This is a genomic window from Nocardia transvalensis NBRC 15921 (genome assembly GCF_000308875.1).
Taxonomy (GTDB): Bacteria; Actinomycetota; Actinomycetes; order Mycobacteriales; family Mycobacteriaceae; genus Nocardia; species Nocardia transvalensis.
Genome location: NZ_BAGL01000085.1, coordinates 1 through 55,393, shown reverse-complemented (window position 1 = coordinate 55,393; position 55,393 = coordinate 1). Strand labels below are relative to the sequence as shown.

Here is a 55,393-nt window from a genome sequence, read left to right as displayed (position 1 = left end):
GTCCCCGTGCCGGATCTGGATCGTACCGACTTTCTGCTCATGCTCGGGGCCAATCCCATTGTCTCGCACGGCAGCGTGGTCAGCGCGCCGCGGATTCGCGACAAGCTGTCGGGTATCACCAAGCGCGGCGGGCGGGTGGTCGTGGTCGATCCGCGGCGCACCGAGACCGCGCGGCTGTTCGAGCACGTCGGGGTGCGGGCGGATACCGATGCCTGGCTGCTGGCGGCGCTGTTGCAGGTGATCTTCGCGGAGCGGCTCGAGGATGCGGCCGCGCTGCGCGACCAGGCGTCGGGCGTGGCCGAACTGCGCGCCGCGGTGGCCGGTTTCACGCCCGAGTCGACCGCGCCGGTGACCGGTATCGATCCGGAGGTCGTGCGCGCGCTGGCCCGCGATCTGGCCGCCGCGCCGCGGGCCGCGATCTACGGCCGCACCGGCACCTGCCTGGGGCGGCACGGGACGCTGGTGGCCTTCCTCATCGATGCGCTGGCGGCGGTGACCGGCAATCTCGACCGTCCGGGCGGCAGTGTTTTCGGCAAGGAGCTGGTCGCCGTTTCGGAACTCAACGCGCGGCTGGGGCTCGTCGGTTACGGGCAGCGGCGGTCGCGCGTGGGTGATTTCCCGGAGGTGTTGCGGACGTTCCCGGCCGCGATCATGGCCAAGGAGATCACCACGCCCGGTCCGGGCCGGTTGCGGGCGCTGTTCACCTCGGCCGGGAATCCGGTGCAGTCGGTGCCGGGCAGTGACGAGCTCGCGGCGGCGCTCGGGCAGCTCGATCTGTTCGTGTCGATCGACCTGTATCTCAACGACAGCAATCGCACGGCCGACTACGTGCTGCCCGCCACCACGTTCCTGGAGCGTGACGACGCGCCGCTGCCGTTCACCGCGCTCGCGCCGATTCCGTACACGCAGTACACCGAGCCGGTGCTGGCGCCGTACGGGGAGGCGCGGCAGGAGTGGGAGATCATCGACGAGCTGGCGCGGCAGATCGGCGTGCAGCCCTTCGCTTTCGGCGCTCTGTCGCGGATGCTGGGGGCGGTGCGGCGGCGGGCGCCGGGTGGTCGCGCCGCGCGGATGTCGCCTCGGGTGCTGCTCGATCTGGCGCTGCGGACCGGGCCCTACGGTGACCGATTCGGCTTGCGGCGCAACGGGATCAGTCTGCGCATGCTGCGCCGTCATCCGCACGGGCTGGTGCTGGCCGATCGCATCGAGACCGGTGTGCTGCGAAAGGTGGTGCGGCACAAGGATCGCCGCGTCAGCCTCGCGCCCGACGAGATCACCGCGGAACTGCGCGACCTGACCGCCCCGGCGGCCGATCCGGCCTATCCGCTGCGCGTGATCGGCATGCGCGAGCTGAAATCGCACAACTCCTGGATGCACAACGCGGACTCCCTGATCGCCCGCCGCGAGCACGCCGCCCGCATCCACCCCAAGGACGCGGCCGACGCGGGCATCGCCGACGGCGACCGCTGCCGCGTCACCTCCGCCCACGGCTCGATCGAACTGACCGCCCGCCTCACCGACGACATGACCGAGGGCACCGTCGCCATCCCGCACGGCTGGGGCCACTCCGGCGGCTGGCGCCGCGCCACCGAGGCCGGCGGAGCCAACGTCAACCTCCTCATGTCCTCCGACATCGCCGACGTGGAGCGGTTGGCGGGGATGGCACACCTCAACGGAGTGCCTATTCGCCTGGATCCGGTGCCCGCCTGACCCCGCCCCGCTGCTGGCTCAACCTCCCTGCATGCGCTGCCACTCTCATTTCCCGGCATGCTTTTGGCCGGGATCCCTTGCTGGTACAGGTGTTTCCGGCCAAAAGCATGCCGGAAACAAGGAGGGCTATGGGCCTTTGTTCAGGCTCGAGCGTTTTCGAGTAGGCGGGCTTTCAACGCCTGGGCGGCGGCCTTGGGATCCTCGGCGGCGGTGATGGCGCGGACCACGACCACGCGGGTCGCACCGGCGGCGAGGACTTCGGGGAGGCGGTGGTCGTCGATGCCGCCGATGGCGAACCAGGGGCGGGTGGGGTGTGCGTCGGCGGTGGAGCGGACCAGGTCCAGGCCGGCGGCGGGACGGCCGGGTTTGGTGGGGGTGGTCCACACCGGGCCGGTGCAGAAGTAATCGATGTGCTCGTCGGTGATCGCCAGGCCCGCCTGGTCGCGGTCGTGGGTGGAGCGGCCGATCACCACATCCGGGCCGACGATCTTGCGGGCGTACCAGGGCGGGAGATCGTCCTGGCCCAGATGCAGGACGTCGGCCCCGGAGGCGTGCGCGATATCGGCGCGGTCGTTCACGGCGACCAGGGCGCCGTGGCGGCGGGCCGCGGCCTTCAACTCGGCCAGCGCGCCCAGTTCCCCGCGCGCCTCCAACGGGCCGAACCGGGCCTCCCCGGCCGAGTCCTTGTCGCGCAGTTGGATGATGTCGACCCCGCCCGCCAGCGCCGCCTCGGCGAAGTCGGCGAGGTCGCCTTTGTCACGCCGCGCGTCGGTGCACAGGTAGAGCAGGGCCGTGGCCAGGCGTTCCCGGGGAGTCGCGGGCCGGGTGGGGTGGGACGGTTGCACGTCACCGACCGTAGTCGCGGTACCTTGGGTAGTCGAAACATCTGGACATCCCTGCTGCGAAGGCGGCCGCGCGGGGAGCCCGTTCGATGAAGGTGGAAGGTATGCGAACTCTGGCCGTCGTGGGTGGGGGTGTGATCGGTCTGTCGGTGGCGTGGCGCGCCGCCGAATCGGGGTGGTCGGTCACGATCTTCGATCCCGCCGTCGGAACCGGTGCGTCCTGGGTTGCCGGCGGCATGCTCGCCCCGCTGTCCGAGGGCTGGCCGGGTGAGGACGAGGCCCTGGAATTCGGTGCGGCGGCGCTGTCCCGCTGGCCGGAATTCGGCGCCCGGCTCGGGGAGGTGTCCGGCGCATCGGTCTTCGTCGCCGAGGAAACCCTCACCGTGGCCTCGGATGCCGCCGACGCCGCCGACCTCCGGACCATCGCCGATTTCGTGACCGGTCACGGCCATTCGATGCGACTGCTCGACCGCGCGGGCGTGCGTGCCGCGGAACCCGCTCTCGCCCGCACCGTGCGCGCGGGCCTGCTCGCACCCGAGCCCGCTGTGGACAACCGCCTGCTGGTGGAGGCCCTGCTCCGGGGTTGTGAACAAGCTGGTGTTCAGATGAACGCGGCGGCCGTGACGGCTGTGGATGAACTCGACCACGACCAGATCGTGCTGGCCACCGGCGCCGCCGCCGCGCGGCAGTGGCCCTCGCTCCCGGTGCGCCCGGTGAAGGGCGAGATTCTGCGCCTGCGTCACCGCCCGGGCGCGCCCCCGCCGCCGCGCCGGGTGATCCGCGCGCGGGTGCACGGCCGCCCGCTGTACCTGGTGCCGCGGGGTGACGGAATAGTCGTCGGCGCGACCCAGTACGAGGCGGGCTTCGACACCGCGGTGACGGTCGCGGGAGTCCGCGACCTGATCGCCGACGCCGAGGCCGTCCTCCCCGCCCTCGGCGAATACGAACTACAAGAGGCGAGCGCCGGCTCCCGCCCGGGTACCCCCGACAACCTGCCCCTCATCGGCCGCCTCACCGACCGCCTGATCGTCGCCGCGGGCCACGGTCGCAACGGCATCCTGGGCGTCCCGCTCACAGTCGACGCGGTCTCCGCCCTGCTCGCCGGGGACGTCCTGGCGGAGGCGAAAGCGGCCGACCCGCAACGGTTTTCGCAGATAGCCGAGGGCACGGGCGACGGTGCACCCACATCTTCAGGAGGTAGACGATGACCGCAACGATTCCCGTCGGGGTGACCGTGAACGGGGAGGACCACGAGTTCGCCGAGGAGATCACCGTGCGCGAGTTGCTCGATCGGCTCGGCCTGCCCTGCAAGGGAGTCGCGCTCGCAGTCGACGGGGCGGTGTTTCCGAAGTCCCGCTGGGACGAGCCGGTCGGCCGCGGCTGGGAGATCGAGGTGCTGACGGCGGTGCAGGGTGGTTAGCGCGCCGCTGCGGATCGCCGACCGCACCTTCGACTCCCGCCTCATCATGGGGACCGGCGGTGCCGAAAACCTCGCGGTACTCGAGGAAGCGCTGCTCGCCTCGGGCACCGAGCTGACTACGGTCGCCATGCGCCGCGTCGACTCCGCGGGCGGCACCGGCGTCCTCGACCTGCTGAAACGCCTCGACATCGCCCCCCTGCCCAATACCGCGGGCTGCCGCACCGCCTCCGAGGCCGTCCTCACCGCCCGCCTGGCCCGCGAGGCCCTGGGCACCGACTGGGTCAAGCTGGAGGTCATCGCCGACGACCGCACCCTGCTCCCCGACGCCATCGAATTGGTCGCCGCCGCAGAACAATTGGTAGACGACGGCTTCACCGTCCTGCCCTACACCACCGACGACCCCGCCCTGGCCCGCCGCCTCGAGGACACCGGCTGCGCCGCGGTAATGCCCCTCGGCTCCCCGATCGGCACGGGCCTGGGCATCAGCAACCCCCACAACATCGAAATGATCGTCGCCGCAGCAGGCGTCCCGGTAATCCTCGACGCCGGCATAGGCACAGCCAGCGACGCCGCCCTGGCCATGGAACTAGGCTGCTCAGCCGTCCTCCTCGCCACCGCCGTAACCCGAGCCCGCCACCCGGCCCTCATGGCCTCCGCCATGGCAAACGCCGTCACCGCCGGCCACCTCGCCCGCGAGGCCGGCCGCATCCCCAAGCGCTTCTGGGCCCAGGCATCCTCCCCGGACCTGTGAGGTGATTCAAGAGATGACGGTCCACCCGGCTCCTCGTCAGCATTCGAGAATTAGAAGGAACGCCCAGAGTCCGGCCTGATGCGCCGAGCTTCCACGAGGGTCTGATACGCCGAATTCTTGCGCGGGCAGTCCTCGCAGCGGCAGGCCCGGTGCTGTTGCATGACCAGGTGTGCATGGCGAACGGTGAATGGCCGTGGTGGTGGGGCGTGCGTCCATACGACACGGTCATGGGTTTGGGTGGGTGTTTCGCAGTCGTCGCCGTCCAGGTCGGCGCGTACAAGCAGCCCGACCGCGCCGCATACGATCACGACAAGCGCGACGACTGCCGCCCAGCCCGTCGCGTTACTCATATCCGCTCCGCTTGGCGAGGATAGGCGCTTCCGCGGTCGAAACTCATTCTCGGCGCTGCGGTTTCGACATCTGTGAGGCACATCAGCGCGGACAACTGCATCACGTCGAAATGATCGGTCGACGGCGCGATCACGGCGTCGACATCTGCGGCGCGCACTTGGTCGAGCAATGGCAGCATGGATGGCGCAGGCCAATACAAGTGATAACCGAGCCGTCGGGCAAGCGCGCGAACTCTGGCGTTGTCCAGCTCCGAACACGGGCTGACGAACGGATCTACCCACGCGAACGCTGTCGGATGTGTCCTCATTGCCTACCTCCCCAATAGCCGTTCCTGGTTGGCGCTGCCGGTTTTCAGCGTTCCGGCTGTACGTCCTCGGAAACAGCGCAGAATTGTGGGCAAACAACGGCTATCGACCGGCAGGGGCTGTGGGGACGAACGATCGGTTCAGGTCGCGGCGGCTCGCGCAGGGGTGGACACAAGCCGAGCTGGCGGAGCAGGTGTGCCTGCATATCGAACGGGCGACAGGACGTCGCCCGGCGGTCGACGCGCAGGCGATCAGCCGCATCGAATGTGGTGAGATCTCGTGGCCACGGGGTGTCACGCGGCAGGCTCTCATGGCACTGTTGGATGTCCGATCACCTGATGATCTGGGTCTGTATCCGAAACGGACCCACCGTGATGCTGAAAGGGACGAAGCCACGAAACGCAGAGACTTCCTAGCCCTGGCCGGTATCGGCGTCGGCGTACTGCCGCAACCGCCACAACGGTTGGGCGCGACCGACGTAGCGGAGATGCGTCGCAAGTTCGCTCGGCTCGTAGGCGTCGACAGCTATCTCGGGGGCGGCGATACCTTTCGTATGTACTTCGCCGAACTGGCGCACACGGAGCAGGTACTGAGCCGTTCGAGTTGTGCTCTCGTGGTACGGCGAGAGCTGACGGAACTCGCGGCGGAGCAGGCACAGCAAACTGGCTGGGCCGCATTCGATTCCGGATTCAGGGGCAAGGCCGTGGACCTGTTCGAGTACAGCCGCCGCGCGGCCGAGGAAGCCGAGAATCGGGAGCTGGTGGCGAACGCGTTCGTGCACATCGCCTACACCAGCGGGACGCGGGAGTCTGTGCGGGCCGCCGATTCCGCTTGCGCCGCAGTCGGTGACGGCGCATCACCGAAGGCCAGGGCGTTGTTGGAATCGCGGCGGGCATGGTCGCTCGCCGCCTCGGGTGACTGCGACGGCGCTGCCCGCTCCCTGGACGCGGCGAGGGATGCGCTGGAGGAGAAGGCGGGAACGGACGCACCTTGGTGCGCATGGGTCGATCACGCGGAACTCGACATCATGACCGGCCGCGTCTGGGCTGTGCTGCATCGGCCCGACAGGGCGATCAAGCCTCTGGAGAGCGCACTGGCGGCGTACCCGGATCACTGGGCGCGAGATAAGGCCTTGTATCTGACGTGGCTGGCGGATGCCTATCTCGAGGCCGGAGACGAAGGAGCCGCCGTATCGGCCACAGAGCGTGCGCTCACGTTGGCGGGCCGTGTTGCTTCCGCTCGGCCGTCGATTCGCATCCGAGAGGTTGCAGAGCGTTGTGCGACGGCAGGCGTACCCGGCGCGGCGGAACTGGCCATGCGGGCGGCGTCGGCGCAGGTTCCTATCCCTGCTCGGTTGTAGTGCGCTCGACCCATTCCGCATAGGTGTCCAGGCACCACTCGATCGAGGTCGCGGTTACTTCCGGGCTGTCCCACGGGTGTAGTTCCGAAATCCGTGCTGCGAGTCGATCCTTCGCTGTTGCGGACGTCCGGAGAGAGACGCGCCATTCGCGGCCTTCACCGAGTTCGCCGAGATGCCAGAAGACCGAGGTTGCGGGGCCGGTGATTTCGGCTCCTGCCGCAAGCTTCTCCGCGACAGCGGCTCGCGCGATGGTACGCGCGTCGTCTTCGCTCGGTGTAGTTGTGGTTACCGTCCATACCCGCCCTGTCGCCATGGGGCCACCCTAGGTCAGGTGGGGTGGGTGAACCTTTGGTGACGAGGGCTCGTAGGCCCTGGTAGGGGTGGGGATCATCCTCGAGAACTACTCGACTCGCGACTTGTGAGCGATGGTTCTGGTGGCGAATGTCCGGGAGACTGGGTGTCATGATCGAAGTGACTGGCCTTACCAAGCGGTTCGGCGCGACCGTCGCTGTCGACGATCTGACGTTTTCGGTCAAGCCCGGTCAGGTGACCGGGTTCCTCGGACCCAACGGCGCCGGTAAGTCGACGACGATGCGCATGATCCTGGGATTGGACAAGCCCACCTCGGGCACCGCCGTCATCCAGGGCAAGCCCTACCGCGAACTGGACAATCCGCTGAGTGTCGTCGGTGCGCTGCTCGACGCCAAATGGGTGCACCCCAACCGCTCGGCGCGCTCGCATCTGCGCTGGATGGCGGCGTCCAACGGCATCCCGCAGGCGCGTGTCGAGGAGGTGCTGCGCCTGGTCGGCCTGAGCGAGGTCGCCAACAAGAACGCGGGCGGGTTCTCGCTGGGCATGTCGCAGCGGCTGGGCCTCGCGGGCGCGCTGCTCGGCGATCCACCGGTGCTGCTGTTCGACGAGCCGGTCAACGGCCTGGACCCGGAGGGCATCCTGTGGATCCGCCGGTTCATGCAGCGGCTGGCCGCCGAGGGCCGCACCGTGCTGGTCTCCAGCCACCTGCTCTCGGAGATGGCGCAGACCGCCGACCACCTGGTGGTCATCGGGCGCGGCAAGCTCATCGCCGACACCGGGACCAAGGAGTTCATCGAGCGGGCCTCGGAGTCGACCGTGCGCGTGCGCAGCCCGCAGCTGGACCAGCTGCGCAGCCTGCTCACCTCGAGCGGTATGACGGTCCGCGAGGACGAGGAGCCCGCCGCCTTGGTCGTCGTCGGGGAGACCAGCGACGCCGTCGGCAAGCTCGCCGGCGCCAACGGCATCACGCTCTACGAGCTGGCGCCGGTCCGGGCCTCGCTGGAGGAGGCCTTCATGCGCATGACCGGCGGCGCGGTGCAGTACCACGGCGAAGGTATCGAACAGGTCATGGGAGGTGCGCTCTGATGGGCGTGTTGACAGCGGAACGAATCAAGCTGACCTCCACCCGGTCGCCCTGGTGGTGCTCGGCGTCGGTGGTGCTGATCGGCCTCGGCCTCGCGGCCGTCTTCGGCTTGGTGGCGAAGGCCTCCTACAACAAGGAGAACAGCCTCGACCTCACCGTCTCGCAGGCGGTGTCCGGTCTCACCGGCCTCGGCGTCATGATCCTGATGATCATGTCGGCCCTGACCGTCACCAGCGAATACCGGTTCGGGATCATCCGGACCACCTTCCAGGCCACCCCGAACCGGACGAAGGTCATCGTCACCAAGGCGGGCCTGGTGGCCGTCTTCGGCGCGGTGCTGACCGCCGTGCTGGCGCTGCTGGCATTCGGGATCGCCAAGCTCATCAGCGGATCGGACGCCGGGGCGCATCTGACCCTGTCCTCCTCCGAGGATTGGCGCGGGCTGATCGGCGTGCCGGTCTACGCCTTCCTGGGCGCGATCCTGGCCGTCGCCGTGGGCGTGCTGGTACGCCAGTCCGCTGCCGCGATCGCGCTGATCGTGCTGTGGCCCATGCTGGTCGAGCCGCTGGCGGGCGCCTTCGGCAGCTTCGGGCGCAATGTGCAGCCGTTCCTGCCGTTCGCCAATATGCAGCACTTCCTCGGTGGCTCCGAGGGATCGGGGAACTGGCACTGGGGGCCCTGGGGCGGCCTGGTCTACTTCACCGTCTTCGTCGCCGTCGTGCTCGCGGCCGCCCTGTACACGGCGGAGAAACGCGACGCCTGATACCTGCCCGAACCCCCGGGAGCGTGCCCTCGCCACCCGGGGCCGGGAGGGCGGTCCTGTCGGGGGACCGCTGCGCCCGAGTCACGCGGGCCACTGCCCGGCACGCGTGACACCGCACCGGTCCGATGCGAACTCTTCGCATCGGGCCGGTGTCCTTATGGAAAACCTTCGTTAAGCCGATCACCGCGAACTATCCGGCCGCAGGGCCGGTGCGTAGCATCGGCAGGAGCAACCAACACGTTATCCATCGGCGGACCCACTGACGTGCCCGCTCCGTCCGATAGAGAGGTGGCAGGTGGCGATATTAGGTAATCCGCCCGCCGACCGGCTGAGCTACGCTCGGGGCGTGACCGAAACACCCTCCGGCGAAGGCGAACACGCGTCTCGCGCGGCAAACGCCGACGGCACGCGTCGCCGACCGGAGAAGGACGGGTCGCGGACCGCCGCGACAGACGGCGGCAGGCGTCGCGCCGAGCCCGGCCCGGACGTCGTGATCCCGCTCACTCCCGCGGATTCCGACGAATCGCGCGGCCGTTCCGGCGGCCGGCTGCGGTCGGGTCAGATCTCCTCGATCATGGCCGCCGCCAACCAGCGCGCCGACGTGATCGGCGTGATCCGGCGGGCCCGCGAGAATCTGCCCGGTGACCCGGCTTTCGGTGACCCCCTGTCGGTTTCGGGTCCGGGCGGTCCCCGCGCCGTGGCCCGGGCGGCCGACAAGCTCGTCGGCGACAGCCCCAGCGCGGCCAAGGAGATCGGCCTCGGCGCGCTGCAGGTGTGGCAGGCCATGCTGGAGCGGGTGGGCCGCGGCAAGGGCAGCCACGAGATGACGGTGATGTTCACCGACCTGGTGGCCTTCTCGAGCTGGTCGCTCACGGCCGGGGACGAGGCGACGCTGGAGCTGTTGCGGCGGGTCGCCAAGGCCATCGAGCCCCCGATCTCCGATCGTGGCGGCCGGGTGGTCAAGCGCATGGGCGACGGCGTGATGGCGGTGTTCTCGTCGCCGGACCGCGCGGTACAGGCCGCGATCGCCGCCAAGGAGAATCTCGCCCGCGTCGAGGTCTCGGGCTACCGGCCGCAGATGCGGATCGGCCTGCACACCGGCAGCCCGCGCGAGATCGGCGGCGACTGGCTGGGCCTCGACGTGACGATCGCGGCGCGGGTGATGGAGGCCGGCGGCAACGGCAACACCATGCTCTCGGCGTCGACATTGCAGGCCTTGGAGCCGGAGACGCTCGCGGCGCTGGGGTACGCCCCCAAGCCCTACCGGCGGAGCTTCTTCGCGGCCCCGCTCAGCGGCGTCCCCGAGGACCTGCGGATCTACCGCCTCTACGAGGACTGACGCTCAGACCATCCAGGCGACCGCCCCGCCGGCCGCCAGCACGCCGCAGATACCGAGGGCGATCGCCAGCCAGCGGGTGTTCTTCCAGGTGCTGTAGGCCCCGCCGAGCAGGAATCCGGCCAGGGCGAAGAGGAAGACCACGATTACGGGATTGGACACCCCGCCCATCTTGCCGTGTGCGGAATCCGCCCTGCCCCGCCCCCTCATCTCCGGAAAAAGAGGGAGGGCAGGCACGGCCGCAATTAACAAGCACGCAGGCTTGATTTTTTCTCGGGCCGGTGTGACCCTGGAACCGACGCAGCGAGGAGGCTGTGCGGACTCGTCTACAGGAGGCGCCTCGCGATGAGCAGGCTGGGCGCCGATCCGGAGGTCATCCGGATCGGCAACTGTTCGGGGTTCTACGGAGACCGGCTGAGTGCGATGCGGGAGATGCTCGAGGGCGGGCGGCTGGATGTGCTCACCGGGGACTATCTCGCCGAGCTCACCATGCTGATCCTGGGGCGCGACCGGATGAAGGATCCGGGGTTGGGTTACGCCAAAACCTTTGTGCGCCAACTGGAGGATTGTCTGGGGCTGGCGCTGGAGAGCGGTGTGCGGATCGTCGCCAACGCGGGCGGGCTGAATCCGGCGGGCCTGGCGCAGCGGATTCGCGAGGTGGCGGAGAAGCTCGGTGTGCAGGCGCGAGTCGCGCACGTCGAGGGTGACGACCTGCTTCCGCGGGCGGCCGACCTGGGCCTGGGATCACCGCTGACCGCCAATGCCTACCTCGGCGCGTGGGGTATCGCGGAATGCCTGACCGCGGGTGCGGATGTGGTGGTGACCGGCCGGGTCACCGACGCGTCCCTGGCGGTCGGCCCCGCGGTGGCCCACTTCGGCTGGGCCCGAGACGATTTCGACGCGCTCGCGGGCGCGGTGGTGGCCGGTCACATCATCGAGTGCGGCACTCAGGCCACGGGCGGCAACTTCTCGTTCTTCACCGAGATCGCCGACCTGGACCGGCCCGGATTCCCGATCGCCGAGGTCCGCCGCGACGGCAGCAGCGTCATCACCAAGCACGAGAACACCGGCGGCGCGGTCACCACCGACACCGTCGAGGCGCAGCTCATGTACGAGATCCAGAGCGCGCGGTACGCGGGCCCGGATGCGACGGCGCGGCTGGACAGCATCCGGCTCGCCGACGCGGGGCCCGACCGCGTCCTCGTGGAGGGCGTGACCGGCGAGGCCCCGCCCCCGCGCCTGAAGGTGTCGCTCAACACCCTCGGCGGCTTCCGCAACGAGATGACCTTCGTCGTCACTGGCCTGGATATCGAAGCCAAAGCCGCACTGGCGCAACGGCAGCTGGAGCGGTGGCTGAAGGTGCGCCCGGCCGAACTGGAGTGGTCCCTGACCCGGACCGACCGGCCCGACGCCGACACCGAGGAGCAGGCCAGCGCGCTGCTGCGGTGCGTGGTCCGCGATCCGGACCCCGACAAGGTCGGTCGCGGATTCTCCAGTGTCGCCGTCGAATTGGCGCTCGCGAGCTATCCGGGATTCACCCTGACCGCACCGCCCGGCAACGGTGCGCCCTACGGGGTCTTCACGCCCGGTTACGTCGACGCCGCGGAGGTGCGGCACACCGCGGTCCTGCCGGACGGCCACCGTGTCGAAATCGACTCGGCCGCACAGACATCGGAACTGGAAGAGGTCACCGCACCCGAACTCCCGGAACCGTTGCCGCACAGCGAGACCCGCCGGGTACCGCTCGGCACGATCGCGCTGGCTCGCAGCGGCGACAAGGGCGGCAACGCCAATATCGGCGTGTGGGTGCGCACCGACGCGCAGTGGCGCTGGCTGGTGCACGCGCTGACCGTGGACGAGCTGCGGCTGCTGCTGCCGGAGACCGCGAAACTGCCGGTCACCCGCCATGTCCTGCCCAATCTCCGGGCGCTGAACTTCGTCGTCGAGGGCATCCTCGGCCAGGGCGTGGCCTACCAGGCCCGCTTCGACCCGCAGGCCAAGGGACTCGGCGAATGGCTGCGGTCCCGGCACATCGATATTCCCGTGGAGTTGCTGTCATGAATGTGTGGGAGACCCCGGAACGCCGCGAATTGCGTTCCACCGTGCAAGGTTTCGTCGAACGTGAGATCCTGCCGCAGCTGGACGACTGGGAGCGCGCGGGCGAGATTCCGCGCGAGCTGCACAAGAAGGCGGGCGCCCTGGGCCTGCTGGGGATCCAGTTCCCCGAGGCCGTCGGCGGCGCGGGCGGCGACGGTATCGACGCGGCCCTCGTGTGCGAGGAGTTCCACCAGGCCGGCGCGTCGGGCGGGGTGTTCGCCTCGCTGTTCACCTGCGGAATCGCGGTGCCGCACATCATCGCGTCCGGGAACGCCGACCACATCGAGCGCTGGGCGAAGCCCACGCTGGCGGGGGAGAAGATCGGCTCGCTGGGCATCACCGAGCCGGGCGGCGGGTCCGATGTCGGGCACCTCACCACCAGCGCGGTGCGCGACGGTGACCATTTCATCGTCAACGGGGCCAAGACCTACATCACCTCCGGCACTCGCGCCGATTACGTGGTCACCGCCGTGCGCACGGGCGGTCCGGGCGCGTCGGGCGTCTCGCTGCTGGCGGTGGAGAAGGGCACGCCCGGGTTTACGGTCAGCCGCAAGCTGGAGAAGATGGGCTGGCTCGCCTCGGACACTGCGGAACTGTCGTATGTCGACGCGCGGGTGCCGGTCGAGAATCTGGTCGGGCCGGAGAACAGCGGATTCGCCCAGATCGCAGCGGCTTTCGTGAGTGAGCGGGTGGGCCTCGCGGTGCAGGCCTACGCGCAAGCGCAGCGCTGCCTGGACCTGACGCTGCAATGGTGCCGCGACCGCGAGACTTTCGGGCGTCCGCTCATCAGCCGCCAATCCGTGCAGAACACGCTCGCCGAGATGGCCCGCCGCATCGATGTCGCCCGCGTCTACACCCGCAGGGTCGCCGAGCGTGCCGCCGAGGGCGAGACCGATCTGATCGCCGAAGTGTGCTTCGCCAAGAACACCGCGGTCGAGGCCGCGGAATGGGTTGCCACGCAATCGGTCCAGCTGTTCGGCGGACTGGGGTACATGCGCGAATCCGAGGTCGAGCGGCAGTACCGGGACATCCGCATCCTCGGCATCGGCGGCGGCACCACGGAGATCCTGACCGCGCTGGCGGCAAAACGATTGGGGTTCCAGTCATGACAACTTTGCGTACCGGCATCGACGCCCGGTCCGAGGACTATCGGGCCGCGGCCGAGGCGATGCGGGACAAGCTCACCGAGATCGAGGGCGAATTCGCCAAGGCGATCGACGGGGGCGGCCCGGACAAGCTGGCCCGGCATCGCAAGCGCGGCAAGCTGACCGCGCGCGAGCGCATCGAACTGCTCGTCGACGAGGATTCGCCGTTCCTCGAGCTGTGCCCGCTGGCCGCGTGGGGCAGCGACTTCCATGTGGGCGCGAGCCTGATCGCCGGAATCGGCATCGTCGAGGGCGTCGAATGCATGATCGTCGCGCCCGATCCGACGGTGCGCGGCGGCACCTCGAATCCGTGGACGCTGCGCAAGAACCTGCGCATGAACGATATCGTCATGCAGAACCGCCTGCCGGTCATCGGCCTGGTGGAGTCCGGCGGGGCCGATCTGCCCACGCAGAAAGAGGTCTTCGTCCCCGGCGGCCGCATGTTCCGCGACCTCACCCAGGCATCCGCGGCCGGAATACCCACCATCGCACTGGTTTTCGGCAATTCCACCGCGGGCGGCGCGTACATCCCGGGCATGTCCGACTACACGGTCATGATCAAGGAACGCTCCAAGGTATTCCTCGGCGGCCCGCCGCTGGTGAAGATGGCCACCGGCGAGGAGTCCGACGACGAATCCCTCGGCGGTGCCGAAATGCACGCGCGCGTCTCGGGTCTGGCCGACTACCTGGCCGCCGACGAACAGGACGCCATCCGCCTGGGCCGGTCCATCGTGCGCCGGTTGAACTGGAAGAAGCAGGGCCCGGCGCCGCGCACCGAGGTCATCGAGCCGCTGTACGACCAGGAGGAACTGCTCGGCATCGTGCCGACGGATCTGAAGGTGCCCTTCGACCCGCGCGAGGTGATCGCCCGCGTCGTCGACGGCTCCGATTTCGACGAGTTCAAACCGCTCTACGGCTCCAGCCTCGTCACGGGATGGGCGGAGCTGCACGGCTATCCGGTCGGCATCCTCGCCAACGCGCGGGGCGTGCTGTTCTCCGAGGAGTCGCAGAAGGCCACCCAGTTCATCCAACTGGCCAACCAGTCGAATACGCCACTGTTGTTCCTGCACAACACGACCGGGTACATGGTCGGCAAGGAGTACGAGCAGAAGGGCATCATCAAGCACGGCGCGATGATGATCAATGCCGTCTCCAATTCGAAGGTGCCGCACATCTCGGTGCTCATGGGCGCCTCCTACGGTGCCGGGCACTACGGCATGTGCGGCCGCGCCTATGATCCGCGCTTCGTCTTCGCCTGGCCCAGTGCGAAATCCGCGGTGATGGGCGGCGCCCAGCTGGCGGGCGTGATCTCGATCGTCAGCCGGGCGTCCGCCGAGGCCAAGGGACAGCCGTTCGACGAGCAGGCCGACGCGGGTATGCGCGCCATGATCGAGGCGCAGATCGAGGCCGAGTCGCTGCCGATGTTCATGTCCGGCCGCCTCTACGACGACGGCGTCATCGACCCCCGCGACACCCGCACGGTACTGGGAATGGCGTTGTCCGCCATCCACAGTGCCCCGATCAAGGGCGCCGACGGCTTCGGCGTCTTCCGAATGTGAGGGCGGACATGCTCACGACTGTCCTGGTCGCCAACCGCGGCGAGATCGCCCGCCGCGTCTTCGCCACCTGCCGACGCATGGGCATCGGCACCGTCGCCGTGTACTCCGACGCCGACGAGCGGGCCCCGCACGTGCTGGAGGCCGACGCGGCGATCCGCCTGCCGGGCAATACCCCCGGCGAGACCTACCTGCGCGGCGACCTGATCATCGAGGCGGCACGGACCGCCGGCGCGGACGCGATCCATCCCGGCTACGGATTCCTTTCCGAGAACGCCGATTTCGCGCGGGCCGTGATCGACGCCGGGCTGGTCTGGATCGGCCCGCCGGTCGCCGCCATCGAGCAGATGGGCTCGAAGGTGGAGTCCAAGAAGATGATGGACGCCGCCGGCGTTCCGGTGCTGGCGGAGCTGAACCCGTCGGAGGTCACCGCGGAGCTGCTGCCGGTGCTCATCAAGGCGTCCGCCGGCGGCGGTGGGCGCGGTATGCGCGTGGTGCGCGCGCTGGACGAACTGCCCGATCAGTTGGAAGCCGCACGGCGCGAGGCGGAGTCGGCATTCGGCGATCCGACGGTCTTCTGCGAGCGCTACCTCGAGACCGGCCGGCACATCGAGGTGCAGGTGATGGCCGATACGCACGGCACCGTGTGGGCGGTCGGCGAGCGCGAGTGCTCCATCCAGCGCAGGCATCAGAAGGTGGTGGAGGAGGCGCCGTCACCACTGGTGGAGCGCGTGGACGGCATGCGGGACAGGCTCTTCCACGCCGCCCGGCTCGCGACCGAGGCCATCGGCTACGAGGGCGCGGGCACCGTCGAATTCCTCGCCGACGAGGCGGGCGACTTCTTCTTCCTCGAGATGAACACCCGACTCCAGGTCGAACACCCGGTGACCGAGAACACCACCGGGCTGGACCTGGTCCGCTCGCAACTCCAGGTCGCGCAGGGGCACCGGCTGCCCGCCGACCCGCCGCCGATGCGGGGGCACTCGATCGAGGTCCGGCTGTACGCCGAGGATCCGGCGCAGGAGTGGCAGCCGCAGAGCGGGACCGTGCACCGCATCGACCTCGGCAGCTCCGTCCCGGTGACCGAATTCGCCGTCCTGCGCGAGCCCGGCGTGCGCCTCGACTCCGGCGTGGTCGACGGTTCCGTGGTCGGCGTGCACTACGACCCGATGCTGGCCAAGGTGATCTCCTTCGCCGACACCCGCGAGGAGGCCGCGCACCTGCTGGCGACGGCGTTGCAGCGGGCCCGGATTCACGGCCTGGTCACCAACCGCGACCTGCTGGTCCGGGTGCTCGTGCATCCGGCCTTCCTGGCCGGGGACACCGATACCGCGTTCTTCGCGACGCACGGGCTCGACACCCTCTCCGCGCCCCTGACCTCCGAGCACGGCGAGCAGGTGACGGTCGTCGCCGCGGCGCTGGCCGACGCGGCCGCCAACCGGGCCGCCGCGCGGGTCGGGCGAGGCATGCCGGGCGGCTGGCGCAACCTGCCGTCGCAGCCGCAGTCCAAGTCGTACGAGAGCCGGGTCAGCGGGACGCAGGAGGTGCGCTACCGCCGCACCCGCTCGGGACTCGAGGTCGAGGGCCAGGACGGACTCGAATTGATCGAGGCCACACCGGAATTCGTCACCCTGCTGGTGCCCGGCCCGGACGGCCGCACGGTCCGGCGGCGGTTCGAGGTGTCCCGGTACGGCGCGCTGGTCTGCGTCGACTCGCCGCTGGGCCCCGTGGCCGTGCGCCGGTTGCCGCGCTTCGAGGACCCCGCCGAGCACATCGCCGAGGGTTCGCTGCTGGCCCCCATGCCCGGCTCGGTGATCCGGCTCGGCGCCGAGGCCGGCAGCCGGGTGACGAAGGGCCAGCCGATCCTGTGGCTGGAGGCGATGAAGATGGAGCACACCATCACCGCCCCGGCCGACGGCGTCCTCGCCGAACTGAATGTGATTGCGGGACAACAGGTCGACGTCGGCGCGATCCTGGCCGTCGTGCACCCCGAAGAGACCACCGAGACCCAGGAGTAGGGCATGAGCTTCATCGAAACCGACGAGCAGAAGCAGCTGCGGGCCGCGGTCGCCCAGCTCGCCGCGAAGTACAACTTCCGCGACTACGTCTCCGCCAAGGCGCGCGCCAACGAGCCGCTGACCGAATTGTGGGACGAGGCAGGGCAACTCGGCTTCCTGGGCGTGAACCTGCCCGCGGAGTACGACGGCGGCGGCGCGGGCATCTACGAGCTGGCGCTGGTCATGGAGGAGCTGGCCGCCCAGGGCGCGGGGCTGCTGCTGATGGTGGTCTCCCCGGCCATCTGCGGCACCATCATCACCAAATACGGCACCGACGAGCAGAAGCGGCACTGGCTGCCCCGGCTCGCCGACGGCTCGGCGAAGATGGTGTTCGGCATCACCGAACCCGATGCCGGCTCCAACTCCCACCACATCACCACCACCGCGCGCCGCGACGGCGGCGACTGGATCCTCAACGGCCGCAAGATCTTCATCTCGGGTGTGGACCAGGCCGAGGCGGTGCTCATCGTGTCGCGCACCGAGGACGCCAAGACCGGCAAGCTGAAGCCGGCGCTGTTCATCGTCCCCACCGACGCCCCGGGTTTCGAGAAGACCCGGCAGGAGATGGACATCATCGAGCCCGACAGCCAGTTCACGCTGTTCCTCGACGATGTGCGCCTGCCCGCCGACGCCCTCGTGGGACAGGAGGACGCCGCGCTGGCGCAGCTGTTCGCCGGACTCAATCCGGAGCGGATCATGGGCGCCGCGATGGCGGTCGGCATGGGCCGCTACGCCATCGATCGCGCCGTCGAGTACGCCAGGGAACGGCAGGTGTGGAAGACGCCGATCGGTGCGCACCAAGGCATTTCGCATCCGCTGGCGCAGGTGAAGATCGAACTCGAGCTGGCCAAGCTGATGATGCAGAAGGCCGCCGTACTCTACGACTCGGGCGACGACTTCGGCGCGGCCGAGGCGGCGAATATGGCCAAGTACTCCGCGGCCGAGGCCAGCATCAAGGCGCTGGACCAGTCCATCCAGACCCACGGCGGGTCGGGGCTCACCCGCGATGTCGGGCTGGCGGGCATGCTGGCCGCCGCGCGCATCGGCCGGGTCGCGCCGGTGAGCCGGGAAATGGTCCTGAACTTCGTGGCCCAGCACTCCCTGGGCCTGCCGAAGTCCTACTGACGAGCGAGGGACGACGATGAGCGGCACACCGGACACCGAATCCCCCTTCGTGCGCTACGACGTGGAGGACGGATTCGCCGTTCTCACACTGGATTCCCCGCACAACCGCAACGCACTGTCGTCCCGGTTGGTGCAGGAACTGCTGGCCGGGTTGCGGCGGGCCGGAGACGACGAGGAGGTGCGCGGGATCGTTCTCACCCACTCCGGCAACACCTTCTGCGCCGGCGCGGATCTGAAGGAGGCACTCGACGCCGATCCCGCGGCCGCCGCGGATCTGCGCACGCGGTGGATGATCGATGTGCTGCGCACGATCCTGGTCGCGCCCAAACCTGTTGTGGCGCAGGTGAACGGCAATGTGCGCGCGGGCGGTATGGGCATCCTCGCGGCCTGCGATATCGCGGTGGCCGGGCGCGACAGCAGTTTCGCGCTCACCGAGGCGCGAATCGGGTTGGCGCCGTTCATGATCTCGCTCACGCTGCTGCCGCGCATGAGCCCCCGCGCGGCCGCGCGCTACTTCCAGACCGGGGAGAAGTTCGACGCGGCCGAGGCGGAGCGGGTCGGGTTGATCACCCTCGCCGCCGACGATCCGGCGGCCGAGGTGGCCCGGCTGCGCGGCGAGTTGCGCCAGGGGTCGCCGCAGGGCTTGGCCGAGAGCAAGCGGCTGGTCAATGCGGCGCTGCTGGCCGAATTCGATCGTGGGGCCGAGGAGCTGGCGAAACGGTCCGCGAGCTACTTCGGCACCCCCGAGGTCGTCGAGGGGATGACGGCCTTCTTCCAGCGCCGCCCACCCAGCTGGGCAGAATGAGCGGAATCATGGCTGCAATCCACGAACCGAAACCGCACGAACCCAAGCAGGACCGCAGCCGGGCCACCCGGCAGCGGCTGCTCGAGGCGACCATCGACTGCCTGGCCGAACTGGGCTGGGCCGCGGCCACCGTGGCGGTCGTCGCCGAGCGGGCCGGGGTGTCGCGCGGCGCGGCGCAGCACCACTTCCCGACCCGCGAGGATCTGATCACGGCCGCGCTCGAGTACATGTTCGACACCCGGATGTCGCAGGCGAAGGCCGAGGCGCTGGCCGTGGCCGGGGTCGCCGAGGGCGCCGGGCGTACGGAGGCGGTGGTCGCCGGGCTGGTGGAGTCCTACACCAGCCCCCTGTTCAAAGCGGCCTTGCAGGTGTGGACGCACGCGGCCGCCGATCCGGTCCTGCGCGAGCGGGTCGTCCCCCTCGAGGCCCGCTTCGGCCGCGTCTCGCATCGCATGGCCGTGGAGGCGCTCGGCGTCGACGACTCCGACCCCGTCGCCCACCACCTGGTCCAGGCCACCCTCGACCTGGCCCGCGGCCTCGGCCTCGCCGACGTCCTCACCGACGACTCCACCCGCCGCAAGGAGATCGTCCACCAGTGGGCCGCCACCCTGCACACTGCTCTCCACAGCGCCCACTGAGCGCGTTGCGCGGGTCCTGAACCCCCGCCCTGCGCTGTGGGTTCCGAACGCCGGACGATTTGGTCCGCGGGCCGGGTCCCGTTAAGCTGGCCAAGCCTTCTTCACGAAGGCGATGCGGATCTCCGATTCGGAGATTCTGTCCTGGCCCCGTCGTCTAGCGGCCTAGGACGCCGCCCTCTCAAGGCGGTAGCGCGGGTTCAAATCCCGTCGGGGCTACAGCAGGCCGCGCGCAAGCGCGGCCTTCACTTTTTTCACCACCCGGGCCACCCCGAACGTCGCGTGGGTGGTCAGCGGGGTTGGGTGAGGTCGTAGAGGGTGACGCCGTCGACTTCCTGGGCGGTGAAGTGCTCCTTGACCCAAGCCGTGATCTGGGCGCTGGGGGAGTCGGCGGAGTTGTCGCCGGGGCCCCTCTCGCCGCCGATGAAGTAGTGGATCTTTCCGGCGGAGACGTAGTCGCGGAAAGTGTCCAGCGTCGGGAACGGATCGCTGCCGTTGAAGCCGCCGATCGGCATGACCGGCCGCTCGGTCGCGAGCTGATACCCCGACGCGCTGTTGGACCCTATGGTCGCCGCCACCCACGTATACGCGTCGGCATCCTCCTCCAGCATCGTCGCCAGCCGTTCGGTAGGCCGGCTCGCCCCGAGCAGATTCCCGGGCCCTCCCCGGAAACCACCCGGCCCGCCGTCACCACAGAACCCCGCAGCGCCGTTGCCCATTCCGGGAACACCACCGGCCGCCCCGGGACTCCCGTTCCCCGTTCCGGGAGCGCCACCGGTCGCCCCGGGAGTGCCGTTCCCTGTTCCGGGCGCACCGCCCTGTCGAGGTGAAATGCCTGGTGTCCCTTGATTTCTGGTACCTGGCACACCGTTCGGCGCAGGCGGAACGCCTTGGCCGGTCGGGGTGCAGGCGGTGGGGTTGGCTCCGTTGCGTTTGGCGAAGCCGTCTTGGGCGGGCATGCCGGGGCCGCCGAACATCATGCCGCGGGCGTTTCCGGGTGGGCGGCCGCCGGGGCCGAACATGCCGCCTGAGCGTGGGCCCGCGCTCGGAATCGCGCCCTCGTGGCCGGTGGCGAGGGTGTCGACGGTGTAGGCGACCGGGCCGGCCAGACCGATCACGCCTGCGGCTGTGGCGGCGGTGAAGGCCGCGCGGGTGGGGAGCGGCAGGAAGAGGGCGATGGTGGCCGCGATACCGGTGATCAGGACGGCCCAGCGCAGCCACGGGACGAAATCGGCGCTGCGCGACAGCAGCATCCACGCGGTCGCCACCGTGAGGCCCAGCGCGAGGGCGGCGGCGAACCGCACCCACCAGCGGTCCCGGTGCTGCCACAGCGTGACCGCTCCGGCGCCGACCAGAACTGCGACGGCGGGGGCCAGGGCCACCGTGTAGTACTGGTGGAAGATGCCCTTCATATAGCTGAACACCAGGCCCGTCACCAGCAGCCAGCCGCCCCAGATCACGAGCGCGGCCCGCTGTCCGTCGGTGCGGGCGGCCCGGCCGCGCAGCAGCAGTCCGGCCGCCAGCAGCACCAGCGCGGCCGGGATCAGCCAGGCGATCTGCCCGCCCTGCGCGGAGTCGAACATCCGGGTGATACCCGATTCGCCCCAGAACCCGCGGCCACCGGCCGGTAGTTGCCCACCGGGCCCGACGCTGCCGCGCTCGTCCCCGTTCAGGCGGCCCAGCCCGTTGTAGCCGAGGGTCAGCTCCATGATCGAATTGTTCTGGGAGCCACCGAAATACGGCCTCGATCCCGCGGGCCACAACTCGGCGACGAGTACCCACCAGCCGGCGCCGACCACCAATCCGGCGGCCGCCGCGAGCAATTGCAGGATCCGCGTGCCCAGCCGCGGCGGGCCGGCGATCAGGTAGGCCAGCGCCAGCGCGGGCACCACCAGCAGCACCTGCAATTGCTTGGCCAGGAAACCGAATCCGACGAACAACCCGCACAGCACGAGCCACCGCCAGCGGCCGTCCTCGAGCGCTCGCGTCATCGCCCACACTGCCGCCACCATCATCAGCACCAGCAGCGCGTCCGGGTTGTTGAACCGGAACATCAGCGCCGCAACGGGAGTCACCGCGAGAACCAGGCCCGCGATCAGTCCCGCCGCCGCCCCGAAGTTCCGGCGCACGGTCGCCCACAGCAGCGCCACCGTGCCCACGCCCATCAGTACCTCGGGCAGCAGCAGGCTGAAGGTCGACAGCCCGAACAGCCGGACCGACAGCGCCATCGGCCACAGCGAGGCCGGCGTCTTGTCCACGGTGATCGAGTTGGCGGCATCGGACGACCCGAAGAAGAACGCCTTCCACGACACCGAACCGGCCTGCGCCGCCGCGGAATAGAAGGAGTTTCCCCACCCGCTCGCGTTCAGATTGCACAGATAGGCGGCCGCTGTTCCGATCAGCAGGACAGCGAGCGCCACGAACTCCCAGCGGCGGCGGGTAGGGGCGGGCACCGCGAGCGGCGCCGCGGGGGCGGCGAGGGTCGCCGTCATCGATCAACTCCCGAAACAGTCTGAGGCGCCAGCGTTTCCGATGCCGGATCGTCGTGTCCGGTGGCGTTGCGGAATACCCAGCGCAGCCCGACGAACCGGGTCAGCGTAGCCACCGCATTGGCCACCACGAGCACGAACAATTCCAGCTGGACCGGGGCGTCCGGCGCCCACCGGTGCAGCGAGAACAGCGAACCGCTGGTCAGCACCCAGGCGAAGCCGAAGATGAGCAGTCCCTGGAAGTGGTGCGAGACAACCGAACTCGACCCGCGTACGCCGAAGGTGAAGGCCCGGTTGGCGGCGGTATTGGCGATCGCGGTGAGCAGCAGCGCCAGGAAGTTCGCCGCCTGCGCGCCCACGACGGCTTGCAGCCCGACGTACAGCACCATGTAGGCCAGCGTGGAGGCCACGCCGATGATGCCGAACCGAACCAGCTGGCCGACCATGCCCAGCGGGACGCCGTCCACCAGCGGTTCGCGCCCGATCGCCGCACGCAACTCGTTGATGGGCAGTGCACCGGTGGCCAGGCCGCGCCCGACGCGCCACACCCCGAGCAGGTCCTTGCGCGCGGTGTCGACGATATCGACCCGGCTGTCCGGATCATCGATCCAGTCGACCGGCACCTCGTGAATACGCAACCCGGCCCGCTCCGCGATCACCAGCAACTCGGTGTCGAAGAACCACTCCCCGTCCTGCACCAGCGGCAGCACCCGCCGCGCCACATCGGTGCGCATCGCCTTGAACCCACACTGGGCATCGGAGAACCGCGCCTGCAACGACGCCTTCAGGATCAGGTTGTAGCAGCGCGAGATGAACTCCCGCTTCGGGCCGCGCACGACCCGCGACGACTTCGCCAGCCGGGTCCCGATCGCCAGATCCGAATGCCCCGACACCAGCGGCGCGACCAGCGGCAGCACCGCGTTGAGATCCGTCGACAGATCCACATCCATATAGGCGACGACCTGCGCGTCCGACGCCTCCCACACCGCCCGCAGCGCCCGGCCCCGACCCTTCCGGTCCAGATGCACCACCCGCACGTCCTCGAGTTCGTCCGCCAGCAGACGGGCGACCTCGAGGGTGCTGTCGGTGGAAGCGTTGTCGGCGATCGTGATTCGCGCCGAGAACGGGAAGCCGGCGCTCAGGAAGGCGTGCAGCCGCCGCACGCACACCCCGAGATCGCGCTCCTCGTTGTAGACGGGAATCACCACGTCGAGAACCGGTGTCAGTACCGCACCGGCCGGTTCCGCCGCCGGAGCGGCCGTCGCTGTGTCGGTCATGACATCGAAGATCGACGATCACCCTGCGGCGGGGCTGCGGCCAGGCTGGGAACTTCCTGGGAGCGGCGCGAATCAGATCGGCTCGCCGAGTTCCAGGGTGACCAGAGGAAGCGGCCGTTCGACCTTGGACTGGTAGTCCGCGAGCAACGGATTATTTGCCAGCGCCCACTCCGCGAACTCGTCGTACTCCGCGCCCTCCAGCACCCGGCCGCGCGCGGCGTAGGTCTTGTCGCCCAGTTCGATCGTGACCCGCGGATCGGCCTTGATGTTGTACCACCAGGCCGGATACCGGTCCTCGATGAAGGAACTCACGTACATGACGTCGCCCCGGTACAGCGCGCCGAGCGGGACCAGATGCTTCTTCCCGCTCTTGGCGCCGGTGGTGGTGAGCAGCAGCAGCGTGCCGCCCTCGTACGCGCCGCCGACCTTGCCGCCGTTCGCGCGGAACTCCTCGACGACGCCGCCGTTCCAGTTCGCCATCTCGGCTTCGGAGTACTGCTGGTTCCACGGCGCGTCCGGGTCGTCGTAGGAGGTGACGGTGTGCTCGGTGGTCGTCTTGTTCTCGCTCATGAGGAAGAGTCTGCCGGGCGGTTAGGACAGCTACTGTCACCACTTCTCCGAGAGCCGCCACAGCGGCGACACCGGCCCGTGGCCGGCGCCCAGCGGATAGGCGGCCTTCAGGCAACGGGTGGTCCACTCCTTGGCGAAGGCGATCGCGTCCGGGACCTCGTACCCGTGCGCGAGCGCGCATGCGGTGGCGGCGGCCAGCGTGTCACCCCCGCCGTGGTCGTCGCCGGTATCGATGCGCGGCGCGGACAGTTCGTGGAACCGCTCGCCGTCGAACAGCAGATCGGTGCTGAAATCGGAGGACCGCAGGTGCCCGCCCTTCACGATCGCCCACCGCGGGCCCAGCGCGTGCAGCGCCTCGGCGGCCTTGCGACCGGTGCGGTCGTCGGTCACATCGATGCCGGTGAGCAGCCGCACCTCGTCCAGATTGGGAGTGACGACCGTGGCCAGCGGGATCAGCGTCTGCCGCAGCGCGTCCAGCGCCGAATCGTGCAGCAGCGGATCACCGTGCATCGAGGCCGCCACGGGATCCACCACCAGCGGGATCGCCCCGTGCTGCCCGATGCCGGTCTCCCCGCACGCCGCCGCGACCGCCTCGATGATCGCGGTCGAGGCCAGCATTCCGGTCTTGGCCGCCCCGATGCCGATATCGGCGGCCACGACCCGCACCTGATCGGCGACCGTCTGCGGCGGGATCTCGTGAAAACCGCTGACGCCCACCGAATTCTGTACGGTCACCGCCGCCACCGCGACGCATGCGTGCACCCCCAGCAGGGCCATGGTGCGGGTATCGGCCTGAATTCCCGCGCCGCCGCCGGAGTCGGTTCCGGCGATGGTGAGCACGCGGACCGGCGTCCGGCCGTCGGACGGCAATGGCAGCAGTTTCACGAGACAACCCTACGATTCGGTGGTTCGGCCCGGCGATCGATGTCCGAGCCCCTTTCAGTGAACAGAACGGATTGTTCCGTTTCAAGTGCTAGCCTGGGTTCATGCCGCAGACAGCCGACACCCCCGCGCCCAGGCCGTTGCCCGGCCGCAAGGCCCAGGCCGCCCGCAACGACGGGATCATTCTCGACGCCGCCCGCGCGGTATTCCTCGCCGACGCGAGCGCCCCGATCTCGGCCGTCGCGGAGCGGGCCGGTGTCGGGATCAGCGCGCTCTACCGCCGCTATTCGAGTAAGGAGACGCTGCTGCGGACGCTCTGCTACGACGGGCTGCGCCGCTACAACGAAGAGGCGCGCGCCGCGCTGGAGCTGTCGGACGACTGGGAGGTGCTGGTCGACTTCCTGCACCGGGTGGTCGACGCCGACGTGCACTCGCTCACCGTGCGGCTCGCGGGCACCTTCACCCCGGACGAGTCGATCCTGCCCGAGGTGCAGCAGTCGGGCGTGCTGAACGAGGAGATCCTGCGCCGCGCCCGCGCCTCCGGCCGGCTGCGCACCGGCGTCGGCACGCCGGATCTCGGCCTGATCCTGGAATCGTGCGCCGCGATCTCGCTGCCCGATCCGGAACGCACCGCCCAATTGCGCCGCCGCGTACTGACATTGCTGATCGACGGGCTGGCGGCCGAGGGCGAATTGCCCGGCCCGCCACCGCAACCGAACGAATTCGCGGAGCGCTGGCGGCCGCGCGGCTGACCGATCGCGGACCGCGGCCGCCGTCCAGGCGGAGGCCGGGGCCAGGCGGGACCCCGACCCCCGCGAGGATGACGGAAGCCGTTCCGCGATCGGGGGGGTCGTCGGGACGCCTAAGACACGATCGGCAGGTAGACCGAGCCGCCCGCCTGGGCGAACTCGTCGGACTTCTCCGCCATCCCGGCCTCGATCGCCTCGATATCGGTCAGCCCGTGCTGCTCGGCGTACTCGCGCACGTCGGCGGAGATGCGCATGGAACAGAACTTCGGCCCGCACATCGAGCAGAAGTGCGCGGTCTTGGCCGGTTCGGCGGGCAGGGTCTCGTCGTGGAATTCGCGGGCGGTATCGGGATCCAGCGACAGGTTGAACTGGTCGTGCCAGCGGAATTCGAAGCGAGCCTTGGACAGTGCGTCGTCGCGCTCCTGGGCGCGGGGGTGGCCCTTGGCGAGATCGGCGGAGTGCGCGGCGATCTTGTAGGTGATGACGCCGGTCTTCACGTCGTCGCGGTTGGGCAGGCCGAGGTGCTCCTTCGGCGTGACGTAGCACAGCATGGCGGTGCCGGCCTGGGCGATGATCGCGGCGCCGATCGCCGAGGTGATGTGGTCGTAGGCGGGGGCGATATCGGTGGCGAGCGGGCCGAGGGTGTAGAACGGCGCCTCCTCGCACAGCTCTTCTTCCAGCCGCACGTTCTCCGCGATCTTGTGCATCGGCACGTGGCCGGGGCCCTCGATCATCACCTGCACGCCATGGGATTTCGCGATCTTCGTCAGCTCGCCCAGGGTGCGCAGCTCGGCGAACTGGGCCGCGTCGTTGGCGTCGGCGATCGACCCGGGGCGCAGGCCGTCACCGAGGGAGAAGGTGATGTCGTAGCGGGCCAGGATCTCGCACAGCTCGGCGAAATTCGTGTACAGGAACGACTCCTGATGATGCGCCAGGCACCAGGCCGCCATGATCGACCCGCCGCGCGAGACGATGCCGGTGACGCGCTTGGCGGTCAGCGGCACGTAGCGCAGCAGCACGCCGGCGTGCACGGTCATGTAGTCCACGCCCTGCTCGGCCTGCTCGATCACGGTGTCGCGGTAGATCTCCCAGGTCAGCTGGGTCGGATCGCCGTTCACCTTCTCGAGGGCCTGATAGATCGGGACGGTGCCGACCGGCACCGGCGAATTGCGCAGGATCCACTCGCGGGTCTCGTGGATGTTCTTGCCGGTGGACAGGTCCATGATGGTGTCGGCGCCCCAGCGGGTGGCCCACACCATCTTCTCCACCTCCTCCGCGATGGACGAGGAGACCGCCGAATTGCCGATATTCGCGTTGATCTTCACCGCGAACTTCTTGCCGATGATCATCGGCTCGGACTCGGGATGGTTGTGGTTGGCGGGGATCACCGCGCGGCCCGCGGCCACCTCGTCGCGCACGAGTTCCGGCGAAACACCTTCGCGGGCAGCGATATACCGCATCTCGGTGGTGATGATGCCCTGCCGGGCCCAGGCCAGCTGGGTGCGCGGACCCCCGGACACACCCACTCCGGGGCCGGCTGTCGGCTTGGCCCACCCGTCGCGCAGCTTCGGCAGCCCGGCCTCGACATCGATGGCGGCGTCGTCGTCGGTGTACGGGCCCGAGGTGTCGTAGACGTCGAAATGCTCACCGTTGGTGAGGTTGATCCGCCGCACCGGGATGCGCAGCGCGGTCCCGTCGGCGTCCACCTGCTGGTAGTGCTTGACGCTGCCCTGGATGGCACCGGTGGTGACGGTGTCCACGGTCGTCGCGGCATGCTTCGATGGCATTGAAGATCCTCCCTACGCCGGCATTATCCGGTCAGGTTCGAACGGTCGACGGCCCTGAATCGCCCGAATGGGCTAGCCGTCCTCTCAGCCCGCTGGTGCGAGCCCCCGTAGGCATGTGCAGTTGTCCTCGGCCGAGGGTACATGCCGTCGGCGGTATCCGTCAGGGGACGGTGAAGATGGCGTTCACGCCTGCTCGGCCGCCGGGCCGCGCCCCGACCACGTCCACGCGTAATTCGGATCCTCGCAGGCCAGTGCGCCCTCACCGAGCCCGAGCGGGCGGAAGGTGTCCACCATGACCGCGAGTTCGTCGAAGAACTCCACGCCGATGCTGCGCTCGTAGGCGCCGGGTTGCGGGCCGTGCGCGTAGCCGCCCGGATGGACCGACACCGAGCCCTGGCCGATGCCGGAACCCCTGCGCGCCTCGTAATTTCCGCCGCAGTAGAAGAGGATCTCGTCGGAGTCGACATTGGAGTGGTAATAGGGCACCGGAATGGACAGCGGGTGATAGTCCACCTTGCGGGGGACGAAATCGCACACCACGAAATTGGAGCCCTCGAATGCCTGATGGACCGGCGGCGGCTGGTGCACCCGGCCCGTGATCGGCTCGAAGTTCTCGATATTGAACGTGTAGGGGTACAGGTACCCGTCCCAGCCGACGACATCGAAGGGGTGGGAGGCGTAAACCATTCGGGTGCCGACGATTTCGGGGCCGGGCCGATGTTTGACCAGGACCTCGACCTCGGTGCCCTCCTCCTGCCGCACTTCGGCCGGGCCGTGCAGGTCTCGCTCGCAGTAGGGCGAATTCTCCAGGAACTGACCGTATTTCGACAGATATCGCTTCGGCGGCACGATATGGCCGGTGGCCTCGATCGCGTAGGCGCGCACCGGCTGGGCGCCCTCGGGCCGCCAGCGGTGCGTGGTCGCGCGGGGGAGCAGGACCTGGTCGCCCTGCCGGAAGGGCAGCGGGCCGAAGACGGTGTCGACGGTGCCCGAGCCGGATTCGATGTACACCAGCTCGTCGCCGATCGCGTTGCGGTACAAGGGCGATTCGCGTCGCGCGACGACATAGGAGATCCGGACGTCGTCGTTGCCGAGGATCAGCCGACGGCCGGTGACCACGTCGGTATCGGCCGGGGTGTCGCCCGGGAACAGCTCGTGTAGCCGCAGGTGGCGGTGGCGCAGTGGATGATTGGGGACGGTGCGCTGATTCGGCGGCGTCCAGATCGTGGAGTCGACGAGCGCCGGCGGCAGTCCGCGGTGATACAGCAGCGAGGAGTCGCCGGAGAAGCCCTCCTCACCCATCAGCTCCTCGTAGTAGAGCCCGCCCCGCTCGTCGCGATGCTGAGTGTGCCGCTTGGGCGGAACCGCCCCCACCTGCCGATAGAACGCCATGATCGGCCTTTCGCCGGACATCTGGTCGGATCGTCGCTACATCCCCATGGTAGCTAGGCGGATTGTCCAGGGGGTGGGCTTCAAAGCGGGATTCCGGCCAAAAGCATGCCGGAAACAAGGGGGTGGCGTCTGACCAGCCTTTCAACGCCCGGCGTGCCCCTCGTCGTTTCCCGCGTGCCCCTCTTCGTCTCCCGCGTGCCCCTCTTCGTCTCCCGCGTGCCCCCTCTTCGTTTCCCGCGTGCCCCCTCTTCGTTTCCCGGCACGTTTTTGGCCGGGAACTATGCCTCCCGCAAGGCCCGATACACCGCCGCGCCGATAAAGGCCCCGAGGTCCTGGGGGTCCCATGTGCTGTCGCCCGAGAGGAGGGTGCGCACCGCGCCCTCACCGGCGGAGACCCACAGCTCGACCAGGGCGGGGAGTTTGCGCTCGGCGTCGGCGGTGCCCCAGGCGTGGAGGGTGGGGCGCAGGCGGCGGGTGCAGCGCTCCACCGCGAGCCGCCGGCCGCGGCCGAAGGAGCCCGCCACGGCGGGATCGGGGTTGCCGTACAGCAACTTCCACGTGTCGGGGCGGGCGGCGACGGTCTCGAGCAGCGCGCGGAAACCCTCGACGAACACCTCCTCGTCGGCCTCGACGCGGCGCCGAGGGAGGGCGTCCACGATGCCGCTCAGCAGGTAGGACTCCTCGCGCTGGAGCAGCGCGTCGATGAGTTCCACCCGGTCGGCGTAGCAGGCGTACACGACCGGGCGGGTGACGTTCAGGCGTTCGGCGACGGCGGCGACGGTGATGGCCGCGATACCGTCCTCGACGGCTATGCGCAGGGCGGCGTCGAGCACCTGGGGCCGGCGCCGTTCGGGCCCGAGATGTTGCGCACGCTGCCGCGGCCGCACCGCAGAATCCGAACCCATGCCGACCAAGATATCAGCGGAGACCCCTGTCCTCGCGGGTCGCGCGGCCGCCGCCCGGACTGAGTATTTCGCTTTCCACATGCGGGCCGAATCCGCCTGTGCGCCGGACGGTCTCCGAAAATCCGGCATACCGTTGGCAAATTGCCACTGCGGTACCGTGGGAGATGTTCCATCCTTCCGGGTGTGATGTATATGCCCTGATGCATCGGATTTGTACAAGGTACAAAGAATTAACCCGCCGTACCGCAGCCTACGGTTGCGTAACCGGACGGCTGTACGGCAACCTCCAGGGACAACATCAAACCTGCGTGTGCGGAGCCGGCACACGCGGCAATTCGACCCAGTCGAGGAGGCCGGTCCGTGTCGCACTACAAGGCGAACCTTCGGGATATCGAGTTCAACTTGTTCGAGGTGCTGGGAATCGGGGAGCTGCTGGACGCGGGCGCCTACGGGGATCTGGATACGGAGACCGCGCGGGGGATGCTCGCCGAGGTGTTGCGGCTGGCGGAGGGGCCCGTCGCGGAGTCGTTCGCCGACGCGGATCGCCACCCGCTGGAATTCGACGCCGCCAACCACACCGTGATCGTCCCTGACCCGCTGCGCAAGACCGTCGCCGCGGTCAACGAGGCCGGCTGGTCGGGGCTGGGCATGCCCGAGGCGATGGGCGGGGTGAACGCCCCCTCGGCGCTGGTGTGGGCATCGCAGGAAATGCTTGTGGCGGCGAACAATTCGGCGAGCTTCTTCAATATGGGCCCGCTCATGCACACCGTGCTGTTCAACGAGGGCACCGAGGAGCAGCGGCGCTGGGCCCAGCACGCGTGGGACAACCGCTGGGGCGGAACGATGGTGCTCACCGAGCCCGACGCCGGCTCCGACGTGGGCATGGGCCGCACCAAGGCGGTCCAGCAACCCGACGGCACCTGGCACATCGAGGGCGTGAAGCGTTTCATCTCCGGCGGCGACCTGGGCGACACCGCGGAGAACATCATCCACCTGACGCTGGCACGGCCCGAGGGCGCGGGGCCGGGCACCAAGGGCCTGTCGCTGTTCGCGGTGCCGAAGTTCCTGTTCGACAGCGAGACACTGGAACTCGGCGAGCGCAACGGCGTGAACGTCACCAATCTCGAGCACAAGATGGGCATCAAGTCCTCGCCCACCTGCGAGCTGACCTACGGCGGCGACAAGCCGGCCGTCGGCTACCTCGTCGGCGAGGTGCACAACGGCATCGCGCAGATGTTCAAGGTGATCGAGAACGCCCGCATGATGGTGGGCGTGCTGTCGGCGGGCACGCTGTCCTCCGGATACCTGAATGCGCTGGAGTATGCCAAGACTCGCGTGCAGGGCGCGGATCTCACCCAGATGAGGGATAAGACCGCGCCGCGCGTCACCATCACCCATCACCCCGACATCCGCCGCAGCCTGGCGCTGCAGAAGGCGTATTCGGAGGGGCTGCGCGCGCTCTACCTGTACACCTCGGCCTACCAGAACGACGATGTGGCCCAGGCGAATTTCGGCGCCGATCCGGAACTCGCGGCGCGGGTCAACGATCTGCTGCTGCCGGTCGTCAAGGGCTGCGGGTCCGAGCGGGCCTACGAGACGCTGACCGAATCGCTGCAGACCTTCGGTGGCTCCGGCTACCTGCAGGACTATCCGGTCGAGCAGTACATCCGCGATGTGAAGATCGACTCGCTGTACGAGGGCACCACGGCCATCCAGGCGCAGGACTTCTTCTTCCGCAAGATCATTCGGGACAAGGGCGTGGCGCTGGCGCACGTCGCCGGGCTGATCCAGAAGTTCGCCGACTCCGGCGACGACCGCTTCAAGCGCGAGCGGGAACTGCTCGGCGCGGCCCTGGCCGATGTGCAGGCGATGGCGGCGGCGCTCACCAACTACCTGATGGCGTCGCAGCAGACCCCGGAGGAGATCTACAAGGTCGGTCTCGGCTCGGTGCGCTTCCTGCACGCGACCGGCGACCTCGTCATCGGCTGGCGGCTGCTGGAGCAGGCCGCCGTGGCGCAGGCGGCGCTCGACGGCGGGGCCGCCGAGAAGGACCGCCCGTTCTACACCGGAAAGATCGGCGTCGCCTCGTGGTTCGCGAAGAACAAGCTCCCCCTGCTCAGCGGCGTCCGCAGCGTCGTGGAGAACCTCGACAACGACATCATGCAGCTGGACGAGGCGGCGTTCTGAGAGGTTCCCGGCCAAAAGCATGCCGGGAAATGGTGTTGTGCATGCCGGGAATGGTGTTGTGAGCGCGTGCCGGAACCATGGTGAGCGCCTTCTGTTTCCGGCGTGCTTTTGGCCGGAAACAGACGTGCCCGATTCGTGACATACATATTGGTTCCGCCACGCCGAGGCTTGCGGGTACAACTACCGCATGGTTTTCCCGGTGAACTTCGGCTGGATCCAGGTCTTTCTGGTCGCGCTCTTCGTCGTCGCCGCGGTGCTGTTGATCACCGCCGTGGTCAGGGCGCGCAGGGTCGGCTGGAAGGCGTTGGCGGGGCGGGGATCCGGGGCGCTGGTACTGGTGCTGGTGGCGGTGGTCATCCTCTGGGTGACCACCCTGCTGCAGGCGTATCTCGGGCTCACCGGTGAGGTGAAGGCGGCGCACGTGGTCGCCACGCAAGCCAAGGACGAGCCGAACACGCTGGACGTCGAACTCACTCTGTACGGCGACGGCGACCACGCGGACCGGCACGAGAAGTACCGCGTCGAGGGCGATCTGTGGGTGCTGCAGGCGAATATCGTCGAACTCGAGCACTGGGTGAACACCCTCGGCTTCCATTCGGGCTACAAGGTGACCCGGCTGTTCGGCGAGCGCCTGGACGGCGTGGCCGCCAAGCAGAACCACATCTTCCTCAACGGCAGCGACCGGGACTTCTTCGAGGAGATGCAGAACAAGACCTGGTACACAAAACCTTTCGTCCGCTCGGCCTACGGCAACGCCGTGGTGGCGACGACGGGCGAGTACGACGTATTCATCTCCCAGGACGCCATCAAGACCCGGCCCTCCTAGAAGTGGGGTCCCGGCCAAAAGCGTGCCGGGAGATGGCGGGGCCGTGCCGGGGAACTGTTTACGGCAGCTCGAATTCGGCGATTACCGGGGCGTGGTCGCTGGGGGCCTTGCCTTTTCGCTCGTCGCGGTCGACGGCGGCGTCGGTGGTGACGGTGGCCAGGGCGGGGGAGGCGAGGATGAAATCGATGCGCATGCCCTCCTTGCGGGGGAAGCGCAGCTGGGTGTAGTCCCAGTAGGTGTAGACGCCCGGGCCGGGCGCGAACGGCCGCAGGACGTCGCTGAATCCGGCCTCGGTCATGGCGGCGAAGGCGTCCCGCTCGGGCTGGGAGACATGGGTTTTGCCCGCGAAGAACTCCGGCGACCAGACGTCGTCGTCGGTCGGCGCGATATTCCAGTCGCCGACCAGCGCGATCCGCGCCTCGGCGTCCTCGGCCAGCCAGCGGGCGCCGGTATCACGCAGCGCGGCAAGCCATTCCAGCTTGTAGGTGTAGTGCGGATCGTCCAGCGCGCGGCCGTTGGGCACGTACAGGCTCCACACCCGCACGCCGCCGCAGGTGGCGCCGAGGGCCCGCGCCTCGACCACCGGCGCGCTCAGCAGCGAGGCGCCGGCGTCCTTGTCGAATCCGGGCTGGCCCGGGAAGTGGAGTTCGATGTCCTCGAGGCCGACCCGGGACGCGATCGCCACCCCGTTCCACTGGTTGAAGCCGACGTGCGCGACCTCGTAGCCGGCCTCGTCGAACCGCTCCATCGGGAACTGGTCGTCGCGGCACTTGGTCTCCTGGATGGCCAGCACATCGATATCGGCGCGGTCCAGCCAGTTCAGCACCCGGTCGAGCCGCGAGCGGATCGAGTTCACATTCCACGTCGCCAGCCGAAAGGTCGTCATAGTCTTCCCGTCTCGATCAGTTCGCGTCGATCAGTGCGCGGGGCTACGCCGGCGCCGCGTAGCGGTAGCTGTGGTGCTCGACGAAGCCCAGCTCGCGGTACATCGCCAGGGCACTCCCATTGTCCGCCTCGACCTGAACGTAGGCGTGGGTGGCCCCGCGGCGGTGACCCCAGCGCAGCAGCTCGGCGCAGATCAGCGTGCCCAGGCCGTGGCGGCGGTGCGGGGCGGCGACCGCCACGCAGCTCAGCCCGATCCAGCGCCGCCCGTCGGGCGCGGTGGTGACCGCCCCGCGCCCCACCGCCAGCGGTGTGGGCACACCGAGTGCGGCGAAACCGATCTCGCCGTCGTGCACCGCGGTCAGCACGTCCTCGGCCGGCGCCGGGGGCGGGACCGGCACGGTGTCCTCGCCACGGAACCGGTACAGCTCGAGCCAGGATTCCGTCGGCCGCGCGTCGATCCGCACCATCGAAGGGCCTTGCGGGAGTACGACATTCCCGATATCGATGCCCATGACCACCGTCTCGCTCCAGGTGCGCCACCCGGGCGGCACCGGGGCCAGCCGGTCGGGCAACCGCAGTTGCAGCGGAAGTCCCCGGTCGGTGTACCACGCGCCGATGCGGTACAGCGTGTCCGCTTGCGCGAGTGCGGGTTCACCCGAAACGCCCAGGGGCACCGCGGAATTGGCGCGGTTGGTGTAGCCGTGACCGGCGCTCAGCAGCCAGCCGTCGATCCGGGTGCGGTCCACGCCGGGCCAGCCGTCGCACGCCGCCGCCTCCAGCGCGCGGATCTCGCCGGTGCGAATGGGCCTGGGCCCCAGGGCTTTCACGGCCACCACGCGATCGGCGGCGATGGATACGGTCTGCCCGTCGGCGGTGCGCACGGTCGGCGGATCCACCGTCACCAGCTCGCCGATCACATCGGTGAACCGGTGGGAGTAGTCGTCCGGCAGCCGGTACCGCACCATCACCCGGCGGCCGGGCGGGATATCGGGGAACTCAGTCGTCATGCCCGAACGGATCCGGCCCGTCGCCCGGCACCCAGCTGAGACCCGGTACGCCCCAGCCGTTCCGCTTGATGGCCTTCTTGGCCGCCCGCGCGTTGCGGCCGACCAGCACGTCCACGTAGAGGAAGCCGTCGAGGTGCCCGACCTCGTGCTGCAGCATGCGGGCGAAGAAGCCCTTGCCCTCGATCTCGACCGGATCGCCCTGCTCGTCGATGCCGGTGACGCGGGCCCAGTCGGCGCGGCCGGTGGGGTACTGCTCGCCGGGGACCGACAGGCAGCCCTCCTCGTCGTCGTCCGGATCGGGCATGGTCTCGGGGATCTCCGAGGTCTCCAGCACCGGATTGATCACCGCGCCGCGGCGGCGGCTCGTACCGCCGTTCGCATCGATGTCGGGGCAGTCGTAGACGAACAGGCGCAGCGGCTCGCCGACCTGATTCGCCGCGAGACCCACGCCGTGCGCGGCGTCGAGGGTTTCGTACATGTCGGCGATCAGCCCGGCGAGCTCCTCCGGCGATCGGGTGACCTTCTCGGTCGGTTTGTGCAGGACCGGATCGCCGACGATGCGGATCGGGAGAATCGCCATGGTCGCTCACTTTACTTGGGCGCCGGCGCCGGGCATCGTCACGGACACGGCAGCGTCCGACACGCCGTAAGACGGAGCGGGGAACGTCGGCGTTCGTGGTTGAATGAGCGCGAGTCGTCAGTTGTAACTCGGCGAGGGAGTGATATGGACAGCGCAGCGGCCCGGAACCTTTCCGCAAGCGAGGACAACTCTTCCGCGGGGGAGGATACGGTCGGCGCGCTCACCCGTCGTGAGCTCGACATACTCGATTTCGAGCGCAAATGGTGGAAGTACGCGGGCGCCAAGGAAGAGGCCATCCGCGAGCTGTTCGGCATGTCGGCCACCCGCTACTACCAGGTGCTCAACGCCGTCGTCGACAAGCCGGAGGCGCTGGCCGCCGATCCGATGCTGGTGAAGCGCCTGCGACGGCTGCGCGCCAGCCGGCAGAAGGCCCGCGCCGCCCGCCGTCTCGGCTTCCAGGTGTGATGCGGGCGTGCCCGCCCGCCTACGACTAGGGTCGACCAGGTGAGCAACCCCAATCCGCCCTCCGGTGGACCACCGCTGCGAGCGCTGGCGATGGTGCTGATAGCACTCGCCATCGTGTTCGCCGGCCTCGGCGCGATGGCGCTGTCGAGTTCCGATTCCGGTGCGGACACCTCTACCCAGGGGCAAGCGACGCAGGGCCAGCCCACCGGCACCACCACCTCGAAGCCGGTCGCCACGACGACGTCGGCCGCCGCCTTACCGACGACGACCTCGGCGCCGCAGACCACGACGACCACCGCCCCGCCGACGACCACCCCGGCCGCCGGTGATAAATCCGTCCCGGTGCGGGTACTCAACAACAGCACCGTCGCGGGACTGGCCGCGAAGACCGCCGGCGACCTCACCGCGGAGGGCTGGACCGTGGCCGAAACGGGTAACTACCCGGGTGGGGTGATACCGAAAACGACCGTCTACTACGGGAATTCGCCGGGCGAGCAGGCGGCGGCCCGGGCGATTGCCGACGAGCTGGGGGTCGCGGCCGAGCCCCGATTCGCCGGGATCGCGAACAATCCGCCCGGTGTGATCGTCATCGTCACAGGCAACTGAACAACCGTCCCGACGCCTCTGCCGCGTAACGGCTCTGGCATCATCTTGACCGGTAACGAATTCGTCCACCCAGCTTTACTCGTAAACTCGGTACTCGTAAAGGAGTTCCCCGATGGCCCCGTCCACAATTCGTCGCCCGTCCTGGTGGACTGTGACCCCGGTGCTGGCGGTCGCGGTCCTGGGTCTCGCGGCCTGCACGAACAGCCAGGAGTCGAGTGACGTCAAGGGGACCACGCCGCCGGTGTGGACGGGCTCGGCGGCCCCGGCGGAGGCCACCGGTACCAGCGGGCACGGCACCGGCGAACACGCCGCCCCGGCCGGAGATTCGGTGTCGGTGCAGCTCAAGGACCCCGCCGGAGTGCAGGTAGGCACCGCGTCGGTGGCCAAGTCGGGTAACCACCTGGAGATCACCGTCGAGGCGCACGGCCTGAAGCCGGGCTTCCACGGCCTCCATGTGCACCAGAACGGCAAGTGCGAGGCCAACTCCACCGCACCGTCGGGCGGCCCGGCCGGCGACTTCCTCTCCGCGGGCGGGCACCTGCAGGTCGGCGACCAGAGCACCCACCCGGCCAGCGGCGACCTGACCTCGCTCGAGGTGCGCCAGGACGGCACCGCCAAGCTCGTCACCACCACCGACGCCGTCACCCTGGACGATCTGAAGGGCAAGGCGCTGATGATCCACGCGGGCGCGGACAACTTCGGCAACGTTCCGACTCGATACACCCAGGCCAACGGCACCGCCGGCCCGGACGCCGAGACCTTGGCGACCGGCGACGCGGGCGGCCGGATCGCCTGCGGCGTCATCGGGTAGCGCGGGGCTGCCATGGGTGGGGCCGGCGTAGGACACGTTCCCTGGAACAGCTCGCCCCGCCCCACGCTGGGGGTCGAGTGGGAGATCGCGCTCGTCGACAAGTACTCGCGCAATCTGTCCAATACGGCCGCAGCGGTTTTCGACGCGGTCGGTGATCTGCGCGCCCACGACGGCACGCCGCAGATCACCAAGGAACTGCTGAAGAACACCGTCGAGCTGGTCAGTGGCGTGCACGACACCGTCGGCGAAGTCGTCGACGATCTGAGCGGCACGATGGACGCCGTGCGCGCCGCGGCCGATCGGGTCGGAGTGGATCTGTTCTGCGCCGGCACCCATCCGTTCGCGCAGTGGTCCACGCAACAGCTCACGCGCACAGCGCATTACGACGAACTCATCGAGCGCACCCAGTGGTGGGGGCGGCAGATGCTGATCTGGGGCGTGCACGTGCACGTCGGGGTTTCCCACCCGGAGAAGGTCTTTCCGATCCTCAACACGCTGCTGCTGTCGTACCCGCACCTGCTGGCGCTGTCGGCCTCCTCGCCCATGTGGGCCGGCATAGATACCGGGTACGCCAGCAACCGGGCGCTGATGTTCCAGCAGCTGCCCACCGCCGGGCTGCCGTTCCAGTTCGAGAACTGGTCGCAGTTCGAGGGTTTCGTGCACGACCAGATGAAGACCGGCGTCATCGAGCAGCTGGGCGGCATGCACTGGGATATCCGCCCGGCGCCGAAGTGGGGCACCATCGAGGTGCGCGTATGTGACGGAATTCCCACGCGCACGGAGCTTTCCGCGCTCGTCGCGCTGATCCACTGCCTGATCGTGGACCTGGATCGCCGGGTGGAGGCGGGAGAGACCCTGCCGACCATCCCGCCCTGGCACGTGCAGGAGAACAAGTGGCGCGCGGCGCGGTACGGGCTGGACGCGATCATCATCACGGACGCCGACAGCAACGAGCGCCTGATCACCGACGACCTCTTCGAACAGCTCAACCGGCTGGAGCCGATCGCCAAACAGCTCGGGTGCGAGCAGGAGCTGGCGCTGGTGGCCGAGATTCCGCAGCGTGGGGCGTCCTATCAGCGCCAGCGCCGGGTGGCCGCCGCCGCCCAGGGCGATCTGGTCGCGGTTGTCGACGCGCTGGTCAAGGAGCTGGACAACTAGCCTGCCGTCGCCGATAGGTGGCCGCTCGTTCAGCTGGCCAGTGGGGTGGCGTTCATCACCCGTTTACTATGGTCGTCGTGCTACTCGACGACCCGCGTTCCGACTTCGGTGACGCTCGCCGCCGCCGGCTCGGAATGCCGCCTCGGCGGGTCCTGATCGCGGCCGCGGTGGCGGCCGTGCCCGTGCTGCTGATCGTGCTGCAGATCGTGGCCTCCCGCAACGGATTCGAGGGTCCGCTGGAGAGTCTGTGGTCGGACTACGTGGGCCGGCCGAAGTCGGTGTCGATGCCCTGGGCGGGGCTCGCGCTGGCGCTCGTGGGGTTGTCGTGGCGGCGGCGGTTCGTCACTGTGGGGATCGCGCTGGCCATCGATGCCGTCTTCGCCGTCGGGCGCGTGCTGCTGGGCGGTTCGGTGACCATCGGCAACGGCGCGGTCATCGCGCTGACCGGGGTGGCGCTGGTCGCCTGGTTCGGCTGGGAGGGCAAGGACCGGCGCAATGCCCTGCACGCGGCGGCGCTGGGCGCCCTGCTGATTCTCGCCACCAAGGTGGGCGACGTCTGGCTGCACATCACGGTCATGGCCGGTCCGAACGTGCTGGATCGGTACGTGGTGCTGGCCGATCACGCGTTCGGGCAGCCCTCGTGGATGGTGGGCCAGGCTCTGGACGCGCTCGGGCCGGTGGCGCCCGCGGTATTGCACTGGGTCTACATCGAACTGCCGGTGGCGGCGATGGTGGTGGCGGCCTGGCAGTTGCGCCGCGTCGCGTCAACTGGGGTGTGGCCGACGCACTATCTGGTCCGGACGTTCCTGGTGCTCGGGTTGGTCGGCCCGGTGGTGTACCTGCTGTTCCCGGTGGTGGGTCCGATGTTCGCCTTCGGGCCGGACGGCCACGGGCTACAGATCGGGGACTACTGGCCGCGGATCGTGCCGCCGCTGGATCCGCACCCCGTCGCCCTGCCGTTCGACAACGCGACCCCGCGAAACTGCATGCCCTCCATGCACACCGCCTGGGCCACCACGGTCTTCCTGCACTCCCGCCGGGCGGCCGACGGCTCGCCCGCACCGCGCTGGCTGCGCTGGGGCGGCGCGTTCTGGGTCCTGGCCACGCTCACCGCCACGCTCGGATTCGGCTACCACTACGGCGCCGATCTGCTGGCGGGCATCGTGCTGTGCCTGACCGTCGAGTCCGCCCTGCGCGCCCCCGAACGCGGCTGGGATCGCGCCCGGACCGGACTGGTGGCCGGCGGCGCCGCCCTCCTCGGCGCGCTGCTGCTGACCTACCGGTTCCTGGCGGAGTGGATGGCCGAGTATCCGGTACCGGCCGGGGTTCTGGTGCTGAGCGCCGTCGCCGCCTACTGCTGGGCGTTCTATTCGGTGTGGTTCGCCCGCACCCCCGTGCCGTCGGCCATGGATACCGCAGCACTGCCCGCACGATAAGCCATACCTCTCGGCGCGCGACCTCCTCATTTCCGGCGCGCGACCTCCCCATTTCCCGGCACGCTACCTCCTCATTTCCCGGCACGCTTTTGGCCGGGAACCACCGGTGTAGATTCCGGCCAAAAGCGTGCCGGAAAACTGAGTGGGCCTTACTCGTCCGGCTGGTCCTCGTCGTCGCCGAGTTCGTTGATGAGCAGGAGGCCGTCGTCGTGGCGTTGTTCGCGGTAGGCCGTGCGGCCGATGAGGTGGGCGATGGCCGGGGCCGTGAGCAGGGTGAACAGGCCTACCAGGAGGAGCATCCACACGTTGCCGTGGCCGCGGAGCTGGATGGTGGCGCCGATGAGGATCAGGACGAGGCCGACCACCTGGGGTTTGGTGGCGGCGTGCATGCGCGTCAGCGTGTCCGGGAAGCGCACGATCGCGATCGCGGCGGTCAGCGCGAAGACGGCGCCGAGCACGATGAGCACGTACGACACCCACCGCAGCCCGGTGTCCAGCCAGACCGTCATCGGTCGTCACGCACCCGGAACCGGGAAACCGCGGCCGAGCCGAGGAATCCGACCAGGGCCAGCGCCACGACACCGGGCAGCACCGTGGTGTCGTCGCTGTAGACCGCCCAGACCGCCAGGCCGGCGGCGGTGATGCCGATGACCGAGTCGATGCCGACCACCCGGTCCAGCGTGCTCGGTCCGGCCAGGATGCGATAGCTGGTCAGGACGGCCGCCGAGATCAGCAGTACGGCCGCGACGACTGCGACAACCGTCATCGGTCCTCCTCGGAATACGTTGCCGGATCGGTCGATTCGCGCCATTCGGCGGGCCGTTCGAAGGTCTGGATGAGCAGCCGCTCCAACCGGCGGGTCACGTGGTAGAACTTGTCGACCGCGGCCTCGCTGCCGACGTCCAGCACGTGCACCCAGACGGTGTGCGTGGTCCGGTCCAGTTCCAGCACCATGGTGCCGGGGATCAGGTTCAGCACATCCGTGCACAGCACGAACACCAGGTCGGACCGGATGGCCATGCGCACCCGCAGCACGCCCGATACCGGCGCCCCGGACGGCCGGATCGCGAACCAGGCGATCTGCACGCTGGATTCGATCGCGTAATACGAAGCGACGGCGATCAATTCGAGCAACGACAGCGGATGCAGCCGCCCGGAGATGGGAATCCGCGGCAGCGGCAGCGCCAGCATGATCAGCGCGCCGATCACCAGCCCGGCCAGGACGTTACCGATACTCAGATCGCCCCACAGCGCCGTGTAGACGACGGCCAGCCACAGCAGCACGCCGATCCGGACGACGGTTTCGCGGCTCATCGCTGCCCCCCGTCCTGCGCGGTGCTCAGCGGCCCCAGCACGGTCTCCAGATAGGTCGTCCGGTTGTCGAGCTCCGCGGCGGCGCGGTCGGCGATGCCGAGGATGGGACCCGCGAACGCGGTGAGCGCCAGGCCCACCCCGAGCAGCGCGACGGTCGGTATCACCATCAGGCGCGGCATGCGTCCCACATCGGCGCGGTCGCCGAACTCCACGTCGGTCGACTCGTCGATCAGCGCCGAGGGCGCCGCATCGGCCAGATTGCCCTCGGGCGCCTGTTCGCGCGGCCGCCAGAACGCCTTACTCCACACCCGGGCCATGACGTACAGGGTCAGCAGGCTGGTGACCACCGATCCCGCCACCAAGACCCAGGCCAGGACGCCACCGTCGGCCGCGCCTGCCTGCAACAGCGCGGTCTTGCCGATGAAGCCCGAGAGCGGTGGAATGCCACCGAGATTCAGCGCCGGGATGCCGAACAGCACCGCCAGCGCCGGGCTCGCCGCAAGCAGCCCGCCCAGCCTGCTCAGCGACGCCGACCCGGCCTGCCGCTCGATCAGGCCCACCACCAGGAACAGGGTGGTCTGCACCAGAATGTGGTGCGCCACATAGAAGATCGTCCCGGCCAGGCCCGCGGCGGTATTCAGCCCGATGCCGAACATCAGATACCCGATGTGGCTGACCAGCGTGAACGACAGCAGTCGTTTGATATCGCTCTGCGCGATGGCGCCCAGGATGCCGACCAGCATGGTGAGCAGGCCGCAGATCAGCAGCACGTTCTCGAACTGGCCGCCGGGGAACAGCAGGGTGTGCGTGCGGATGATCGCGTACACACCGACCTTGGTCAGCAAGCCCGCGAAAACGGCGGTGACCGGTGCGGGCGCGGTCGGATACGAGTCGGGCAGCCAGTTGGACAGCGGGAAGGCCGCGGCCTTGATCCCGAACGCCACCAGCAGCACCGCGTAGATGGCGCCCCGGGTTCCGAGAGGAACATCGCCGATCCGCACCGCCATATGCGCCAGGTTCAGCGTGCCGGTGGCCGCGTACGCCAGCGCGATACCGGTGAGGAAGATCAGCGACGACACCATCGACACCATCACGTACGACACCCCGGCCCGGACCCGGTCGGCGCTGGCGCCCAGGGTCAGCAGTACGAAGGACGCGCCCAGCAGTACCTCGAACCCGACGAACAGGTTGAACAGGTCGCCGGCCAGGAACGCGATCGAAACCCCCGCGCTCAGAATGAGATACGTCGGCTGGAAGATCGAGGTGGGCTGCCGCTCGGCCCCGTCGCTGATACCCTGCCCGACGGCGTACGCGAGCACCGCCAGCAGCACGATCGAGGAGACCAGCAGCATCGCCGCCGACAGCCGGTCCACCACCAGCGTGATGCCGATCGGCGAATCCCAGTTGCCGATCTGCAACGCGGCCATGCCGTCCCGGTCGGCCAGGTACAGCAGCATCCCGGAGACGACCACCATCGCCGTGAGCGCCACGACCGACGCGATCTGCTGTACGCGGGGTTTGCGGCCGACGATCAGGGTGAGGGCCGCCGCCAGTAAGGGGATCAGTACCGGCAGCGGGGTCAGGCTCGGCATCAGGCCGGGGCTCATTGCTCGGGATCCTCGCCCTCGCGCCGCGCGGCGACCTTGACGTCCTCGGGGTCGTTCTCGACCTGCTCGGTGGTGGTGAGGGCGTAGGAGCGGTAGGCCAGCGCGAGCACGAAGGCCGCGAGGCCCATGGTGATCACGATGGAGGTCAGGATCATCGCCTGGGCCAGCGGGTCGGCCGAATCCTCGTGTGCGCGATCGGATTCGCCGAGGATCGGCGGTCGCCCGTCCGGACCGCCGACGGTGAGGATCAGCAGGTTCACGGCGTTGCCGAACAGGATCATGCCCAGCAGCATCTTCGACACCGCGCGCTCGAGGACGAGATAGACGCCGCACGCGACCAGGACGCCGACCAGGACCAGCAGGGTGATATTCGAGGTCATCGTTCCCTCCGAGTGGATCGGACCGTCGGCAGGGGACCGGTGTTCGTCTCGGTGTCCAGGCGTGCGCCGAGGCTGCGCAGCACGTCCAGGACCAGGCCCACCACGATCAGGTACACGCCCAGGTCGAACAGCATGGCGGTGACGAATTTGACGTGGCCGACCAGCGGCAGCGTCACCTCCACGATCGCCGAGGACAGCGGCGGCGCGCCGAGCAGCAGCGATCCGGTCGCCGTGCCCGCGGACAGCGTCAGCCCGGCGCCCAGCAGATGTCCGGCCTCGACCGGCAGCGCCTCGGCCAGCTCGTAGCGCCCGCCCGCGAGATACCGCAGGACCAGGGCCAATCCGGCGGTGAGGCCGCCGGCGAAACCGCCACCGGGCGCGTTGTGCCCGGCGAAGAAGAAGTACACCGACAGCACCATGATGGTCGGGAACACCAGCCGGGTGGTCATCGCGAGCACCATCGACCGGTGACGCGCCGGAAGCAGCGTCGCCGCCGGGAGCCAGGCGGGGCGGTCCGGATCCGGGTCGTAGCCCGGTGCGTCGGCCGCCCGCGGCAGCGTCCCGAACCGGCGGCTGCGGAACATCAGCGAGGCGACGCCCGTGGCGGCGACCACCAGCACCGAGATCTCCCCGAGGGTGTCCCAGGCGCGGATGTCGACCAGCAGCACGTTCACCGCGTTCTTGCCGCCGCCGAAGTCGTAGGCGTAGGCCGGGATTCCGTGCCAGATCGGTTCGGTGGTGCGGGCGGCGGTGGCGAACGCCCCGAGTACCGCGACCGCGGCGCCCGCCAGCGCGGCCAGAATCGCGCGGCGGGCCTTGAACGCGGTGGCGCGGTCCGGCTCGATCTCGGCGGGGAACTTGCGCAGCACCAGCACGAAGATGACCAGCGTCAGCGTCTCCACCAGGAACTGCGTGAGCGCCAGATCGGGCGCGCCGTGCAGGGCGAACAGGACGCCGCACCCGTACCCGGTGACACCGACCAACAGGACGCCCGCCAGGCGGTTGCGCATGACGGTGGCACCGATCGCCATCGCGATCATGATGAGCGCGATCACCAGCTGCATCGGTGAATCCCACAGGCGCAGGCCCACTCTCGCGCGCGCTCCGACGGCGAGCATGGCCGTGGGCAGGGCGATCAGTGTGACCAGGATCAGGGCCTGGTTGAGCGGCAGCGACCCGCGCTGGATCGCGCCGGTCATGCGCAGCGACAGCTGGTCCATCGCGCGCAGGGTCTTGTCGTAGACCCGGTCCGCGTTGCCCAGCCACGGGCTCGTGGTCTCGCCGATCCGGTCGCGGATCTCGAACAGCACCAGGCCGCAGGCGATCACGACCATGGTCAGGGTGAGCGGATGCCCGAACCCGTGCCACAGCGCGAGGTGGGTGGGTTCGGGACCGGGCAGCGTCGCCGCGTACGGCCGCAGCAGCCGGTCCATCCACGGCGCGGCCAGGCCGGTGGCGAGGCTCAACACGGCCAGCAGGGCCGGCGGCGCGAGGAACAGCGCGCTGGGCCGGTGCCATTCCAGCCGGGGCTCGGGCGCTCCCACCGCCACCGACTTGGAACCGAATGCGCCCCAGAGGAATCGCAGGCTGTAGCCGACCGTCAGCATGGACCCGATCACCACGCCGGTGCCGAGCATCACCTTGGCCGGTGCGGTCAGGTTGTCGGCGTCCAGGATCGCGCCCAGCGCGCTCTCCTTGCCGACGAAGCCGAGCAGCGGCGGGATTCCGGCCATACTGGCCCCGGCGAGGATCGCGGTCACGCACAGCACGGGCGCCTGCCGCCCCACCCCCGACAGCCGCCGCAGGTCACGGGTTCCGGCGCTGTGGTCGATGATGCCGACCACCATGAACAGGCACGCCTTGAACATCGCGTGCGCGACGATCAGCGCCGCCCCCGCCAGCGCGGCATCGGGCGTGCCCATGCCGACCAGCGTGATCAGGAATCCGAGCTGGCTCACCGTGCCGAAGGCCAGCACCAGCTTCAGATCGGTGACCTGGAGTGCGCGCAGGCCCGCGAGCAGCATCGATCCCACGCCCAGGGTGAGGATGATCGGATGCCAGGGAGCGGCCGTGGAGAACGCGGGCGCGAGCCGGGCGATCAGGTAGATACCGGCCTTCACCATCGCCGCGGCGTGCAGATACGCGCTGACGGGTGTGGGGGCGGTCATCGCGCCGGGCAGCCAGAAGTGCAGGGGGACGATCGCGGATTTGCTGAGCGCGCCGATCAGGATCAGCACCAGGGCGACACCGGTCGACCAGTCGGCGGGATCGACCCGGGTCAGCACCTCCGACAGCAGATACGTGTCGCAGCGCTGGCCCAGCAGAATGATGCCCACCAGCATCGCGAGCCCGCCCGCGCCGGTGACCAGCAGCGCCTGCAAGGCCGCGCGCCGGCCCGCGGACTGTTCGGCGTGATGCCCGACCAGCAGGAACGACAGCACCGTCGTCGCTTCCCAGAAGGTGAACAGCAGCAACATGTTGTCGCTGGTGACGAGGCCGAACATGGTGCCGGCGAAGGCGACCAGATAGCCGGCGAAGATGCCGAGCCGCTGGCGGTCGTCGTCGTCGAAATAGCTCGCGCAGTAGACGAGGATCAGCGCGCCGACCCCGAGTACCAGCGCCGACATGATCGAGGCCAGCGAATCGAAGCGCAGGTCGAGATTCATGTGGATGCCGGGCGCCCAGGACACGCGCAGTTCGCGCCCACTGTTCCAGTTCGCGATCACCCAGCCCAGGCTCGCCGCCGGAACGAGTGCGAGCAGGTAGAAGCCTCGCCGACCCAGCGCCCGTACGCACGGCGGCGCGAAAAAGGCCGCGGCGGCATGGGCGAGTAGAACAGCGAGCAAACTTCACTCCGTCGGTCGGCGGCGGGGTGGTGCGCAGTCGATAATACTTACGCGCTGGTCGGATTCCCGCGTCCGGACGCTATGGCGTCGACCATGTTCCCAGCTCTGGGCTATATGTCCGGTTCATGGCTATATATCGGCAATCGCGTTTACTGCGATCACGAGTCCGTCTCGTCCTCGGCGGGCGCGGTGACCGGGGCGACCGCCGGTGCGCGCAACCGCCGCAGCGCGACCAGTCCGGCCAGGCAACCGACCGTGATTCCCAGCGCCGTCCAGTAGGGGGTGGGTGAATTCGCCGTCGGCACCTGGCAGACGTACCAGCGGCCCGCGTCGACCGTCACGGTGGTGAAGTCGCCGCGGCTGACGTGGTCGCGCAGCGCCAGCACCACCGAGGGCATGAAGACGATCGCGACGCCGAGTACCCGCGTCGGGTTGTACCGGGGTGACGTGCTGCCGAAGCAGTAGCCGGCGGTGAGGGCCAGCACGACGCCGACCACGATGTTGCGGACCCGATCGTGGCTGTCGTGGCCGAGGGCCAGCAGGCAGTACAGCACCAGCACGGTCAGGACGATCAGCGCGAACATCGGCCCCGGCCGCCGCAGGCCCAGCACGATGCCCAGCGCCAGCAGGACCAGCAGCGGCGCCGACGACCAGACCGGCAGCCAGGACGGCATGATCGCGCTGCCCACCGCGGCCAGGGCCACCGCCAGCAGCACCAGGGTGCCGTCCCGGCGGGGCAGCAGCATGGCGGCGATCAGCCCGGCGATCACGGTCGCGCCCGCGGCCAGGGCGATATCGATGCGATCGTCGGCCCGGCGGGTGAGCCACTCGGTGCCGAACAGGGTCACCACGATGTACACCAGGCCGCCCAGGATCGGGGCCATCGGCAATTCGACCGAGCGGCGTTCCACCTCGGCGCGGTGGCGGTTGGCCAGCAGGCCCAGCGCGACCAGCGCCAGCGTGGTCAGGATCAGCCACGGCGGCGGCGAATCGATCGCGGGCCAGCGGCCGTACCTGGTCGGATCGCTCACGTCGTTGGCGTGCGGCACCGGCAGCGCCGCGCCGACCACGAGGCTGCCGAGCGCCCCGAACGTCCAGCCGAACACCTGGAGCCGGCCGCGCAGCACGGCTGCGGCGATGCCGCCGAGCAGGATTCCGCCCGCGATCGAATCGAGGAAGTTCAGGGTGGCCAGGGATGTGCCCGGCCCGCTCGACCGCCCGACCAGATGCGTCACCAGGATGAGCGAGATCCCGCCCAGCGCCGAACCCCACGCGGCCAGCGCGTGATTGACCGTCGTCGCGAAAACGGCGATGATCAGCGCGATCACGACCCCCGCCGCGATCGCCCGCGGCAAACTGTGGGCCAGCAGATCCAGCTGCAGCGCCGACGATTCGGTGGTCCACGCGAAGTCGATCGGGAGCATCAGCGACATCCCCGCAACCAGCGTCGCGAGGCATGCCGTCACCATCTCGAAGAGCCCGACACTGGTCCGCACCAGCCGAAAATACCTATGATCCACGCCACAACCGGGGAGACGTGCCGGTTTGTGTTGATACCGAAGTCGGCACCCGCCCCACTTCCCGGCCCGCCCCCTCAGTCCCCGGCAGCCTGAGGCACTCCTTCCCGGCAGGCCGAGAGTCTCTTTCCCGATGGGCGACCCTCTCTTTCCCGGCATGCTTTTGGCCGGGATCCCACCTCGTCACGGTGGATTCCGGCCAAAAGCGTGCCGGAAAAAGGGGGATGGCTGGGGGGATGGTTGGGGGATCAGGTGGTCCCGGCGCGCTGGTCGGCATAGAGCCGGAGCGATTCGACCTGGTCCGGGTCCAGGGACGGGCGGACGGCTTTGCGGGCGGCGGCGACGTCGGCGGCGGTGATGTCGGCGGCGTCGACGTCGCGGCGCATGGCCGCCAGTGCCGCTTCGCGTAGGAGGGCCGAGCAGTCCGCGGCGGAATAGCCGTTCAGGTCGGCGGCCAGGGCCGTGAGGTCGACGTCGGCGGCCAGCGGGACGGATCGGGCGGCGGTGCGCAGGATCGCGGTGCGGCCGTCGGCGTCCGGGGGCGGGACGAAGACCAGGCGTTCCAGTCGGCCGGGGCGGGTCAGGGCGGGATCGATGAGTTCCGGCCGGTTCGTCGCGCCCACCACGACCACATCGCGCAGCGGCTCCACCCCGTCCAATTCGGTGAGCAGTGCCGCCACCACGCGGTCGCCGACCCCGGAATCGCTGCTCTGACCGCGGCGCGGTGCCAGCGCGTCCACCTCGTCGAGGAAGACCAGCGAGGGCGCGGAATCGCGGGCGCGCTGGAACAATTCGCGCACCGCCCGCTCCGACGAGCCGACCCACTTGTCCATCAGCTCGGCGCCCTTCACGGCGTGCACGCTCAGCTGCCCGCTCCCGGCCAGCGCCCGCACCAGGAAGGTCTTCCCGCAGCCCGGCGGCCCGTACAGCAGGACGCCGCGCGGCGGATCGATGCCGAGCCGGGCGAACGAATCCGGATGCCGCAGCGGCCACAGCACCGCCTCGGTCAGCGCCTGCTTGGTCTCCGTCATATCGCCGACGTCGTCCAGGCCGAGACTGCCGATGGCCAATTCCTCGGTGCCCGACCGCGACAGCGGACGGATCACCTCCAGCGCGCCGACCAGATCGGGCTGGGTCAGCACCGGGTCGGTGTGGTCGCGGCTGGCCCGCGATGCCGCCCGCAGCGCGGCCTCCCGGCACAGCGCCGCCAGGTCGGACACCACGAACCCTGGTGTGCGGGAGGCGATCTCGTCGAGCTTCAGATCCTCGGTGGGTACCTTGCGCAGCAACTGCTCCAGCAGGTCCTTGCGCACGGCCGCCGTCGGCAGGGTGAGGGCGACCTCGCGATCGCACAGATCCGGTGCGCGCAAACGGGTATCGATACCGGCGGGGTGAGAGGTGGTGGCCAGGAACGCGACTCCGGGAGTCGCGACGGCCGCGCGCAGCTGATCGAGGATGAGGGCGGCGACCGGTTCCGGAGCCGCCGGCAGCAGCGCATCGATATCGGTGATCAGCAGCACTCCGCCGGGGCCGGAACAGATTTCGGAGACCGCGAGCCCCACCTCCCGCAGCCGGGTGCCGCTCTCGGTCGCCCCGACGGTGGGGCCGTCGAGTTCGACGATGCGGCGCGGGGTGGCCACCGCCCGCGCCAGCGTCGCCTTACCGGCGCCGGCCGGGCCGGTGACCAGCACGCCGAGATGGGGCGGGGCCCCAAGGGTTTTCAGCAGTTCGGGCTCGTCGAGTGCGAGGCTCAGCCACTCCGAGAGCTTCCCCGCCTGGGGGCGCACCCCGGCCAGATCGGCCACATCCACCGCGGACGGCCGCTCCCGCACCCGCATTCGCGTACCCGGCGGGCCGGACTGGCTGTCGGCGCCCGCGCCCGGATCGTGCGAGGCATCCGCCGCGGGCACGCCCGCGCCCCAGACGACCGCGCTGTTGGGCTGCACGCTCACCGGCCCGCGCACCGGATCGGTGGCCGTGACGGTCACCAGCTCGGAGGTCCACGCGATCCCGAAGGTGCGCGAAAGCGCCTGTGTCGCAGCCGCTGTGCTGGTCCCCGGTCCCAGATCGCGCGGCAGCAGCGAGACGGCGTCCCCGACGGTGACCACCTTGCCGAGCAGCGCCTGCCGCAGCGTCGCCTCGGGAATGGTGTGCGAGGCCTGCGTCGACCCCGTCACCGAGATCTGCCGCGCCCCGAACACGGTCGCCGGCGCCACCACCACGGTCGCGTCCTCGCGCACCCCCGCATTCGACAGCGTCACATCGTCCAGCAGGATCACCCCGGCGGGCGTCCCCTTCGGCGCCACCCCCGCCACCGCCGCCGTCCGCCGCGACCCGACCAGCGCGATCCCGTCCCACTCCCGCAACCCCAACGCCGCCAGCGCCTCCGGATGCAACCGCACCACCCCCCGCCGGGTGTCGGCGGCCGAACGGTTCAGACGAGCGGTCAATGAGAGATCAGGCACCTGTCCCATTGTGCAGGGTCCGATCACCTCGGCGGATTTTCGGCGCACTCCCTTGTTTCCGGCATGCTTTTGGCCGGAATCCACCCGGGCGCGAGAGGGTTCCCGGCCAAAAGCATGCCGGGAAAAGAGCAGGCGGGGCCGCCGAGCACGGGGTGCGCATGACTCAGCGCTCCCGGGCCCCCGGACGCCGTAAACGCAGACGGGAGGACGACACCGGGACGCGGGGGACGCGCAGGGCCGGGCGGCGGCGGGAGGCGCGGCGTTGGGCGCGGCGTTCGGCGGGTTTGTGGTGCCAGGTCTCGGGGCGGGCGGCGACCCAGCGCTGGGAGCGCCACGCGAACGGGATGTGCACCAGGTACAGGCCGATCAGCACCATCAGCAGGATGAGGGGGTAGGTGACCAGCGCCGCGGCGGCGAGGGCGGTCAGCACCAGCAGCGCGGCGGCGGCCTGCGGCGCGACCGACACCGACTTCAGCGCCAGCGTCGGGATGGTGCTGACGGCCAGCAGGGCCGCGAAGATCGTCCAGGCCGCGACCACCGGGAAGTTGTTCCACCAGCCGCTGTGGAACTGCTCGTGCACGGCCAGCGGCAGCAGCGCGATGAGCGCCGCCGCCGGCGCGGGTACGCCGACGAAGTACTCGCGCTGCCAGTCCGGCCGGGTGTCGTCGTCCATCAGCGTGTTGAACCGGGCCAGCCGCAGCACGATGCTGACCGCGTAGATCAGCGCGATGATCCAGCCCCGGCTGTCCTGGTTCAGGAACGTCACGTACAGCACGAGCGCGGGCGAGACGCCGAAAGAGATCGCGTCCGCGAGCGAATCGAGTTCGGCGCCCATCTTGGTCGTCGCCGACAGCATGCGGGCCAGCCGCCCGTCGAGCATGTCGAGGACGGCCGCCGCGCCGATCATGGCCACGGCGGTGCCCAGCGAGCCCTCGAGGGCGAACTTCACTGCCGACAGTCCCGCGCACAGCGCCAGGATCGTGACGATGCTGGGCAGCAGTCGCACCGTCCGGCGCCGCCGCCCCTGTTCGGTAACGGTCTCCTCGATCATGAGAGCAGTTCTGCGAGCACCGTCTCCCCGCCGATGGTGCGCTGACCCGGCGTGACGAGCGGCCGCGTCCCGGCCGGGAAGTACGTGTCCACTCGCGAGCCGAATCGGATCAGCCCGTAGGTGTCTCCGATGGCCAGCTTGTCGCCGGCCTTGGCGTCGCACACGATGCGCCGCGCCAGCAGGCCCGCGATCTGCACGACGGTCACCAACTGCCCGGCGTCGGTCTCGAGGACGACGCTGTTGCGCTCGTTCACCGAACTCGCCTCGGGCAGATCGGCGGAGCGGAACTGCCCACGGCGGTAGACGATGTCACGCACGGTGCCGGAGACCGGCGTGCGCTGCACATGCACGTCCAGCACCGAGAGGAAGATGCTCACCCGCGGCAATTCGGCGTCGCCCAGGTTCAATTCGGCCGGCGGCACCGCGGAGTCGACCAGCGCGACCTGCCCGTCGGCGGCGGCGACCACGATATTCGGCCGGTTCGGCGGCACCCGGTGCGGATGCCGGAAGAACGCCGCCGTCGCCGCCGCGGCCGCGAAACCGCCGCGGCGCAGCCACTTTCGCCGACGGCCCAGCAGCGCGACCACCAGCGGCGTCGCCACGAACGGCAGACCGGCGGGATGCAACGGCGGAATCGCGTCGCGAACCAGATCGGCGACGTGGCCGAGGCCGGTGCGGTCGGGCGTGCCGGGCGGGGTGGGGCGGCGGGCCACAGGCTCCTCTTTCGTGCGTGGACAAGTCGCTCACACCATACGGGACGCGGCCGGTCGGAGCGTGTGCTGAGACAGCGAAAACCACCGCAGCGACGAGTTCGCCGCTGCGGTGGCACGATCGGCCGGTCAGCCTACTTTTCGCCGACCGGTGACCAGGCGGACCAGCCACAGCAGGATCACCGCGCCACCGAGGCAGGTGAGGAAGCTGAAGATGATCCCGCCGCCCTCGACGTCGACGCCGAGCAGCTTCAGCAGGAATCCGCCCAGCAAGCCGCCGACGACGCCGACGACGATGTTGAGGAGGATCCCCTGTTGTTCGTCCGTTTTCATGAACTTGCTGGCGATCCAGCCCGCCAGGCCGCCGATGATGATCCAGCCGATAATTCCGAGACCGAGCATGGTGTCCTCGCATCGCTTGTTGGGACGGGGTGTCACCGCCGGTCGCAACCGGCGTGCGAACTCGCAATACCCAATTGATTGTGACAATACCCACGACGCCCGTCCGTCTTCCGGCTAATATGAGGGGGCCTCATGTCTACGCGCGCGTACGCGGGCGGGGACGCGGGCCCGATGAAGGAACGTTCGTGCGCGGCTACCTAGGAGAACCACGATGGCAGCTCGACTCGCCCAGGTCACAGGGGTGGAGCACACCGCGATGCTCGGGCTCGGCGTCTACCGCCCGGCCCGGGTCGTCACCAACGACGAGGTTGCCGGACCGATCGACTCCAGCGACGAATGGATCCGCACCCGCTCGGGCATCAAGACCCGGCGGTTCGCCTCGGATTCCGAAACGATCATCGGCATGAGCGCCGCGGCCGCGCGCGACGCCCTCGCGGCGGCCGACATCACGCCCGATCAGGTCGACTGCGTCATCGTCGCGACCTCCACCTGGCTGCTATTAACCCCGGCGGCCGCGCCGCAGATCGCTACGGAGCTGGGGATGAACAACCCAGCCGCCTTCGATATCTCCGCCGGGTGCGCGGGCTTCTGCCACGCCGTCGGCCTGGCCTCCGATCTGGTGAAGGGCGGTACCGCCGGTCACGTCCTGGTGATCGGCGTCGAGCGCCTCACCGATGCGGTGAACCCCGCCGACCGCGGCACCGCGTTCCTGTTCGCCGACGGCGCGGGCGCGGTCGTTATCGGCCCGTCCGACGAGCCCGGCATCGGCCCGACCGTCTGGGGCTCCGACGGCACCCAGCACCACGCCATCCGCCAGGACAAGGACTGGATGGAGTTCTTCGCCGAGATCGACGAGAAGGGCCTCGAGGCGGTCCGCCCCTGGCTGGCGATGGAGGGCACCGCGGTCTTCCGCTGGGCGGCGCATTCGCTGAAGAAGGTGTGCACCGACGCCATCGAGCGGGCCGGCCTCACCCCCGAGGAGATCGACGCCATGGTCCCGCACCAGGCCAACGGCCGCATCATCGAGATCATGGCCCGCGAGCTCAAATTGCCCGAGAGCTGCGCACTGGCCCACGACATCGAAGAGGCCGGCAACACCTCGGCCGCCTCGATCCCGCTGGCCATGGAGGCGCTGCTGCGCAGCGGCGAGACCAAACCGGGCGCCGACGCGCTCCTGGTCGCCTTCGGCGCCGGGCTGTCCTACGCCGCCCAGGTTGTGAAGCTTCCCAACTGGCAGTAATCGCCTCGCTTACCCCATATTCCAGGTGACGGTGACGTTGAATGTCACCGTCTGCATCCCCGGTTCGAGCGGTACCGCGGGCGTCGCGAACTGATTGCGCGGCGTCGGCGGCTCGTCGCCGCCGCTACGAGTCTCGTTGACGGTCTTGACATCTCGCAACTTCAGCCCCGACAGCACCGCGTACTGCTCGGCCCGGGACTTGGCATCGGCGAAGGCGCGGGCGCGGGCGTCGGCCAGCAGTTTCGAATTGTCGTCGAGCGCGAAGGAGACCCCGCGCAGCCGGGCGTCGTTACCCCCGGCCTTCACCGCGGCGTCCAGCACCCCCGACGCCTTCGCCAGATCCCGCACGGTGATGTGCACGGTGTTCGTCGCGCGATACCCGGTCACCGCGCGATCGGAGCCGGGCCCGTACTGGGGTTGCAGCGAGACGTCGGTGGTCCGGATGTCCTCGCGCGCGACGCCCGCGCCGACCACGGCGTCGTTCACCGCCTTCGCCCGCCCGTTGGCCGTCTCGATCGCCGTGGAAACGTCCGGTGCGGTCACCTCGACCCCGAGATCGGCGTTGAGCGTATCGGGCGCCCCGCGCACCTGACCGGTGCCGACGACCGTGACATCCCGGTCGGTTCCCGCCGAGCCCGAGTCACCGCATCCGGTCAAGAGGGCGGCCGTACCCGCGAATACGGCCACGGCCCCAGTGATTCGTCGCATGGCCGGAACCTACGCGGACCGGCCCGCCGTGTTCGCGGAACACGCCCTACCGCTCGGCGGCGGCCTTGATTTTGCCGAGGGTTTCGTTCATGCCCCGCACCAGGTTCGACTCGAACTGCTCCTCGCCGCCCAGGAAGGCGTCGATCAGCACGCGCACCGGCTTGCGGACCCCGTTGGGGACGTCGCGGCGTTCGGTGAGCCGGGTGCCGGAGTCGGTCGGCTCCAGCGTGTAGCTCCACACCGTGCCGTTCTCGTTCATCCGGAACGCGAAGGCCTGGTTCGGTTCGAACCGGACGATCCGCGAGGTGGTCGGGTAGTACTTGCGCCCGTCGCGATTGAGATTGACCGTCCAGGCGCCGGAGCGCGGCGTGCCCAGCGCGACCATGCGGACCGTATTCGGGCTGAACTCCGGCATCCGCTTGAGATCCGAGACGACCGCCCAGACCCGTTCCGGCGGCGCGGCGATCTCGACGGTGGCTTCCAGGGTGTTCGGCAACAGTGCCTCCGATGGTGTGACGAACGGTACCGGTAATCCTACTGGGCAGCCGGTACGGATCCCCGGGGATGTCACCGAAGTGATGCGGGCCACAGCCGATTGAAAATCGACTAGATCACATTCTGATGTGATGGGTACCCCTAATTGTAATAACGGACGCACAATGGCAGATAGATGAGACGGAAGGCAACGAAGCAACCGACCCGAGCCCGAGTTTTCGTCCAACGTGAGGTGATCGGCCGTGAATCTCCGCTTTCTCCTCCACCGCCGGTACGCGGATTCCGTTCCGTTACTTCCGGTTTCGGAATACGAGGACACTCCCAGCCCGATGCGGACGGGCGGTAAGAGATCGCAGCGCGCGGTGGCCGAACGCGAGGAAAGGCTCGAACGGTTGCTGACCCCCACCGAGCTGGATCTGGTCCAGCATCATCGACTGTGAGCGCGGACTTGCGCGAGCGACGATACTTTTGAGGTGACTTCACCAGCTGTCGCCAAACCGGCGATCCTCAGCGTCGACGACGATCCGGGAGTATCCCGGGCCGTGGTCCGCGATCTGAGGCGCCGATACGGAGCGGATTACCGAATCCTGCGCGCCGAGTCGGGCGCCGCGGCGCTCGACGCGCTCCGCGAGATGAAACTGCGCGGCCAGCCGGTCGCCGTCATGATCGCCGATTACCGGATGCCCGAGATGGACGGCATCGAATTCCTGGAGCGGGCGATGGATCTCCATCCGTACGCCCGCCGCGTATTGCTCACCGCGTACGCCGATACCAATGCCGCCATCGAGGCGATCAATGTCGTCGATCTCGACCACTATCTGCTCAAGCCGTGGGATCCGCCGGAGGAGAAGCTCTATCCGGTGGTCGACGCGCTGCTGGAGGCGTGGCGCGGCGACGAGCATCGCCCGGTGCACGAGACCAAGGTGATCGGCCACCGCTGGTCGGCGCGCTGCTCGCAGGTGCGGGAATTCCTGGCCCGCAACCAGTTGCCC

Annotated in this window: 53 protein-coding genes, 1 tRNA gene and 1 riboswitch (1 of these 55 cut by a window edge); of the genes, 27 read left to right on the top strand and 27 right to left on the bottom strand. The window is 69.3% G+C overall.

Annotated features, from left to right (window positions below):
• Positions 1 to 1,710: the 3' portion of a molybdopterin-dependent oxidoreductase gene (locus ON41_RS29660; RefSeq protein WP_040751333.1), read on the top strand. Its footprint begins 465 nt before the window's first position; the window shows 1,710 of its 2,175 coding nt (coding positions 466-2,175); its start codon lies off the left edge, out of view; it ends in the stop codon at positions 1,708 to 1,710.
• Between the two features lie 140 nt (positions 1,711 to 1,850).
• Here the strand turns inward: ON41_RS29660 and thiE are convergent, their stop codons facing one another.
• A complete protein-coding gene (gene thiE, locus ON41_RS29655) occupies positions 1,851 to 2,555 on the bottom strand; it encodes a thiamine phosphate synthase (protein ID WP_040751331.1) in 705 nt (234 codons plus the stop codon).
• Positions 2,556 to 2,656: 101 nt separating this feature from the next.
• Between thiE and thiO the strand changes: the two genes are divergently transcribed.
• Genes thiO through ON41_RS29640 form a run of 3 tightly spaced genes read left to right on the top strand, consistent with a single transcriptional unit; the run spans position 2,657 to position 4,723 of the window.
• A complete protein-coding gene (gene thiO / locus ON41_RS29650; protein WP_051162755.1) occupies positions 2,657 to 3,760 on the top strand; it encodes a glycine oxidase ThiO in 1,104 nt (367 codons plus the stop codon).
• Complete coding sequence (gene thiS / locus ON41_RS29645; protein ID WP_040751330.1) at positions 3,757 to 3,972, top strand: sulfur carrier protein ThiS; 216 nt, start codon at positions 3,757 to 3,759, stop codon at positions 3,970 to 3,972. The genes thiO and thiS overlap by 4 nt, the downstream gene beginning before the upstream one ends.
• A complete protein-coding gene (locus ON41_RS29640; RefSeq protein WP_040751328.1) occupies positions 3,965 to 4,723 on the top strand; it encodes a thiazole synthase in 759 nt (252 codons plus the stop codon). The genes thiS and ON41_RS29640 overlap by 8 nt, the downstream gene beginning before the upstream one ends.
• Positions 4,724 to 5,069: 346 nt before the next feature.
• Here ON41_RS29640 and ON41_RS29635 read toward each other — a convergent pair whose 3' ends face one another.
• Positions 5,070 to 5,381, bottom strand: a complete 312-nt coding sequence (locus ON41_RS29635) for a hypothetical protein (protein WP_040751327.1) — start codon at positions 5,379 to 5,381, stop codon at positions 5,070 to 5,072.
• 119 nt (positions 5,382 to 5,500) lie between these two features.
• Between ON41_RS29635 and ON41_RS29630 the strand changes: the two genes are divergently transcribed.
• Positions 5,501 to 6,739, top strand: coding sequence for a helix-turn-helix domain-containing protein (locus ON41_RS29630; protein ID WP_157185659.1), 1,239 nt, complete (start codon positions 5,501 to 5,503; stop codon positions 6,737 to 6,739).
• On the opposite strand, the gene cutA is transcribed toward ON41_RS29630, so the two are convergent.
• Positions 6,720 to 7,052, bottom strand: a complete 333-nt coding sequence (gene cutA / locus ON41_RS40685; protein ID WP_083905726.1) for a divalent-cation tolerance protein CutA — start codon at positions 7,050 to 7,052, stop codon at positions 6,720 to 6,722. The genes ON41_RS29630 and cutA overlap by 20 nt on opposite strands.
• Positions 7,053 to 7,201: 149 nt before the next feature.
• On the opposite strand from cutA, the gene ON41_RS29625 reads away from it, so the two are divergent.
• The 3 genes from ON41_RS29625 (at position 7,202) to ON41_RS29615 (ending at position 10,237) form a co-directional block, all read left to right on the top strand.
• On the top strand, positions 7,202 to 8,137 hold the full coding sequence (locus ON41_RS29625; protein ID WP_040751396.1) for an ABC transporter ATP-binding protein: 936 nt from the start codon (positions 7,202 to 7,204) through the stop codon (positions 8,135 to 8,137).
• Positions 8,137 to 8,898 (top strand): ABC transporter permease, encoded by a 762-nt coding sequence (locus tag ON41_RS29620; RefSeq protein ID WP_040751326.1) that lies wholly within the window; start codon positions 8,137 to 8,139, stop codon positions 8,896 to 8,898. Before ON41_RS29625 ends, ON41_RS29620 begins: the two co-directional genes overlap by 1 nt.
• Positions 8,899 to 9,472: 574 nt before the next feature.
• Entirely contained in the window at positions 9,473 to 10,237 is a 765-nt protein-coding gene (locus ON41_RS29615) for an adenylate/guanylate cyclase domain-containing protein (protein ID WP_040751395.1), read from the top strand.
• Between the two features lie 3 nt (positions 10,238 to 10,240).
• On the opposite strand, the gene ON41_RS42395 is transcribed toward ON41_RS29615, so the two are convergent.
• Positions 10,241 to 10,405 carry a CG2302 family histidine operon protein gene (locus ON41_RS42395; RefSeq protein WP_506339399.1) on the bottom strand — a complete coding sequence of 55 codons (165 nt, stop codon included), beginning with the start codon at positions 10,403 to 10,405 and terminating at the stop codon, positions 10,241 to 10,243.
• A 174-nt stretch (positions 10,406 to 10,579) separates the two neighbouring features.
• Between ON41_RS42395 and ON41_RS29610 the strand changes: the two genes are divergently transcribed.
• The 8 genes from ON41_RS29610 (at position 10,580) to ON41_RS29575 (ending at position 19,873) form a co-directional block, all read left to right on the top strand.
• The gene (locus tag ON41_RS29610) at positions 10,580 to 12,295 is read left to right on the top strand and encodes an acyclic terpene utilization AtuA family protein (RefSeq protein WP_040751325.1); all 1,716 of its coding nucleotides are present in this window, start codon (positions 10,580 to 10,582) and stop codon (positions 12,293 to 12,295) included.
• Positions 12,292 to 13,440: an acyl-CoA dehydrogenase family protein gene (locus ON41_RS29605; RefSeq protein ID WP_040751324.1), complete on the top strand. Its 1,149-nt coding sequence runs from the start codon at positions 12,292 to 12,294 to the stop codon at positions 13,438 to 13,440. Before ON41_RS29610 ends, ON41_RS29605 begins: the two co-directional genes overlap by 4 nt.
• Positions 13,437 to 15,035 (top strand): acyl-CoA carboxylase subunit beta, encoded by a 1,599-nt coding sequence (locus ON41_RS29600; protein WP_040751322.1) that lies wholly within the window; start codon positions 13,437 to 13,439, stop codon positions 15,033 to 15,035. The genes ON41_RS29605 and ON41_RS29600 overlap by 4 nt, the downstream gene beginning before the upstream one ends.
• Before the next feature lie 8 nt (positions 15,036 to 15,043).
• Complete coding sequence (locus tag ON41_RS29595; protein ID WP_040751321.1) at positions 15,044 to 17,050, top strand: acetyl/propionyl/methylcrotonyl-CoA carboxylase subunit alpha; 2,007 nt, start codon at positions 15,044 to 15,046, stop codon at positions 17,048 to 17,050.
• 3 nt (positions 17,051 to 17,053) lie between these two features.
• Entirely contained in the window at positions 17,054 to 18,214 is a 1,161-nt protein-coding gene (locus ON41_RS29590; protein ID WP_040751320.1) for an acyl-CoA dehydrogenase family protein, read from the top strand.
• A 16-nt stretch (positions 18,215 to 18,230) separates the two neighbouring features.
• Positions 18,231 to 19,019, top strand: a complete 789-nt coding sequence (locus tag ON41_RS29585) for an enoyl-CoA hydratase family protein (protein WP_040751319.1) — start codon at positions 18,231 to 18,233, stop codon at positions 19,017 to 19,019.
• 8 nt (positions 19,020 to 19,027) lie between these two features.
• Positions 19,028 to 19,657 carry a TetR/AcrR family transcriptional regulator gene (locus tag ON41_RS29580; protein ID WP_040751394.1) on the top strand — a complete coding sequence of 210 codons (630 nt, stop codon included), beginning with the start codon at positions 19,028 to 19,030 and terminating at the stop codon, positions 19,655 to 19,657.
• A gap of 143 nt (positions 19,658 to 19,800) precedes the next feature.
• A tRNA-Glu gene (locus ON41_RS29575) sits at positions 19,801 to 19,873 on the top strand.
• A 71-nt stretch (positions 19,874 to 19,944) separates the two neighbouring features.
• On the opposite strand, the gene ON41_RS29570 is transcribed toward ON41_RS29575, so the two are convergent.
• The 4 genes from ON41_RS29570 to thiD form a co-directional block, all read right to left on the bottom strand.
• Positions 19,945 to 22,146, bottom strand: coding sequence for an ArnT family glycosyltransferase (locus ON41_RS29570; protein ID WP_040751318.1), 2,202 nt, complete (start codon positions 22,144 to 22,146; stop codon positions 19,945 to 19,947).
• Positions 22,143 to 23,420 carry a bifunctional glycosyltransferase family 2/GtrA family protein gene (locus ON41_RS29565; protein WP_051162751.1) on the bottom strand — a complete coding sequence of 426 codons (1,278 nt, stop codon included), beginning with the start codon at positions 23,418 to 23,420 and terminating at the stop codon, positions 22,143 to 22,145. Before ON41_RS29565 ends, ON41_RS29570 begins: the two co-directional genes overlap by 4 nt.
• 72 nt (positions 23,421 to 23,492) lie before the next feature.
• The gene (locus ON41_RS29560) at positions 23,493 to 23,990 is read right to left on the bottom strand and encodes a nitroreductase/quinone reductase family protein (RefSeq protein WP_040751317.1); all 498 of its coding nucleotides are present in this window, start codon (positions 23,988 to 23,990) and stop codon (positions 23,493 to 23,495) included.
• A gap of 36 nt (positions 23,991 to 24,026) precedes the next feature.
• On the bottom strand, positions 24,027 to 24,875 hold the full coding sequence (gene thiD / locus ON41_RS29555; RefSeq protein ID WP_040751315.1) for a bifunctional hydroxymethylpyrimidine kinase/phosphomethylpyrimidine kinase: 849 nt from the start codon (positions 24,873 to 24,875) through the stop codon (positions 24,027 to 24,029).
• Between the two features lie 101 nt (positions 24,876 to 24,976).
• Here thiD and ON41_RS29550 point away from each other — a divergent pair, with 101 nt between their 5' ends.
• On the top strand, positions 24,977 to 25,624 hold the full coding sequence (locus ON41_RS29550; RefSeq protein WP_040751314.1) for a TetR/AcrR family transcriptional regulator: 648 nt from the start codon (positions 24,977 to 24,979) through the stop codon (positions 25,622 to 25,624).
• Between the two features lie 110 nt (positions 25,625 to 25,734).
• On the opposite strand, the gene thiC is transcribed toward ON41_RS29550, so the two are convergent.
• The 3 genes from thiC to ON41_RS29535 all read right to left on the bottom strand — a co-directional run bounded on the left by thiC (position 25,735) and on the right by ON41_RS29535 (position 29,705).
• Positions 25,735 to 27,408: a phosphomethylpyrimidine synthase ThiC gene (gene thiC, locus ON41_RS29545; RefSeq protein ID WP_040751313.1), complete on the bottom strand. Its 1,674-nt coding sequence runs from the start codon at positions 27,406 to 27,408 to the stop codon at positions 25,735 to 25,737.
• Positions 27,401 to 27,527, bottom strand: a riboswitch (TPP riboswitch). It overlaps the preceding gene by 8 nt.
• A gap of 64 nt (positions 27,528 to 27,591) precedes the next feature.
• Positions 27,592 to 28,800, bottom strand: a complete 1,209-nt coding sequence (locus ON41_RS29540) for a homogentisate 1,2-dioxygenase (RefSeq protein WP_040751390.1) — start codon at positions 28,798 to 28,800, stop codon at positions 27,592 to 27,594.
• A 278-nt stretch (positions 28,801 to 29,078) separates the two neighbouring features.
• Positions 29,079 to 29,705 (bottom strand): TetR/AcrR family transcriptional regulator, encoded by a 627-nt coding sequence (locus ON41_RS29535; RefSeq protein ID WP_040751312.1) that lies wholly within the window; start codon positions 29,703 to 29,705, stop codon positions 29,079 to 29,081.
• Positions 29,706 to 30,065: 360 nt separating this feature from the next.
• On the opposite strand from ON41_RS29535, the gene ON41_RS29530 reads away from it, so the two are divergent.
• Both ON41_RS29530 and ON41_RS29525 read left to right on the top strand, forming a co-directional pair.
• Positions 30,066 to 31,892: an acyl-CoA dehydrogenase gene (locus tag ON41_RS29530; RefSeq protein WP_040751311.1), complete on the top strand. Its 1,827-nt coding sequence runs from the start codon at positions 30,066 to 30,068 to the stop codon at positions 31,890 to 31,892.
• 187 nt (positions 31,893 to 32,079) lie between these two features.
• A complete protein-coding gene (locus ON41_RS29525) occupies positions 32,080 to 32,718 on the top strand; it encodes a hypothetical protein (protein WP_040751310.1) in 639 nt (212 codons plus the stop codon).
• Between the two features lie 58 nt (positions 32,719 to 32,776).
• Here ON41_RS29525 and ON41_RS29520 read toward each other — a convergent pair whose 3' ends face one another.
• From ON41_RS29520 to ON41_RS29510, 3 genes are read right to left on the bottom strand one after another with little or no spacing between them, the layout of a single operon-like run.
• Positions 32,777 to 33,604: an exodeoxyribonuclease III gene (locus ON41_RS29520; RefSeq protein ID WP_040751309.1), complete on the bottom strand. Its 828-nt coding sequence runs from the start codon at positions 33,602 to 33,604 to the stop codon at positions 32,777 to 32,779.
• Positions 33,605 to 33,647: 43 nt separating this feature from the next.
• A complete protein-coding gene (locus tag ON41_RS29515) occupies positions 33,648 to 34,610 on the bottom strand; it encodes an N-acetylglutamate synthase, CG3035 family (protein ID WP_040751308.1) in 963 nt (320 codons plus the stop codon).
• Complete coding sequence (locus ON41_RS29510) at positions 34,600 to 35,190, bottom strand: peptide deformylase (protein WP_040751307.1); 591 nt, start codon at positions 35,188 to 35,190, stop codon at positions 34,600 to 34,602. The genes ON41_RS29515 and ON41_RS29510 overlap by 11 nt, the downstream gene beginning before the upstream one ends.
• Before the next feature lie 144 nt (positions 35,191 to 35,334).
• Between ON41_RS29510 and napA the strand changes: the two genes are divergently transcribed.
• The 5 genes from napA to ON41_RS29485 all read left to right on the top strand — a co-directional run bounded on the left by napA (position 35,335) and on the right by ON41_RS29485 (position 39,666).
• Positions 35,335 to 35,655 (top strand): nucleoid-associated protein NapA, encoded by a 321-nt coding sequence (gene napA / locus ON41_RS29505; RefSeq protein ID WP_040751306.1) that lies wholly within the window; start codon positions 35,335 to 35,337, stop codon positions 35,653 to 35,655.
• Between the two features lie 39 nt (positions 35,656 to 35,694).
• Complete coding sequence (locus ON41_RS29500; RefSeq protein ID WP_040751305.1) at positions 35,695 to 36,261, top strand: LytR C-terminal domain-containing protein; 567 nt, start codon at positions 35,695 to 35,697, stop codon at positions 36,259 to 36,261.
• A 112-nt stretch (positions 36,262 to 36,373) separates the two neighbouring features.
• Entirely contained in the window at positions 36,374 to 37,072 is a 699-nt protein-coding gene (sodC, locus tag ON41_RS29495; protein ID WP_040751304.1) for a superoxide dismutase[Cu-Zn], read from the top strand.
• 12 nt (positions 37,073 to 37,084) lie between these two features.
• Positions 37,085 to 38,230, top strand: a complete 1,146-nt coding sequence (locus tag ON41_RS29490) for a glutamate--cysteine ligase (RefSeq protein WP_040751303.1) — start codon at positions 37,085 to 37,087, stop codon at positions 38,228 to 38,230.
• A gap of 134 nt (positions 38,231 to 38,364) precedes the next feature.
• The gene (locus tag ON41_RS29485; protein ID WP_051162769.1) at positions 38,365 to 39,666 is read left to right on the top strand and encodes a phosphatase PAP2 family protein; all 1,302 of its coding nucleotides are present in this window, start codon (positions 38,365 to 38,367) and stop codon (positions 39,664 to 39,666) included.
• Positions 39,667 to 39,815: 149 nt separating this feature from the next.
• Here ON41_RS29485 and mnhG read toward each other — a convergent pair whose 3' ends face one another.
• The 11 genes from mnhG to ON41_RS29430 form a co-directional block, all read right to left on the bottom strand.
• Positions 39,816 to 40,175 carry a monovalent cation/H(+) antiporter subunit G gene (gene mnhG, locus ON41_RS29480; protein ID WP_083905725.1) on the bottom strand — a complete coding sequence of 120 codons (360 nt, stop codon included), beginning with the start codon at positions 40,173 to 40,175 and terminating at the stop codon, positions 39,816 to 39,818.
• Complete coding sequence (locus ON41_RS29475; protein WP_040751301.1) at positions 40,172 to 40,432, bottom strand: monovalent cation/H+ antiporter complex subunit F; 261 nt, start codon at positions 40,430 to 40,432, stop codon at positions 40,172 to 40,174. The genes mnhG and ON41_RS29475 overlap by 4 nt, the downstream gene beginning before the upstream one ends.
• Entirely contained in the window at positions 40,429 to 40,980 is a 552-nt protein-coding gene (locus ON41_RS29470; RefSeq protein ID WP_040751300.1) for a Na+/H+ antiporter subunit E, read from the bottom strand. Before ON41_RS29470 ends, ON41_RS29475 begins: the two co-directional genes overlap by 4 nt.
• Positions 40,977 to 42,587: a Na+/H+ antiporter subunit D gene (locus ON41_RS29465; RefSeq protein WP_040751299.1), complete on the bottom strand. Its 1,611-nt coding sequence runs from the start codon at positions 42,585 to 42,587 to the stop codon at positions 40,977 to 40,979. The genes ON41_RS29470 and ON41_RS29465 overlap by 4 nt, the downstream gene beginning before the upstream one ends.
• A complete protein-coding gene (locus tag ON41_RS29460; RefSeq protein ID WP_040751298.1) occupies positions 42,584 to 42,967 on the bottom strand; it encodes a Na(+)/H(+) antiporter subunit C in 384 nt (127 codons plus the stop codon). Before ON41_RS29460 ends, ON41_RS29465 begins: the two co-directional genes overlap by 4 nt.
• Complete coding sequence (locus ON41_RS29455) at positions 42,964 to 45,813, bottom strand: Na+/H+ antiporter subunit A (protein WP_040751297.1); 2,850 nt, start codon at positions 45,811 to 45,813, stop codon at positions 42,964 to 42,966. Before ON41_RS29455 ends, ON41_RS29460 begins: the two co-directional genes overlap by 4 nt.
• A 158-nt stretch (positions 45,814 to 45,971) precedes the next feature.
• Positions 45,972 to 47,309 carry a hypothetical protein gene (locus ON41_RS29450; protein WP_040751296.1) on the bottom strand — a complete coding sequence of 446 codons (1,338 nt, stop codon included), beginning with the start codon at positions 47,307 to 47,309 and terminating at the stop codon, positions 45,972 to 45,974.
• Positions 47,310 to 47,578: 269 nt separating this feature from the next.
• Complete coding sequence (locus ON41_RS29445; protein ID WP_040751295.1) at positions 47,579 to 49,804, bottom strand: AAA family ATPase; 2,226 nt, start codon at positions 49,802 to 49,804, stop codon at positions 47,579 to 47,581.
• 154 nt (positions 49,805 to 49,958) lie between these two features.
• On the bottom strand, positions 49,959 to 50,846 hold the full coding sequence (locus ON41_RS29440; protein ID WP_040751294.1) for a CDP-alcohol phosphatidyltransferase family protein: 888 nt from the start codon (positions 50,844 to 50,846) through the stop codon (positions 49,959 to 49,961).
• Complete coding sequence (locus ON41_RS29435; RefSeq protein ID WP_040751293.1) at positions 50,843 to 51,559, bottom strand: phosphatidylserine decarboxylase; 717 nt, start codon at positions 51,557 to 51,559, stop codon at positions 50,843 to 50,845. Before ON41_RS29435 ends, ON41_RS29440 begins: the two co-directional genes overlap by 4 nt.
• Before the next feature lie 126 nt (positions 51,560 to 51,685).
• On the bottom strand, positions 51,686 to 51,958 hold the full coding sequence (locus ON41_RS29430) for a GlsB/YeaQ/YmgE family stress response membrane protein (RefSeq protein WP_040751292.1): 273 nt from the start codon (positions 51,956 to 51,958) through the stop codon (positions 51,686 to 51,688).
• A gap of 211 nt (positions 51,959 to 52,169) precedes the next feature.
• On the opposite strand from ON41_RS29430, the gene ON41_RS29425 reads away from it, so the two are divergent.
• Positions 52,170 to 53,198, top strand: coding sequence for a beta-ketoacyl-ACP synthase III (locus ON41_RS29425; protein ID WP_040751291.1), 1,029 nt, complete (start codon positions 52,170 to 52,172; stop codon positions 53,196 to 53,198).
• 9 nt (positions 53,199 to 53,207) lie between these two features.
• Here ON41_RS29425 and ON41_RS29420 read toward each other — a convergent pair whose 3' ends face one another.
• Positions 53,208 to 53,906, bottom strand: a complete 699-nt coding sequence (locus ON41_RS29420) for an SIMPL domain-containing protein (RefSeq protein ID WP_040751290.1) — start codon at positions 53,904 to 53,906, stop codon at positions 53,208 to 53,210.
• 46 nt (positions 53,907 to 53,952) lie between these two features.
• Positions 53,953 to 54,402: an SRPBCC family protein gene (locus ON41_RS29415; protein WP_040751289.1), complete on the bottom strand. Its 450-nt coding sequence runs from the start codon at positions 54,400 to 54,402 to the stop codon at positions 53,953 to 53,955.
• Between the two features lie 241 nt (positions 54,403 to 54,643).
• Here ON41_RS29415 and ON41_RS29410 point away from each other — a divergent pair, with 241 nt between their 5' ends.
• Both ON41_RS29410 and ON41_RS29405 read left to right on the top strand, forming a co-directional pair.
• The gene (locus ON41_RS29410) at positions 54,644 to 54,841 is read left to right on the top strand and encodes a hypothetical protein (protein ID WP_040751288.1); all 198 of its coding nucleotides are present in this window, start codon (positions 54,644 to 54,646) and stop codon (positions 54,839 to 54,841) included.
• A gap of 33 nt (positions 54,842 to 54,874) precedes the next feature.
• Positions 54,875 to 55,393: response regulator (locus ON41_RS29405; protein WP_157185658.1), on the top strand; the 519-nt coding region annotated here is incomplete at its 3' end.

What these genes read in the sequence shown, in the direction of transcription:
- thiO (WP_051162755.1), top strand. Translation starts at nt 2,657, where the DNA reads ATGCGAACTCTGGCCGTCGTGGGTGGGGGTGTGATCGGTCTGTCGGTG.
- thiS (WP_040751330.1), top strand. Translation starts at nt 3,757, where the DNA reads ATGACCGCAACGATTCCCGTCGGGGTGACCGTGAACGGGGAGGACCAC.
- ON41_RS29635 (WP_040751327.1), bottom strand. Translation starts at nt 5,381, where the DNA reads ATGAGGACACATCCGACAGCGTTCGCGTGGGTAGATCCGTTCGTCAGC.
- cutA (WP_083905726.1), bottom strand. Translation starts at nt 7,052, where the DNA reads ATGGCGACAGGGCGGGTATGGACGGTAACCACAACTACACCGAGCGAA.
- ON41_RS29625 (WP_040751396.1), top strand. Translation starts at nt 7,202, where the DNA reads ATGATCGAAGTGACTGGCCTTACCAAGCGGTTCGGCGCGACCGTCGCT.
- ON41_RS29620 (WP_040751326.1), top strand. Translation starts at nt 8,137, where the DNA reads ATGGGCGTGTTGACAGCGGAACGAATCAAGCTGACCTCCACCCGGTCG.
- ON41_RS29615 (WP_040751395.1), top strand. Translation starts at nt 9,473, where the DNA reads ATGGCCGCCGCCAACCAGCGCGCCGACGTGATCGGCGTGATCCGGCGG.
- ON41_RS42395 (WP_506339399.1), bottom strand. Translation starts at nt 10,405, where the DNA reads ATGGGCGGGGTGTCCAATCCCGTAATCGTGGTCTTCCTCTTCGCCCTG.
- ON41_RS29610 (WP_040751325.1), top strand. Translation starts at nt 10,580, where the DNA reads ATGAGCAGGCTGGGCGCCGATCCGGAGGTCATCCGGATCGGCAACTGT.
- ON41_RS29605 (WP_040751324.1), top strand. Translation starts at nt 12,292, where the DNA reads ATGAATGTGTGGGAGACCCCGGAACGCCGCGAATTGCGTTCCACCGTG.
- ON41_RS29600 (WP_040751322.1), top strand. Translation starts at nt 13,437, where the DNA reads ATGACAACTTTGCGTACCGGCATCGACGCCCGGTCCGAGGACTATCGG.
- ON41_RS29595 (WP_040751321.1), top strand. Translation starts at nt 15,044, where the DNA reads ATGCTCACGACTGTCCTGGTCGCCAACCGCGGCGAGATCGCCCGCCGC.
- ON41_RS29590 (WP_040751320.1), top strand. Translation starts at nt 17,054, where the DNA reads ATGAGCTTCATCGAAACCGACGAGCAGAAGCAGCTGCGGGCCGCGGTC.
- ON41_RS29585 (WP_040751319.1), top strand. Translation starts at nt 18,231, where the DNA reads ATGAGCGGCACACCGGACACCGAATCCCCCTTCGTGCGCTACGACGTG.
- ON41_RS29580 (WP_040751394.1), top strand. Translation starts at nt 19,028, where the DNA reads ATGGCTGCAATCCACGAACCGAAACCGCACGAACCCAAGCAGGACCGC.
- ON41_RS29570 (WP_040751318.1), bottom strand. Translation starts at nt 22,146, where the DNA reads ATGACGGCGACCCTCGCCGCCCCCGCGGCGCCGCTCGCGGTGCCCGCC.
- ON41_RS29565 (WP_051162751.1), bottom strand. Translation starts at nt 23,420, where the DNA reads ATGACCGACACAGCGACGGCCGCTCCGGCGGCGGAACCGGCCGGTGCG.
- ON41_RS29560 (WP_040751317.1), bottom strand. Translation starts at nt 23,990, where the DNA reads ATGAGCGAGAACAAGACGACCACCGAGCACACCGTCACCTCCTACGAC.
- ON41_RS29550 (WP_040751314.1), top strand. Translation starts at nt 24,977, where the DNA reads ATGCCGCAGACAGCCGACACCCCCGCGCCCAGGCCGTTGCCCGGCCGC.
- thiC (WP_040751313.1), bottom strand. Translation starts at nt 27,408, where the DNA reads ATGCCATCGAAGCATGCCGCGACGACCGTGGACACCGTCACCACCGGT.
- ON41_RS29540 (WP_040751390.1), bottom strand. Translation starts at nt 28,800, where the DNA reads ATGGCGTTCTATCGGCAGGTGGGGGCGGTTCCGCCCAAGCGGCACACT.
- ON41_RS29535 (WP_040751312.1), bottom strand. Translation starts at nt 29,705, where the DNA reads ATGGGTTCGGATTCTGCGGTGCGGCCGCGGCAGCGTGCGCAACATCTC.
- ON41_RS29525 (WP_040751310.1), top strand. Translation starts at nt 32,080, where the DNA reads ATGGTTTTCCCGGTGAACTTCGGCTGGATCCAGGTCTTTCTGGTCGCG.
- ON41_RS29520 (WP_040751309.1), bottom strand. Translation starts at nt 33,604, where the DNA reads ATGACGACCTTTCGGCTGGCGACGTGGAATGTGAACTCGATCCGCTCG.
- ON41_RS29515 (WP_040751308.1), bottom strand. Translation starts at nt 34,610, where the DNA reads ATGACGACTGAGTTCCCCGATATCCCGCCCGGCCGCCGGGTGATGGTG.
- ON41_RS29510 (WP_040751307.1), bottom strand. Translation starts at nt 35,190, where the DNA reads ATGGCGATTCTCCCGATCCGCATCGTCGGCGATCCGGTCCTGCACAAA.
- napA (WP_040751306.1), top strand. Translation starts at nt 35,335, where the DNA reads ATGGACAGCGCAGCGGCCCGGAACCTTTCCGCAAGCGAGGACAACTCT.
- sodC (WP_040751304.1), top strand. Translation starts at nt 36,374, where the DNA reads ATGGCCCCGTCCACAATTCGTCGCCCGTCCTGGTGGACTGTGACCCCG.
- ON41_RS29490 (WP_040751303.1), top strand. Translation starts at nt 37,085, where the DNA reads ATGGGTGGGGCCGGCGTAGGACACGTTCCCTGGAACAGCTCGCCCCGC.
- ON41_RS29485 (WP_051162769.1), top strand. Translation starts at nt 38,365, where the DNA reads ATGCCGCCTCGGCGGGTCCTGATCGCGGCCGCGGTGGCGGCCGTGCCC.
- mnhG (WP_083905725.1), bottom strand. Translation starts at nt 40,175, where the DNA reads ATGACGGTCTGGCTGGACACCGGGCTGCGGTGGGTGTCGTACGTGCTC.
- ON41_RS29475 (WP_040751301.1), bottom strand. Translation starts at nt 40,432, where the DNA reads ATGACGGTTGTCGCAGTCGTCGCGGCCGTACTGCTGATCTCGGCGGCC.
- ON41_RS29470 (WP_040751300.1), bottom strand. Translation starts at nt 40,980, where the DNA reads ATGAGCCGCGAAACCGTCGTCCGGATCGGCGTGCTGCTGTGGCTGGCC.
- ON41_RS29465 (WP_040751299.1), bottom strand. Translation starts at nt 42,587, where the DNA reads ATGAGCCCCGGCCTGATGCCGAGCCTGACCCCGCTGCCGGTACTGATC.
- ON41_RS29460 (WP_040751298.1), bottom strand. Translation starts at nt 42,967, where the DNA reads ATGACCTCGAATATCACCCTGCTGGTCCTGGTCGGCGTCCTGGTCGCG.
- ON41_RS29445 (WP_040751295.1), bottom strand. Translation starts at nt 49,804, where the DNA reads ATGGGACAGGTGCCTGATCTCTCATTGACCGCTCGTCTGAACCGTTCG.
- ON41_RS29440 (WP_040751294.1), bottom strand. Translation starts at nt 50,846, where the DNA reads ATGATCGAGGAGACCGTTACCGAACAGGGGCGGCGGCGCCGGACGGTG.
- ON41_RS29430 (WP_040751292.1), bottom strand. Translation starts at nt 51,958, where the DNA reads ATGCTCGGTCTCGGAATTATCGGCTGGATCATCATCGGCGGCCTGGCG.
- ON41_RS29425 (WP_040751291.1), top strand. Translation starts at nt 52,170, where the DNA reads ATGGCAGCTCGACTCGCCCAGGTCACAGGGGTGGAGCACACCGCGATG.
- ON41_RS29420 (WP_040751290.1), bottom strand. Translation starts at nt 53,906, where the DNA reads ATGCGACGAATCACTGGGGCCGTGGCCGTATTCGCGGGTACGGCCGCC.